General features: G+C 71.4%; 45 protein-coding genes (1 of these 45 running past the window's edge). 38 read left to right on the top strand and 7 right to left on the bottom strand.

Translation table 11 applies throughout. The features are described from left to right. The 4 genes from VFW71_13970 to VFW71_13955 form a co-directional block, all read left to right on the top strand. On the top strand, positions 1–3867 hold the 3' portion of the coding sequence (locus VFW71_13970) for a putative Ig domain-containing protein (GenBank protein ID HEU5003864.1). Its footprint begins 1185 nt before the window's first position; the window shows 3867 of its 5052 coding nt (coding positions 1186–5052); its start codon lies off the left edge, out of view; the stop codon is at positions 3865–3867. Positions 3868–4437: 570 nt separating this feature from the next. Continuing rightward, positions 4438–5553, top strand: a complete 1116-nt coding sequence (locus tag VFW71_13965) for an MFS transporter (GenBank protein HEU5003863.1) — start codon at positions 4438–4440, stop codon at positions 5551–5553. 11 nt (positions 5554–5564) lie between these two features. After that, positions 5565–6026: a YjbQ family protein gene (locus VFW71_13960; protein HEU5003862.1), complete on the top strand. Its 462-nt coding sequence runs from the start codon at positions 5565–5567 to the stop codon at positions 6024–6026. A gap of 212 nt (positions 6027–6238) precedes the next feature. Next, on the top strand, positions 6239–6418 hold the full coding sequence (locus tag VFW71_13955; GenBank protein HEU5003861.1) for a hypothetical protein: 180 nt from the start codon (positions 6239–6241) through the stop codon (positions 6416–6418). Positions 6419–6473: 55 nt separating this feature from the next. Here the strand turns inward: VFW71_13955 and VFW71_13950 are convergent, their stop codons facing one another. The 5 genes from VFW71_13950 to VFW71_13930 all read right to left on the bottom strand — a co-directional run bounded on the left by VFW71_13950 (position 6474) and on the right by VFW71_13930 (position 12039). Next, positions 6474–6896, bottom strand: coding sequence for a PIN domain nuclease (locus VFW71_13950; GenBank protein ID HEU5003860.1), 423 nt, complete (start codon positions 6894–6896; stop codon positions 6474–6476). After that, positions 6887–7111 carry an antitoxin gene (locus tag VFW71_13945; protein ID HEU5003859.1) on the bottom strand — a complete coding sequence of 75 codons (225 nt, stop codon included), beginning with the start codon at positions 7109–7111 and terminating at the stop codon, positions 6887–6889. Before VFW71_13945 ends, VFW71_13950 begins: the two co-directional genes overlap by 10 nt. A gap of 98 nt (positions 7112–7209) precedes the next feature. Continuing rightward, a complete protein-coding gene (locus VFW71_13940; GenBank protein ID HEU5003858.1) occupies positions 7210–8901 on the bottom strand; it encodes a thiamine pyrophosphate-binding protein in 1692 nt (563 codons plus the stop codon). A gap of 1 nt (position 8902) precedes the next feature. Further along, positions 8903–10627 carry an FAD-dependent oxidoreductase gene (locus VFW71_13935; GenBank protein ID HEU5003857.1) on the bottom strand — a complete coding sequence of 575 codons (1725 nt, stop codon included), beginning with the start codon at positions 10625–10627 and terminating at the stop codon, positions 8903–8905. Between the two features lie 92 nt (positions 10628–10719). After that, a complete protein-coding gene (locus tag VFW71_13930; protein HEU5003856.1) occupies positions 10720–12039 on the bottom strand; it encodes an amidase in 1320 nt (439 codons plus the stop codon). Between the two features lie 293 nt (positions 12040–12332). Here VFW71_13930 and greA point away from each other — a divergent pair, with 293 nt between their 5' ends. From greA to VFW71_13900, 6 genes are all read left to right on the top strand, one after another. Further along, positions 12333–12815 (top strand): transcription elongation factor GreA, encoded by a 483-nt coding sequence (greA, locus tag VFW71_13925; GenBank protein HEU5003855.1) that lies wholly within the window; start codon positions 12333–12335, stop codon positions 12813–12815. Further along, complete coding sequence (locus VFW71_13920) at positions 12812–13495, top strand: phosphoribosylanthranilate isomerase (GenBank protein HEU5003854.1); 684 nt, start codon at positions 12812–12814, stop codon at positions 13493–13495. Before greA ends, VFW71_13920 begins: the two co-directional genes overlap by 4 nt. Beyond that, positions 13492–13986 carry a nitroreductase family deazaflavin-dependent oxidoreductase gene (locus VFW71_13915; protein ID HEU5003853.1) on the top strand — a complete coding sequence of 165 codons (495 nt, stop codon included), beginning with the start codon at positions 13492–13494 and terminating at the stop codon, positions 13984–13986. The genes VFW71_13920 and VFW71_13915 overlap by 4 nt, the downstream gene beginning before the upstream one ends. 9 nt (positions 13987–13995) lie before the next feature. Beyond that, positions 13996–14334, top strand: a complete 339-nt coding sequence (locus tag VFW71_13910; protein ID HEU5003852.1) for a DUF4190 domain-containing protein — start codon at positions 13996–13998, stop codon at positions 14332–14334. A gap of 188 nt (positions 14335–14522) precedes the next feature. After that, entirely contained in the window at positions 14523–15293 is a 771-nt protein-coding gene (locus VFW71_13905) for a BTAD domain-containing putative transcriptional regulator (protein HEU5003851.1), read from the top strand. Between the two features lie 26 nt (positions 15294–15319). After that, complete coding sequence (locus VFW71_13900; GenBank protein HEU5003850.1) at positions 15320–15541, top strand: hypothetical protein; 222 nt, start codon at positions 15320–15322, stop codon at positions 15539–15541. A gap of 142 nt (positions 15542–15683) precedes the next feature. Here the strand turns inward: VFW71_13900 and VFW71_13895 are convergent, their stop codons facing one another. Beyond that, positions 15684–17837: a DUF4157 domain-containing protein gene (locus VFW71_13895; GenBank protein ID HEU5003849.1), complete on the bottom strand. Its 2154-nt coding sequence runs from the start codon at positions 17835–17837 to the stop codon at positions 15684–15686. Between the two features lie 192 nt (positions 17838–18029). Between VFW71_13895 and VFW71_13890 the strand changes: the two genes are divergently transcribed. From VFW71_13890 to VFW71_13755, 28 genes are all read left to right on the top strand, one after another. Beyond that, a complete protein-coding gene (locus tag VFW71_13890) occupies positions 18030–19973 on the top strand; it encodes a phage tail sheath C-terminal domain-containing protein (protein ID HEU5003848.1) in 1944 nt (647 codons plus the stop codon). A 24-nt stretch (positions 19974–19997) separates the two neighbouring features. Further along, positions 19998–20528 (top strand): phage tail protein, encoded by a 531-nt coding sequence (locus VFW71_13885; protein ID HEU5003847.1) that lies wholly within the window; start codon positions 19998–20000, stop codon positions 20526–20528. 2 nt (positions 20529–20530) lie between these two features. Next, entirely contained in the window at positions 20531–21250 is a 720-nt protein-coding gene (locus VFW71_13880; protein HEU5003846.1) for a hypothetical protein, read from the top strand. After that, positions 21247–21912 (top strand): hypothetical protein, encoded by a 666-nt coding sequence (locus VFW71_13875; protein HEU5003845.1) that lies wholly within the window; start codon positions 21247–21249, stop codon positions 21910–21912. Before VFW71_13880 ends, VFW71_13875 begins: the two co-directional genes overlap by 4 nt. After that, positions 21909–23159 carry a DUF4255 domain-containing protein gene (locus VFW71_13870; GenBank protein ID HEU5003844.1) on the top strand — a complete coding sequence of 417 codons (1251 nt, stop codon included), beginning with the start codon at positions 21909–21911 and terminating at the stop codon, positions 23157–23159. Before VFW71_13875 ends, VFW71_13870 begins: the two co-directional genes overlap by 4 nt. Then, positions 23156–25138, top strand: a complete 1983-nt coding sequence (locus tag VFW71_13865; protein HEU5003843.1) for an ATP-binding protein — start codon at positions 23156–23158, stop codon at positions 25136–25138. Before VFW71_13870 ends, VFW71_13865 begins: the two co-directional genes overlap by 4 nt. Further along, on the top strand, positions 25135–25443 hold the full coding sequence (locus tag VFW71_13860) for a hypothetical protein (protein HEU5003842.1): 309 nt from the start codon (positions 25135–25137) through the stop codon (positions 25441–25443). Before VFW71_13865 ends, VFW71_13860 begins: the two co-directional genes overlap by 4 nt. After that, complete coding sequence (locus VFW71_13855) at positions 25443–26078, top strand: hypothetical protein (protein HEU5003841.1); 636 nt, start codon at positions 25443–25445, stop codon at positions 26076–26078. Before VFW71_13860 ends, VFW71_13855 begins: the two co-directional genes overlap by 1 nt. Next, positions 26078–26440 carry a LysM domain-containing protein gene (locus VFW71_13850; GenBank protein HEU5003840.1) on the top strand — a complete coding sequence of 121 codons (363 nt, stop codon included), beginning with the start codon at positions 26078–26080 and terminating at the stop codon, positions 26438–26440. Before VFW71_13855 ends, VFW71_13850 begins: the two co-directional genes overlap by 1 nt. 3 nt (positions 26441–26443) lie before the next feature. After that, entirely contained in the window at positions 26444–27571 is a 1128-nt protein-coding gene (locus VFW71_13845; protein ID HEU5003839.1) for a hypothetical protein, read from the top strand. Between the two features lie 2 nt (positions 27572–27573). Further along, positions 27574–28146, top strand: a complete 573-nt coding sequence (locus VFW71_13840) for a phage baseplate assembly protein V (GenBank protein ID HEU5003838.1) — start codon at positions 27574–27576, stop codon at positions 28144–28146. Beyond that, positions 28146–28478, top strand: a complete 333-nt coding sequence (locus tag VFW71_13835) for a hypothetical protein (protein ID HEU5003837.1) — start codon at positions 28146–28148, stop codon at positions 28476–28478. Before VFW71_13840 ends, VFW71_13835 begins: the two co-directional genes overlap by 1 nt. Then, positions 28475–28879, top strand: a complete 405-nt coding sequence (locus tag VFW71_13830) for a GPW/gp25 family protein (GenBank protein ID HEU5003836.1) — start codon at positions 28475–28477, stop codon at positions 28877–28879. Before VFW71_13835 ends, VFW71_13830 begins: the two co-directional genes overlap by 4 nt. Continuing rightward, positions 28876–31365, top strand: a complete 2490-nt coding sequence (locus VFW71_13825) for a baseplate J/gp47 family protein (protein ID HEU5003835.1) — start codon at positions 28876–28878, stop codon at positions 31363–31365. Before VFW71_13830 ends, VFW71_13825 begins: the two co-directional genes overlap by 4 nt. After that, on the top strand, positions 31362–34070 hold the full coding sequence (locus VFW71_13820; GenBank protein ID HEU5003834.1) for a putative baseplate assembly protein: 2709 nt from the start codon (positions 31362–31364) through the stop codon (positions 34068–34070). Before VFW71_13825 ends, VFW71_13820 begins: the two co-directional genes overlap by 4 nt. Further along, entirely contained in the window at positions 34067–36091 is a 2025-nt protein-coding gene (locus VFW71_13815) for a hypothetical protein (GenBank protein ID HEU5003833.1), read from the top strand. Before VFW71_13820 ends, VFW71_13815 begins: the two co-directional genes overlap by 4 nt. A gap of 11 nt (positions 36092–36102) precedes the next feature. Continuing rightward, positions 36103–39321 carry a DUF6519 domain-containing protein gene (locus tag VFW71_13810; GenBank protein ID HEU5003832.1) on the top strand — a complete coding sequence of 1073 codons (3219 nt, stop codon included), beginning with the start codon at positions 36103–36105 and terminating at the stop codon, positions 39319–39321. A gap of 37 nt (positions 39322–39358) precedes the next feature. Beyond that, a complete protein-coding gene (locus tag VFW71_13805; protein ID HEU5003831.1) occupies positions 39359–39862 on the top strand; it encodes a hypothetical protein in 504 nt (167 codons plus the stop codon). 14 nt (positions 39863–39876) lie between these two features. After that, complete coding sequence (locus VFW71_13800) at positions 39877–41430, top strand: DUF4157 domain-containing protein (GenBank protein ID HEU5003830.1); 1554 nt, start codon at positions 39877–39879, stop codon at positions 41428–41430. 1 nt (position 41431) lies between these two features. After that, positions 41432–42229, top strand: coding sequence for a hypothetical protein (locus tag VFW71_13795; GenBank protein ID HEU5003829.1), 798 nt, complete (start codon positions 41432–41434; stop codon positions 42227–42229). 250 nt (positions 42230–42479) lie between these two features. Beyond that, positions 42480–43988, top strand: coding sequence for a DUF4157 domain-containing protein (locus VFW71_13790; protein HEU5003828.1), 1509 nt, complete (start codon positions 42480–42482; stop codon positions 43986–43988). 1580 nt (positions 43989–45568) lie between these two features. Then, a complete protein-coding gene (locus VFW71_13785; GenBank protein ID HEU5003827.1) occupies positions 45569–46819 on the top strand; it encodes a hypothetical protein in 1251 nt (416 codons plus the stop codon). A 772-nt stretch (positions 46820–47591) separates the two neighbouring features. Then, positions 47592–49196, top strand: coding sequence for a GspE/PulE family protein (locus tag VFW71_13780; protein HEU5003826.1), 1605 nt, complete (start codon positions 47592–47594; stop codon positions 49194–49196). Positions 49197–49228: 32 nt separating this feature from the next. Further along, positions 49229–50647: a type II secretion system F family protein gene (locus VFW71_13775; protein HEU5003825.1), complete on the top strand. Its 1419-nt coding sequence runs from the start codon at positions 49229–49231 to the stop codon at positions 50645–50647. 469 nt (positions 50648–51116) lie between these two features. Further along, complete coding sequence (locus VFW71_13770; GenBank protein HEU5003824.1) at positions 51117–51716, top strand: prepilin-type N-terminal cleavage/methylation domain-containing protein; 600 nt, start codon at positions 51117–51119, stop codon at positions 51714–51716. Continuing rightward, positions 51713–53185: a hypothetical protein gene (locus VFW71_13765; protein HEU5003823.1), complete on the top strand. Its 1473-nt coding sequence runs from the start codon at positions 51713–51715 to the stop codon at positions 53183–53185. Before VFW71_13770 ends, VFW71_13765 begins: the two co-directional genes overlap by 4 nt. A gap of 157 nt (positions 53186–53342) precedes the next feature. Continuing rightward, entirely contained in the window at positions 53343–53711 is a 369-nt protein-coding gene (locus VFW71_13760) for a prepilin-type N-terminal cleavage/methylation domain-containing protein (GenBank protein HEU5003822.1), read from the top strand. Between the two features lie 110 nt (positions 53712–53821). Further along, positions 53822–55813, top strand: a complete 1992-nt coding sequence (locus VFW71_13755) for an O-antigen ligase family protein (protein ID HEU5003821.1) — start codon at positions 53822–53824, stop codon at positions 55811–55813. Between the two features lie 10 nt (positions 55814–55823). Here VFW71_13755 and VFW71_13750 read toward each other — a convergent pair whose 3' ends face one another. Then, positions 55824–56987, bottom strand: a complete 1164-nt coding sequence (locus VFW71_13750; protein ID HEU5003820.1) for a type IV pilus twitching motility protein PilT — start codon at positions 56985–56987, stop codon at positions 55824–55826. Between the last annotated feature and the right edge of the window lie 684 nt (positions 56988–57671).

Here is a 57671-nt window from a genome sequence, read left to right as displayed (position 1 = left end):
TACGACCCCAACGCCGCCACCCCCGACACCAGCCTGGCGGTCTCCGACCCGGCATCGCAGATCAACGTGACCGCGGTGGGCGGGACCAAGCTGACCGCCATCGGCCCGGCACCCACCGAGGCGGCGTACAACGAGTCCCACACCCAGTCCGGCGCCGGCGGCGGCGGTATCTCGACCCTGTGGACCATGCCGAGCTGGCAGACCGGCACGGGCGTGATCAACGGTTTCTCGAGCGGCTCCCCGTGCGGGGCGGTGTCGGGGTCCTTCTGCCGGGAGATCCCCGATGTCTCGGCCTCGAGCGACCCCTTCGAGGGCTACGTCATCTACTACACCGGCACCGACTCGGGGATCCCGTCGGGGTGGTCGTCGCTCGGCGGCACCAGCGCCGCCGCCCCGCTGTGGGCGACGGTGATCGCCCTGGCCAACGAGAGCTGTGGCACCACGCTGGGCGCGGTGAACGCCGCCCTCTACCGGGCCTCCGCCGCCGGGGGCGCGTTCAACGATGTCACCTCGGGCAACATCGCCTATGTCGGCAGCCATGGCACCGACTACCCGGCCACCACCGCCTTCGACCTGGCCACCGGCCTGGGCTCCCCGATCGCCGGGACCCTGGTCCCCGACCTGTGTCCCCCCGCCCCCCCGGTCTTCACCGCCGACACCCCGACGACGCCGGCGAGCGCCGGGACGGCGTACTCGTACAGCTTCACCGCCAGCGGCAGCCCGGCGCCGACGTTCTCGCTCACCAGCGGGACGCTGCCGCCCGGCCTGACGCTCAACGCCACCGGGGTGCTGTCCGGCACCCCGACCACCGGCGGCACCTACAGCTTCGTCGTCAAGGCCTCCAACTCGGCGGGCTCGGCGACGACGCCGTCGCTGGGCATCACGGTCAACCAGGCCCCCGCCTTCACGGCCGACTCCCCGCCCAACGCCAGCGCCGGGGCGCCCTACAGCTACACCTTCACCGCCTCCGGGTTCCCGGCGCCGACGTTCGCGCTCAACACCGGGTCGCTGCCGACCGGCCTGTCGCTCAGCCCGGGCGGCGTCCTCTCGGGTACCCCGACGACGGGCGGGTCGTTCACCTTCACGGTGAAGGCGACGAACTCGGTCGCCACGGCGACGACGCCCTCGCTCACCATTCAGGTGACCAAGGGTCCGGCCTTCACCGCCGACTCGCCGCCGGGCGGGACCGTCGGCACCCCGTACACCTATACGTTCACGGCGAGCGGGTCGCCGGCGCCCACCTTCTCGGTGGCCACCGGGTCCCTGCCGCCCGGCCTGGGCCTCAACGCCACCACCGGCGTCCTGTCCGGCACGCCCACGACCGGTGGCCAGTACTCCTTTGCGGTCTCGGCGTCCAACAGCGCCGGGCAGGTGACCAGCCCCTCCCTGCCGGTGACCATCGCCCAGGCCCCGGCCCTCACCGCCGCATCACCGCCCTCCAGCGCCACTGCCGGGACCGCCTACTCCTACACGTTCACGGCGAGCGGATTCCCCGCCCCCGCCTTCTCGGTGGCCACCGGGTCCCTGCCGCCCGGGCTGGTCCTCACCGCCGCCGGTGTTCTGTCCGGCACCCCCACCGCCGGGGGGCCGTTCAGCTTCACCGTGGCAGCCACCAACTCGGCCGGCACCGCCACCGGTGGCACCCTCACGATCACGGTCAGCCAGGCCCCCGCCTTCACCGCCGACTCGCCGCCGGCGTCGGGGGCGATGAACTCCGCCTACTCGTACACCTTCGCTGCCAGTGGGTACCCGGCGCCCACCTTCGTCGTCAACGCCGGCCAGCTCCCGCCCGGGCTCAGCCTTACCAGCGGGGGGACGCTGTCCGGCATCCCGACCTCCCTGGGCAGCTTCACCTTCACCGTGGCCGCCTCCAACGGGGTCGGGAGCACGGCGGTGTCGGCCAGCCATACCATCACCATCGCCAACGCCCCGGCATTCACCGCCGACACCCCGCCGCCGACGGTGACGGTCAGCACGGCGTTCAGCTACACCTTCGTCGCCGCCGGCAACCCGGCGCCCACGTACTCGCTGGCGAGCGGCACCCTGCCCACCGGGCTCAGCCTGAACGCCTCGGGCGTCCTGTCGGGCACGCCGACGGCGGCCGGGCTGTTCACCTTCACCGTGGCGGCCACCAACTCGAGCGGGACCGCGACCACGCCGTCGATCTCGATGACCATCGGCCAGGCCCCGGCATTCACCGCCGACACCCCGCCGGCAACCACCCCGGCGGGGACCGCGGTCAGTTACTCCTTCACCGCCGCCGGATCGCCTGCCCCGTCCTTTGCGCTGGCGGGCGGCACCCTGCCCACCGGGCTCAGCCTGGCCTCGTCGGGCGCGCTGTCCGGCACGCCGACGACGGGCGGCGCCTTCGGCTTCACGGTGGCCGCCACGAACAGCTTCGGGACGGCGGTGACCCCGGTGATCACGATGACGGTCACCCAGGCCCCCGCGTTCACGGCCGACACGCCCCCGTCGCCGGCAACCATCCAGACCGCGTACTCCTACACCTTCGCCGCCAGCGGGTTCCCGGCCCCCACCTTCTCGGTGGCGGGCGGCTCCCTGCCTCCGGGGATCAGCCTCAGCGCGGCCGGGGTGCTCTCCGGCGCCCCGAACACCGCCGGGTCCTTCACGTTCACCGTTTTGGCCACCAACACGGTGGGCAGCGCCACCTCGCCCAGCCTCACGATCATGGTCACCAACGCCCCCGCCTTCACCGCCGACTCCCCCCCGGTCACCGCGACTGTGGGGACGGCCTACGCCTACACCTTTGCCGCCGGCGGCTCCCCGGCGCCCACCTACGCCGTCCAGTCCGGCCAGCTGCCCCCCGGGCTCGCACTCGATGCGACCATGGGCGTGCTGTCCGGCACGCCGACCGCCGGCGGGCAGTACAGCTTCGTGGTGGCGGCGACGAACCCGAGCGGGTCGGCAGCCACCCCGACGCTCGCCATCACGGTCGGCCAGGCCCCGGCGTTCACCGCCGACACCCCGCAGCCGGTGTGGGTGGTGGGGGCGCAGTACACGTATACGTTTACTGCCAGCGGCTACCCGGCGCCCACCTTCTCGCTGGCATCCGGCCAGCTCCCGCCCGGGCTGGCGCTGGCGTCCAGCGGCGCCCTGAGCGGGACACCCTCGGCGGCGGGGGCCTTCAGCTTCACCGTGAAGGCCGCCAATGCGGTCGGGGCCGGGGTGACGACGCCCAGCCTCACCATCGTGATCGTGGTGCCCGGGCCGCAGCGCACCGGGGACGGCTACTGGGAGGTGGCCTCCGACGGCGGCCTGTTCTCCTACGGCGATGCCGGCTTCTTCGGCTCGGCAGGGGCCATCCATCTCAACCAACCGATCGTGGGCATGGTGGCGACCCCGGACGGCAAGGGCTACTGGGAGGTGGCCTCCGACGGCGGCCTGTTCTCCTACGGCGACGCCGGCTTCTTCGGCTCGGCAGGGGCCATCCATTTGAACAAGCCGATCGTGGGCATGGCCGCGACGCCCGACGGCAAGGGCTACTGGGAGGTGGCCTCCGACGGCGGCCTGTTCTCCTACGGTGACGCCGGCTTCTTCGGTTCGGCGGGCGCGGTGCACCTCAACCAGCCGATCGTGGGCATGGCCGTGGCTCCGGACGGGCAGGGCTACTGGGAGGTGGCCTCGGATGGGGGCCTGTTCTCCTACGGCGACGCCGGCTTCTTCGGCTCGGCGGGTGCCGTCCACCTGAACCAGCCGATTGTGGGCCTGTCCACCACCCCTGACGGCAAGGGGTACTGGGAAGTGGCGTCGGACGGCGGCTTGTTCTCCTACGGCGACGCCGGCTTCCACGGCTCGGCGGGCGCCATCCACCTGAACAAACCGATCGTGGGGATGTTCAGCGACTGAGGGGCCTTGCTATTCGCCCCGACGGTGGGGCAGGAGGTCGCTGCGGTCCAACGCCTCCTCGAGGGTCTACAGCAGCCGGCGGACCCCGATTGAGGTCCATGTCAGGGGGGCGCCCACGTCGGCGGATCCCGTTGCGCTCGAAGGCCCGGGTGAGAGAACCACGATGGCCTCATCCGTCATGTCCCGGCCTGACTTGCCGGAGGCCTTCACCCACCCGGATGTGCACTGCTAGGTCGGCCTCGCGATCCTCGGGCGTCGGCCAGTCCGGGTGGAGCCTGGAACTGGCACCCCAGGCCATCGGCGATCCGGACTGCGGCCACCGCGCCGCGCTGTTCGGTGAAGTCCCGCCAGTAGCGAGACTTCAGCTCCTGCACCGCCGAGCGGTCCCGGTGGGCGAAGGTCCGAATGTCGTCGGGATCAAATTCCATCGGAGGATGCAGTGGCGCAGACGGTCCGTTCTGGTTGTCGAGGGGCTGCATCAGCCAGCGGTATCCTTCTTCCATGCACCGACGTTGACGCCGCCACGGCGTTTCGGCTGAGCCTGCCCGCCGGCTCGAGCGGCGTCTGCTGGTGTGGGCCCTCATCTCCAACGTCATCCCGCTCTACCCGCTCTACGCCCTGCTGTTCGCCCACGCCGGGCTGTCGCAGGCGGCCATCTCCGGGCTGTTCGTGATCTGGTCGGTCTGCGGCATCGCCTGCCAGGTGCCCACCGGGGTCCTGGCCGACCGCTTCTCCCGCCGGGGCGCGCTGGCGCTGGCCGGGGTCGGGCAGGCCCTCGCCTTCGGCACCTGGATCGTCCGGCCCTCCTACGCCGGCTTCGCCACCGGGTTCGTGCTGTGGGGCGTGTCCGGCACCCTGATGACCGGGTCGCTGCAGGCCCTCCTGTACGACGGCCTCGCTGCCGCCGGGGCGGCCGACCGCTACGCCCGGGTGCGGGGCCGGGTGACCGGCATCGAGCTGCTCGCCCAGATCCCCGCCGCCGGGGCGGCCACGGCGCTTTTTGTCGCCGGGGGGTTCGCCCTGGTGGGGTGGGTGTCGGTCGGGATGTGCCTGGCCTGGGCAGCGCTGGCCCTGACGCTGCCCGAGGCGCCCCGGGGTGACGCGGCCGGGGGTGAGTTCGGGGGTGAGTTCCTCGCCACCATGCGGGCGGGGCTGGGCGAGGTGGGGGCGAGCCCCGATGTGCGCCGGGCGGTCATCGTGCTGGCTGCCCTCGCCGGGCTGGACGCCATCGAGGAGTATTTCGCCCTGCTGGCCCGGGCCTGGGGCATCCCGACGGTGGCGATCCCCGTTGCCCTGCTGGGCATCCCGCTGGCGGGTGCCGTCGGCGCCTGGTGGGCGGGCCGGGCCTCGCCTGAGCGCTGGGGTGCGGCATGGCCCTTGGGTCTTGGCGCTGTGATCCTGGGCGCCGCTGGGGTACTGCACGTGGCCTGGGGGCTCGCCGGGGTGGCGGCGTTCTACTTCCTCTACCGCCTTGTCCTCGTGCTGGCCGACGCCCGCCTGCAGGACGTCATCGAGGGCCCTGCCCGGGCGACGGTGACCTCGGTGGCCGGGATGGCGGACGAGGTGAGCGTCATCGCCGTGTTCGCCGCCTGGGCGCTCGGCGGCGTCGTGCTGGTGGCGCTGGTCATCCTGGCGGTCTCGGTGCTGCTCCGGCGTCGCCCGCAGGCCCTCCGGCAAAGTCAGTAAAGTCGGTCCCCGTGAAGTCGCACACCGTGTACATGACCTTCCAGACGCCCCGGCGCCGGGAGCTGGTCCGGATCACCGCCGACGTGCAGAAGGCGGTGGACGAGGCCGGCATCGCCGAGGGCATGGTCCTGGTCTCCGCCATGCACATCACCGCCGGGGTGTGGATCAACGACGACGAGCCCGGTCTGCACAAAGACGTCCTCGAGTGGCTGGACAAGGTGGCGCCCCCCAGCTGGCAGCCGCCGGCCAACGAGGTCGCCGAGGCGCTCCTGCCCGACCCGGGGGACTACCGCCACCACGCCGGGGGTGAGGACAACGGCGATGCCCACCTGAAGAACCTGCTGATGCACCACCAGGTGATCGTGCCGGTGACTGCCGGGCGCCTGGACCTCGGCCCCTGGCAGCAGGTCTTCTACTGTGAATTCGACGGCCAGCGCCGCAAGCGCCTCGTGATCAAGGTGCTGGGGGAGTAGGGCTCCGCTCCAGAAGGGGGCTGCCGTGTCGGAACGTCCCAACATCGAGCTGTTGCGCCGGGGATAGGCGGCGGTTGCCGCAGGCGACCTGGCGGCGGTGGGGGAGATCCTCGACGACCAGATCGTCTGGCACATGCCGGGGCACAACCCGCTCAGCGGCGATTACATCGCCGAGCCCGCATTCGCCCGGCGTGTTCCGCCGGCTCCGGGAGATGAGCGGAGGAACCTTCCATGAGGAGGTGTATGACCTCCTTGCCAACGATGCGCATGCCACCGTCCTCATCTCCGCGGGCGGCCTGCGCCCGGACGGGCGCACCTGGAGCGGCAGGCAGGTGCACGTGTGGCATCTGCCCGACGGCAAGGGCGACGGAGTTCCGGCTGCTCGCCGATGATGACGAGTCGAGGGACGCGTTCTGGGCGTAGGACCTCCGGCCCGAGAACCGGGGACTACCGGATGGGCGCCACCCGGAGACGCTCCATCTCCTGACCGCTGACTTCAGCGATCAAGTCGAAATCCTTGTCCAAGTGGAGAACTGTCAGGCCCACGACGTCCGCAGTGGCGGCGACAATCAGATCGGGTACTGACGCCGCTCGGTGCAGCCCCCGATCGGCCATGAGGAGCTGGATCTCGATGGCTCGGTCTTCGACGGCCGGCGTCTGATACTCCGTCGGCATGGCTGCAAGCGGGGGCATCCGGATGTCCGCCCGCAGCTCAATGCCACTCCGGGCGGAATACCCGATCTCCAGTCGGGTGACCGACGATATGCGAACCAGCCCGCGTTGGATCCGGTTCGCCCAGTTCTGAGCATCGGGGCTGATCTGGAGGCGCGTATACGCCGATTTGTCGATCAGCCAACCGTTCAACCCCAGGCACCGCGCATGACGTCGGGGTCGTCCAGGTCCTGGAATGTTCGTGCAGTCCGCTTCAGATCCGCCAGCGTCACTCTGCTGGCTGAGCCCGAGGCGAGTTCCCCGAGCCGCCTCCGCAGATACTCGGTCCGGGAGATGCCGAGCCGCGAGGCCTGCTCGTCCAGCGCCGCCACAATCTCATCGGGAACATCTCGCACCAGGACATCCATACCCATCACACCTCCTTTGGATATCTGATGATATCACTAGCTAGCATGGGGGCCTCCTGTGGGGACCTGGCCCGCCTTGGACTGCCAGGCTCCCGGCCCGGACGTCATTGCTGGACGTACTTGCTGGTCGGCGGCGGCGCCTCGGCCAGCCGTTTCAGCTGCGGGGCGAGGTCCTTCTGCGGGATGACCACCTCGACCAGGGCCGGCACCCCGGTCAGGCCCTGCACCTCGGCCAGCACGGCGTCGAGCTCGGCCGCTGTGGCGGCCCGGTAGCCCTGGGCCCCGAACGCTTGGGCGAGGGCGGCGTAGTCCCAGGTGGGCAGGAGGTCGAAGGCGGCGAACTCGCCCCCGGGCTGGAACGCGCTGAGGTCGACGAAGGCCTGCTCGATGGCGTAGGCGTCGTTGCTGAGCACGAACACCACGGCATTGCACCCCTCGGCGGCCAGGCTGGACAGCTCCTGGCAGATCATGCGGAAGCCGCCGTCGCCCGCCACCACGAACGGCCGGGTCCGGGTGCCGACCGCCACGCCCAGGGCGGCGCCAGTCTCGTGGCCGAGCGACCCCCAGGCGGCCTGGGCGACGAAGTGGTCGGCGGGGAGCCCGAACAGGTTGCCGAAGACGTACAGCGAGGTGCTCTCGCCGAGGATGAGGGTGACCGCCTCCAGCAGGCTCTCCCGGCGGAGGAACGCCGACAGCTGGTGGAAGAACGCGTTGTAGGTCAATGCCCCGTCCGGGGCGGGCTCGGGGTCCGGGTCGTCGGGGACGCTGGGGAGCTCGACATGCGAGGGCCCATCGGCCCGGAAGCGGTCGGCGAGCCCGGCGAGGAAGTCGCCCAGCGCCACCTGCGGGTAGTAGGCATGGCCGATCCGGGCCTCGTGGTCGGTCACCTCGATCATGGCGGCGAAGCTGGCGGCCATGATGTTCAGGTAGTCGTCGGTGATGATCGTGCCCAGGGCCACCGGGCAGTCGCTGCCGTCCACGACCGCCCGGGTGAGGGCCGGGGAGGCCGGCCCGGCGTAGGTGCCGATGAACGCCGGCTGGGACTCGTCGAGCACGGTCTTGGCCAGGCTGGTGGTGGTGAAGGGCAGGCCGCTGGCGTCGATGAGCTCCTGCAGGAGCCCCTGCAGGCCGAAGCGCTGGATCTCGATCCCGGCCCACAGGACCGGCAGCCGGGCGGCCCGGATGCGGGCGTAGGCGTCCCCGACCAGGGTGGCGAGCGAGGCCGGGCTGCTCGGCCGGGGGAGTGCCGCCAGCCGGCCGGCTGGCGGGGTGCAGGGCAGGGTCCAGACGTCGGACAGGACCTCGATGTAGATGGGCCGGTGCTCGGTCAGCAGGGCCCCCATCGCCCGATCGATCTGGGCCGGGCCGACCTGGGCGTCGGCGATAACCTCCGAAGCCACCGTGACGTGGGCGAAGACCAGCTGGTCGGCCCGCAGGTCGCCGGTGGAGTGGTGGAACAGGATGCCCTCGGTGTGCTCCAGGCGCCGGTTGGCCGTGCTCGGGCTGGCCGAGATCACCACCACGGGCACCCGCTCGACGAACGACCCGGCGGTGGCATTGAGGATGCTGAAGCCCCCTACGCCGTACTGCACGCAGGCGGCGCCCGCGCCCCGCAGGCGGGCGTAGCCGTCGGCGGCGTAGCCGGCCCCCAGCTCGTTGACGGTGGCCACCCGCCGGATGCCCGGGTCGGCGTCGAGCGCCTCGAGGAAGGCGCCGGCGTAGTCGCCCGGCACGGCGAAGACATGCCCGATGCCGATCTCGGTGAGGCGGGCGAGGAGGTACTGGGCGATGTTCATGTCAGCCCTCCTCGACCGCGTCCAGGCAGTTGGGCGTGACCGCCGCCAGCGTCGAGGCCGCGTTGAAGCTCTCGATGCAGCCGTCCAGGTCGCCGCACCCGGGGCACGGGTTGGGCAGGAGGTCGTAGCCCGGTTGCAGCCAGGGGGGCCGGGCGAGGCCGAAGAAGTCCTGGAGGGTGGACTCGGCGGTGTCCAGCGCCCCCTCGACCCAGCCCTGCCCGAAGGAGTAGGCCTCGCCCACGATGTGGACGTCCTCGCCCTCGACCGGGTGGCGCATCCGGCACATGACCTCGTCCAGGCGGTAGGCCGCCTTCCACTCGTGCCAGCCGCCGCCGTAGGGGTCCTCGTTCCAGGAGTGGTAGACCGCCGAGTAGGGCATCGGCAGGTCGGGCAGGGCGTGCACGGCGGCGACCTGCTTGTTGGCGACGTCCACCATCTCATCGGTGACGGGGAACTCCATCGCCGGGACGACCGCCTCGACGCCGTCTTCGAGGCAGGACGGCCGGTACCCCCGGAACGGGGCGCCCAGCTCCAGGCCCTTCCAGAACGGCACGGTCGAGATGTCGTTGTAGGTGGCCATGAGCAGCGAGTTCATGAACGGCAGCCCGCCCTCCTGCTCGGCCTCGGTCCCGAAGTAGTAGGTCTGGCGGATCGGGAGATCGGTGACCGAGCGCCCCGCCACCAGGCCGAGGGCCCTCCACCAGGGGCTCTCGTAGGCCAGGAAGAGCTTGAAGGCACTCTGGATCAGCACCGAGCCGAGGTGGGTCTTCAGCCAGGGGTCCTCGAACAGCGGGCTGGAGATGAGCTCCAGGGAGCGCCGGGGCATCGCCAGGATCACCTTCTTGGCCCGCACCTCCACCGGCCCGGCGCCCGCCAGCCGGGTGGCGCCCGACTCGGTGACGGTGGGCTGGAAGGTCAGGGTGTAGCGGTAGTCGGTGCCCGCCGGCCCGGTGTCCAAGGTGGCCAGGCGATGGTTCATGAGCACCCGCTGGCCCCCGGGCAGCCCGCCGGCCATCGAGCGGTTGAACTGCTCTGCGAGGGTGATCGGGAGCTGGTCGTAGCCGTCGGCGAGGGTGAGGAAGACGGTGCTGTCGCTGTACTCGGTGGCGGGGAGCTGGGTGACGGCGTTGGCGTTGGCCACGTTGGCGTCGTAGCCCCCGGCGTCCTTCATGAACTGGTAGCCCTCATTGGAGAGGGCCTTGAACATGAGGTCCCAGAAGCCCCACTGCCACAGGGGCTTGCCGAAGGCCCGGACCCGCATGGTGTCGCACAGGCTGAGGTTCGCCATGCCCGGGTAGATCGTGTTCATCACCTGCACCTGCAGGTTGGTCGGGCCGAGCCCCCGTTCGTTCCAGGACAGGTTGTAGGGGACCTTGGCCGGGTCGGCGAGCTCGTGGAGGCGCAGGTGCCGGCCCCGCAGGTAGAACAGGTTGCAGTTGGAGCCGACCGGGGCCGGGGCACCCATGGGGAACGCCTTGGTCGCCAGGCCGAGGTGGCCCACCAGGTCGGCGACCATGATGTGCTGACTCGGGATGTAGCGCATCCCGCCTACCTCGGCCTTGACGTGGGGCAGCCCGGGGAGGGTGATGGTGTACAGGCGGCCGCCGATGCGGTCGCTGTATTCGAAGAGGGCGATGCGGGCGTCCGCCCCCAGCGCCTGCTGCAGGCGCCAGGCGCAGTAGGCGCCCGAGACGCCGGCGCCCACGACGGCGATGTCCAGGTCCATGCGGGTCCTTTCCGGGTTCGGTATCCCGCAAATTGACCACGCATACCGCCGGGAAGCAATCCCCCCACTCGGGGATATTGCGGGGGTCCCGTCTAGGGGACTGGTCCCTCCCATGAGCCACCGGTGGCCCGCTCGAAGGCCAGGCCGAAGGCGAGGACGCGGTCTTCGTCCCGCCCGATGAACTGCAGCCCCAGGGGCAGGCCGTGCTCTCCCTTCCCGAACGGGATGGTGAGGGCGGCCAGCCCGGCCACGTTGACCGCTCCCGGGATCCGGGTGAAGTCCATCACCACCGGGCGGCGGGGGCTGCCGGGATCGACCTGGGCGGCCTCCGCATGGGTGGGAGCCTCCTTGGGTACCGTGGGACAGATGAGTACGTCGCACGCGACGCATGCCTCCTGCAGGCGGGCGGCAAGTGGTGCGCACTCCGCCCGGGCCCGGTCGGCGTCGGCTTCGGTGAGCGTCGTCTCCGCCCGTTGCAGGTAGCCGGCGGTCTCGTTGGTGTAGGCGTCCCTCCGATCGGGCCACCAGCCCCGGGAGCGGTGCACCTGCAGCGCCTCCCACATCAGCACGGTGCTGCGGGGGCGGTCGAAGTCGGCGAAGGCGGGGATGTCGGCCCGCACCAGGAAGCGGCCGAGCCGGGAGCACCGGGTCACGGCGTCCACGTAGGCGGTGGCCACCTCGGGTGCCAGGGGGGGCAGGGTCCCCAGCGGGGCGGCGGCGACGGTAAGCTCCCCGGCGTCGGGGCGGTCGACCGTGGCCCCCGAGAGCACCTCCCACAGCACGGTGACGTCGGCGACGCTGCGCCCGAGCGGCCCCACGGTGTCGAAGCTGGGCGCCAGGGGGATCACCCCCTCCAAGCTCACGATGCCCGGCCGGGGTTTCAGGCCCACCAGAGCGCACAGGGCGGCGGGGATGCGGATCGAGCCGGCGGTGTCGGTACCCAGCGCCCCGAGGCAGTGCCCGGCGGCGACGGCGGCGGCCGAGCCCCCGCTGGATCCGCCCGGGATGCGGCCGGCGTCCCACGGATTGGTGGTGGGTGGGGTGACGTCGCCGTAGGCGAACTCCTGGGTGTTGGTCTTGCCCAGGATGAGCGCCCCGGCCTCGCGCAGGCGCCGGACGGCGGGGGCGTCGCGTGCTGCGGGTGGGGCGCCGGCCAGGACCCGGGAGGCGGCGGTGGTGGGCAGCCCGGCGACGTCGATGATGTCCTTGATCCCGAGCGGGATGCCCCAGAGCGGGAGCCGGCCCCGGTCGGCGGGGTCGAGGGCGCCGGCCCCGGCGTCGCCCGGGGCGAAAGCGAGCCACGCCTTGACCCGCTCCTCGCTGGCGTCGATGCGGCCCCGGCACTGGGCGAGCAGGTCGGCGGGGTCGAGGGCACCGGAGGCCAGGAGCGTGCGGGCCTCGGTGAGGGTCATGTGGGAAGGCATGTGGGAAGGCATGGGCGGGGACGTGGGCGGGGACGTGGGGGCCGGAGCTCGGGCATGGGGGCAGTATGGCTCCCGGTTTCGGAGTCCCTCACGCCCAGGCCCTGGCCATTGACACCCAGGTCCGGGGATAGCTGGACCCCGCCCCGCCACCGCTGACGGCGAGGATCCGCACGCCGTCAGGGCGGCCACGAGGCAGGCGGCCAGCACGGCGAGGCGCATCTGCCCCGGAGCCCGCCTACAACGGAGACATTCCTTCCGCCGACTCGTGCTAAAAAGAGCGGATGAGCGTGCCGTCTGAGGCGATGGTCGTCAGCCCCGAGACCCTGCAGCGCTGGGAGACCGAGCTCCTCCAGCTCACCAGCGACGGCCGGGCCGCCATGAGCGTGCGGCTCCAGCGCGCCCGGGAGTTCGGCGACCTCCGGGAGAACGCCGACTACGACGCCGCCCGGGACGAGCAGGCCCTGATGGAGGCCCGCATCCGCCAGCTGCAGCACATGATCAAACACGCCATCGTCCAGGAGGCCCCCACCGGCACCGACGCCGCCGGCCCGGGGCTCATCGTGAGCATCCAGGAGGAGGGCGAGGACGTCGAGGAGTACCTCCTGGCGTCCACTCCCGAGGAGCGGGTGGCCGGCCTGCGGACCATCACGTCGTCCTCGCCGCTCGGGGCTGCGCTGCTGGGCAAGAAGGTGGGCGACACCGCCGAGGTACAGGCCCCGGGGGGGCACTTCTCCGTCCAGGTCATGGGGCTGCGGCCACGCTGACCTCCAGCCCCGGAGCCACGTTCGTCAAGATCTGCGGCATCACGCGCCCCGAGGACGCCCAGGCGGCGGTGCGGGCCGGGGCCAACGCCCTCGGCTTCGTCTTGGCTGCCAGCCCGCGGCGCATCGACCTGCCGGCGGCGGCTGCCATCGCCCGTCACGTCCATCCCTCCGTGGCCACGGTGGGGGTGTTCGTCGACGCGACCGCCGCCGAGGTGCTGGATGCCATCGAGGCCGTCTGCCTGCAGGGCGTCCAGCTCCACGGCGACGTCCCGGATGGCCTGGTGGCCGAGGTCCGGGCGGCCCGGCCGCACGCCTTCATCGTGCAGGCGGTGCGGGTCGATCCCGGGGGCGCCGGCCACCCGCTGGCCATGGCCGAGGGCATCGACGCCGTGATGGTGGACTCCAAGGACCCCCGGCATCCCACCGAGCGCCACGGGCCGGTCCCGGCCAGGTGGCTCGCTGCGTGGATGGCCGGCCCCCGCCCGGAGCGGGTCATCGTCGCCGGGGGCCTGACGCCGTCGACCGTCGGGGATCTGGTCCGGGAGGTCCGGCCCTGGGGGGTGGACGTCTCCGGCGGTGTCGAGGGGGCACCCGGGGTGAAGGACCCCGCCCTGGTGCGGGCCTTCCTCCATGCGGTCCGGGCGGCCGACGCGGTGCTGCCGGTGGAGGCGCCGGGGTGACCGGGCCGCTCAGCCGCCCCAGTATCGACGTGCTCCGGCCCAGGGTCCAGCGCTCGGTGCAGTGGGTCGCCGGGCGGAGCCTCAACAAGGCGGCGGTGGGCATGTTGCGCCTCGGCCTGCCGTTCCCGCCCTACGGCCCGGAGAGCGCCCTGGTGATGGAGACCTTCGGGCGGAAGTCGGGGCGCCGCCGGCTCACGCCGATGGGGTGCCTGAAGGTGGCGGAGGACCGGCTGCTGGTCGTGGCCGAGCACGGCCGCCACGCCGACTGGGTGCGCAATGCCCGGGCGGCGGGACACGTGCGGATCTGGCTCGCCGGGCGGTCGTACCAGGGCCGGGTACGGGTGCTGGCCGACGGGGACCCGGGAGCCGTGCTGGAGCGCATGGGGAACAAGGTCCACACGCTGTCAGTCCTGGCGATGGCCCATGAGCCGAAGGTGATTGAGATCACGCTCGACCGGCCGGCTTCCGAGCAGCCTTCGGACGCCCAGTAGACTGCCGGTATGGCTCGGAAGCAGGAAGAAATCCCGGAGGAGGCCAGCGTGGCCCTCGACCCGGACGACCCGCGCTATCACCCCGGTGCCAGCCTCGAGCATGATGCGCCCCGGCCCGGCCTCAGCTGGTCGGCGCTGGGAGCGGTCGGCTGCGGCATCGCCAACTTCGTCATCTTGTACCCGGTGGGGGCTATCCTGGCGCTGATCCTGGGCTACGCGGCGAAGCGGAGCATCCTGCGCTCCGGCGGCGTGCAGACCGGGCTGAAGGTGGCCTGGCTGGGGATCCTGATCGGCTGGGTGGGCCTCGCAGTGAACATCTACACGTTCATCGCCTACAACATCCACTGACACCGGCGCCCGGCCCACCCCGCGGTCTGCCTTCATCAGGGATCCGTAGAGGCGCACGCCGCTCGCCCGAGCACCCCTCAAAACGGTTCAAATGGTGGTGCTAGCACCCTTTTTTTGGAAGGCCGCCTCGTGGCAGGCTCGGACCTGCGGAACCTGGCAAGCCGGTGCCTCGGGCGGAGGGCGGGCTCATGCGGACGATGGACCAACTACGCGGCGACCGTGTCGCCGCACCCGGCACCGCGCCGGCCCGCATCACGGTGCGCCTCCTGGGCTGCTTCGAGGTGAGGGTGGGCGCCGACGCGGTCGGGCTGCCGGCGTCCGCCCAGCGGGTGGTCGCCTACCTCGCCCTGCACCGCGATCCGGTCTCCCGGGTCCAGGTCGCGGGCACCCTGTGGGCGGAGAGCGCCGAGGAGCGGGCCGGTGCCAGCCTGCGCTCGGCCCTGTGGCGGCTGGGCCTCCCGGGGTGCGCTCTTGTGCGGGCGACGCCCCAGACCCTGGCGCTGGCCCCGGACGCCGCCGTCGACCTCCACCTCGCCATCTGTCGGGCCCACCGCCTGATCGGCTGGGACGAGGCGGATGCCCGCCCGGGCGACCCGGCCGAGGAGCGGCGCAACTGGCAGGCCCTCTCGGGGCAGCTGCTCCCCGGGTGGTACGACGAGTGGGCCATCATCGAGCGGGAGCGCTTCAACCAGCTCCGCCTCCATGCCCTGGAAGCGCTGTGCCGCTCGCTCACGGCCCAGGGGCGCTTCGGCCCAGCCGTCGAGGCGGGTCACGCCGCCGTGGCGGCAGATCCCCTGCGGGAGAGCGCCCACCGCGTGCTGGCCCAGGCCTTCCTGGCCGAGGGCAACCGCAGCGACGCACTGCACCAGTTCCGGCTCTACCACACCCTGTGCCGGGAGGAGCTGGGCTGCGACCCCTCGGCGCAGTTCGCCGGTCTGGTGGGCCTGCCCGCCACGTGACGCGGCGGTGACGGGGCGGGGTCAGGGTGACCAATGTGTTCCCGGACCCCGATCTCCGGACCGGCTTGATCATCATCCGGCTGTGGCAGGGCCGCGAGATGCCTGCGGGGCTGCGCGCCCGGCTGACCGTGAAGCTCAACGTGGACTCCGAGGCCGAGGAAACCGCGGCGGCGTCCTCGATGGAGGCCCTCCTGGCCGAGGTGCGGCGCTGGGCGGCGGCGTTCCTCGCCGCTGGCGACCCCCCCTGAGCCGCGAGCCAGGGCAGCCCAACCAATCCATTTCCTCCCGGGACGCTTTTTTGTGCATGAATAAACAGGATAATCCTGCTCAGAGCGGCACAAAAGCTAAGGGCGAACTGCCCGGCGTGCGGCGTGGGCGAATTTGCCGGCCCTACGGCTTCTTCTTCGTCGCGGCCGCCGTGAGCACCGGTACCCACCAGCGCTGGGTGTCGGGGTGGCTGAGGAAGCGGTCGACGAGGTCCACCGGCGCCTGCTTCGCTTTGGGTGGCGCCCCGGGCGCCCAGGCCGCCAGCATCGCCCTGCCGATCTCGGTGTCCGCCGCCGAGGCCAGGGCGGCAGCCGCGGCGTGCAGGGGGTGGTCGGGGTCGTCCTTGGCGATCTGCGAGTGGGTGGGTAGCGGGACCCCCTTCGCCCGGGCCTCGGGAATGGTCTTCTTGGCGTTGGCCTTGATCTGCGACCCCGCAATGGCCTGCACCGCCTTGTCGATGGCGTAGAGGACCGGGGCGCCCAGGAGCAGCACAGCCGCGGCGTGGTCGAACAGGAACGACGCGGTGGCCGCCAGGGCAAGCGGGAGCCCGACCAGCCCGGCCACGCCGCCGGCGACGCCACCCACGGCCTCGCCGACCTTCCCGCCGGTCTCGAACCCCGACCGGGCGCCGCTCGCCGCCCCGCGCGCCGCCCCGCCGAAGAGCCCGCGCAGGGCGCCGCCCAGCTTGCCGAAGAACCCGTGCCCGGATGTGAAGCCCGCCACCGCCCCGCCGGCCGCGCCGCCGAGCAGCCCGCCGAGGGCCCCGACTGCACCCCCCAGGACCCGCCCGACCCACTTGCCGGCGAAGCCGCCGGCTGCCTTGCCGGCGCCCCAGGCACCCTCGACGGCTGCCTTCGCCAGCACCAGGGGCAGCTTCCAGTGGTAGCGGATCCAGAGCCCGCGCAGGAAGATCTTCGTCAGCTCGCCGCTGCGCAGCTCGGTCTTGATGACCTCCCAGCGGCCGACGACGTCGCCCGCTCCTTCGATCGACGTGCCGGTGACGATCTGGGGCCGCCCGAAGGGGTCTGTGCCGACCTTCGCCGGATCGACCCCCGGGTAGTGGTGGGTCGCCTCCACCAGGCGGTTGCCCGCCGGCAGGGCCTTGGTGGCCACCAGCGAGGCCAGGGCCACCTCGGCGAAATTCGAGTGGGCAAAGTAGTCCTCCACCTGGTGCAGGGCGTTGCCCAGCGCTCGCATCCCGGCCTCAGTGCGGCCCTTGGCCACCGCCTCGGCGATCTTCTCCTTGGCGTGCTCCTTTGCCCGCTCGATGTAGACCGGCAGCCCGGAGGCCGCCGCCCGCGCCTGCAGCGTCTTCAGGAGCCCGGGCTCCTTGTCGAAGAAGGCTCCCTGCCCGGCGGCGAGTGGATCCGTGGAGTGCGACAGCTGCTTGACCATGTCGGCGTGGTGGGGGGCAGTGGGGTTCTCGGCGCTCGTCCCTCCCGCCGGGTTGTCCACGTGCTCGCTCGGGAGGTAGCGGCCGATCTCAGCGTCGGTGGGGGCCCGCCCGAATTCGCCGGTGGCCAGGATGCGGATCAGCTCGAAGATCGCCTGCTGGCCCTCGGGCTGGTCGGCATGGAGGAGCTGGGAGAAGTCCCGGAGCCAGTTGCCGTAGTAGGTGAGCTTCGCCTCGTCCTTGGTGAACCCGGCGGCCTCCAGAGCCGGCTCCTCGATGCCGCCGTGCCCCTCGTCCCCGGCCAGGAATCGCTGCACCACAAGGGGTCCGGACCGGGGGGCACCAGCCACCGGCACCGCCGGGCGCCGGCTGGGCGTGGCCGAGGTCACCTCGGTGGCGATGCGCTCGGCGGCCTGCTCGGTGGGATGGGCCGGGTGCGTGGCCCAGACGGTGCCGGGCCCGGGGCCGGCATCGACCTGCCCGGTGCGCTGCTGCACGACGTGGGCCAGCTCGTGGGCCAGGAGCCGCTCGCCGGCGAGGGTCCCGGGGGCGTACGTGCCCGAGGCGAACACGATGTGCTCGCCAGCGGTGTACGCCCGGGCGTTGAGGGCGCGGGCGCTGCGTGCCCCGGCCGGGTCGGCGTGGACCCGGACCCGGCTGAAGTCGTGGCCGAAACGGGCCTCCATGGCACTGCGGGCCGCGGGATCGAGCGGCTGGCCCCCGGCGGCGAGGACGCCGCGGACGCCGGTCTCCAGGTCCGCAGATGCCCCGTCCTCGGAAGCGAGATCGGCCCCGCCGGCAAACGCACGCTGGAGCGTGAGCTTCGCCGCCGGCCGGCGCGCGGGAGCGGCCTCGGGCGGCGAGGTGGTGCGGGCGCGCTCCATGCCGGCCTCGAGTCAAGCGAGGCCCCGTCACGGCCGCGTCACCGTGCCGGGGAGGCGCTCGGGCCCCCGCCCACGTCCCGGCCAAGCCCGCCACCCGTGACGCGGCGGTGATGGCGGCGTGACGGGGAGGGCCTAGCGTCGCTCCATCGCACAGGCGGCGCCGGCACCGGCGCCCAGGCCAGGAGGGACCGCATGCCCGTTGCCCCAACCTATCCGGGGGTCTATGTCGAGGAGCTGCCGAGCGGGGTCCACACCATCACGGGCGTGTCCACCGCGGTGACGGCCGTCGTCGGCTACTTCCCCCAGGGCCCGATGGACACGGCCACCCGGGTCCAGAGCGTGGCCGACCTCGAGCGCAGCTTCGGCCCCCTCGTCGCCGCCAGTGAGGCCGGCTACACGCTCCGGCAGTTCTTCGCCAACGGGGGGGGCGACGCCTGGGTGGTCCGGGTGGCGGGGGGGTCACCTAAGCCGGCCGCCATCGCGGTCATGGACAAGCCGGGAGGCGCCGCGGTCCTCACCGCCACCGCGGCGAGCGCCGGGCTCTGGGGGGCGAATCTCCGCCTCGCCATCGACTACGCCACCACCGACCCCACGACGCTGTTCAACCTGACGGTGATGCTGGTGGACACCAGCACCCCGCCACAGGTCGTCGCCACCGAGATCTACCGCAACCTCAACCTCACCGCCAACGACCCGGCCAACGCGGTGACGGTGGTCAACGCCTCCTCGTCGCTCATCAAGCTGGCGACGGCGGGCTCCGGCCTGCCGGCGGCGACGGGGACGGTGAGCTCGGCAGACATCAAGGGGGTGGACCTCACCACCCTGGGGGGCGCGTCCATGAAAGTCGCCCTGGGCGCCACCCTGATCGGCTCGGTGACGCTCGCCACGGCGCCGGCCAGCCTGGCAGCGCTGGCGGCGTCGCTGCAGTCGCAGATCCGGGCACTCCCCGCGGCGAGCGGCGTGTCGCTGCCCAGCGCCACCGTCAGCGTGGTCGGGAGCGCCTCGACCCAGCAGTTCCTCCAGGTCCTGGCCGGTACCGGCAACCCGGCGGACATCGTGGAGTTGAGCGACGTCCTGGCCGGCGACCTCAAGCTCGACGACGCCGCCCACACCAACGTCGCGCGCTACGCCCTGGGGGCCACCGCGGCGGCGGGGGCCCAGGCCCTGCCGGGCGGGACGGCCGCCCCGGGCAACGACGGGTCCCAGCCCGACGCCACCTCCCTCATCGGCGATCCCGGCACGCACTCCGGGATGCACGCCCTGGACCTGGTGGACATCTTCAACCTGCTCTGCCTCCCGGACACCATGAACCGGCCCGACACCGAGGCCGCGGCGGTGATCTCGGCGGCCGAGACCTACTGCCAGAGCCGGTCGGCCTTCCTGATCGTGGACGTGCCGCAGAGCGCGGCGGGCACCGCCGGGGCCGCCGACCGCGATGCCCTCGGTGGCATCGAGGCGTGGATCGACCAGAACGCCACCCTGCGCTCCACCTATGCGGCCCTGTACTACCCGCGCCCGAACATCCCCGACCCGCTCAACGGCTACCGCCTCCGGGCGGTCGCCTCCTCCGGCACCATCGCCGGGCTCTACGCCCGCACCGACGCCGCCCGCGGGGTCTGGAAGGCGCCGGCGGGGACGGAGGCGCTGCTGACCAATGTCGTCTCGCTGGCCACCAAGCTCACCGACGCCGAGAACGGGGTCCTGAACCCGGTGGCGGTGAACTGCCTGCGCAGCTTCCCGGTCTACGGCAACGTCTGCTGGGGGGCACGCACGCTGATGGGGGCGGACCAGGAGACCTCGGACTGGAAGTACATCCCGGTGCGGCGCACGGCGCTCTACATCGAGTCCAGCCTGTACTACGGCACCCAGTGGGTGGTCTTCGAGCCCAACGACGAGCCCCTCTGGGCGCAGATCCGCCTGAACGTCGGCGCCTTCATGCGGGGTCTGTTCCAGCAGGGGGCGTTCCAGGGCTCCACCCCCGCCAAGGCCTACTTCGTCAAGTGCGATGGCGAGACCACCACCCAGACCGACATCAACCTGGGCCGGGTCAACATCGTCGTGGGATTCGCGCCGCTCAAGCCGGCGGAATTCGTCGTCATCCAGATCCAGCAGATCGCCGGCCAGATCCCCACCTAGAGGCGCGACCCAAAGGAGCCATCCATGACCGAGTTCACCGTCAACACGACACGCTACGACCCCTACAAGAACTTCAAGTTCCGGCTGAAGTGGGACGGCAAGTACGTCGCCGGGGTCAGCAAGTGCTCGATGCTGAAGCGGACCACCGAGGTGGTCAAGCACCGGGAGGGCGGCGACCCCAGCACCACCCGGAAGTCGCCGGGCCGCACCGAGTACGACGCCATTACGCTCGAGCGGGGGGTCACCCACGACACCGACTTCGAGGTCTGGGCGGACAAGGTCTGGAGCCTGGGGGCAGGCTTCGGCTCTGAGGTGTCCCTCAAGGACTTCCGTAAGGACATCATCCTCGATGTCTTCAACGAGGCTGGGCAGAAGGCGATCTCCTACAAGATCTACCGCTGCTGGCCCTCGGAATACCAGGCGCTGCCCGACTTCGACGCCAACGCCAACGCCGTGGCCATCCAGCACCTCAAGCTGGAGTGCGAGGGCTGGGAGCGCGACTTGTCGGTGACCGAGCCCACCGAGCCCACCCTCGCCGTCCCGGTCACCCAGTAGCGATGGCTGTTGCCCCCCCGACCGCCGAGGCGGTTGTGGCCATCTGGGAGCGGGGCCGGGACGAGCACCCGGTGGACCGGGCACTCACCGTCCTGGCCGGGTGCTGCGGTGCCCCGCGGGCCGAGCTGGCCGGTTGGCCCCTGGAGCGCCGGGACGCCGCCCTGGCCGCCTACCGGGCCAGCCTCTTCGGCCCCCGCTGGGATGGGTACGCGGCCTGCCCGGCGTGCGGCTGCGGGGTGGACGTGGCGCTGGCCCTCCCGGAGCACCGTACAGGGGAGGCCCGCGTCGACGGCGACGTCGAGGCCGAGGAGGGTTTTGCGGTCGAGGTGGACGCCCGGTGCTTCGCCGTGCGCCTGCCCACCAGCCGCGATCTGGCGGCGGCTGCCGCCTGCGCCAGCATCGAGCAGGCCCGCGCGGTCCTGGTGCGCGGCTGCGCCGGCGCCGGAGAGCCCGGCGAGGCCCTGCTGGAAGCCCTGGAGGCCGAGCTGGACCGGCGGGCGGAGCTGTCCGCCGGGGTCGTGGCGCTCACCTGCCCGGACTGCGCCGAGGCCTGGTCGCTGGAGATGGACGTTGCCGCCTTCTTCTGGCGGGAGCTCGAGGTGCTGGCCGGGCGCCTCCTGCGGGAGGTCGATGCCCTCGCCCGGCGCTACGGCTGGAGCGAGGCGGAGATCCTGGCGCTCAGCCCGGCACGCCGGGGGTTCTACCTGGAGCTGGCGTCGTGAGGACCGGCTACCTGGACGCCCTCGCAGCCCGGACCCTCGGCACGGCGCCCCTCCTGTTGCCGGCGACGCTCTCCCGGTTCGAACCCGATGGCCCGGGCGCCTTGGCGTTCGGGGAAGCCGAGACCATGGCCGAGGCCCCGGCGGTGCCCGAGCCGGGCCGGCCCCCGGTGGCGGGGCAGGCCCCCCGCACGCCGGAGCCGTCCGAAGCGCTGCGCTCCCCGGCACGCTGGCCGGCGACCCCCCGGCGCGTGCCGCCGGCAGCGGATCTTCCTGCCCAGTACCGGGCGCCCGCGGCCCAGAGCGCCGGCGAGCCTGTCGCCAACGACGGAGCCGGGGCGTGGCCCCCGCCGGGATGGCCCGACGAGCGCCTGCCGCGGCCCGCTGCGCCCTGGACGCGGACGGTGCCGGCATCGACGGCCCCGGTTCCCGCCCCGCCGCCCGGCTCCCCGGGGGCTCCCGCCGAAGCCGGGCAGACCGCGCATCCGGCACCTGGCCACCAAGGCGATCCACCGCCCGTCGTCGTGCGGATCGGCCGGGTCGAGGTGCGGGCGGTGCATGCTGCGCCGCCGCCGGTCGGCGTGCTCCCTGCCCGGCAGGCCCCCACCGCCGGGCCGTCGCTGGCCGACCACCTCCTGGCCCGGGAACGGGGCCTCCGGCGGTGAGCACGGCGCTGGCCATCGCCGCCACCACGAGGGTGATGAGCGCGGTCATCGACCAGACCATCCAGGCGGCGGGCATCGCCGGGGTCCTGGGGGCGCCGCCCTACCTGACCACGCGCCCGCCCGACCAGCTGGAGACCGGGGCCAGCGAGGCCGGCCAGCTCGCCCTGTTCTTGTACCACGTGACCCACAATCCGGGCTGGCGCGAGGTGGGGCTGCCGTCACGCACCGCGGCGGGCGACAGCACCGACCGGCCGCCACTGGCCCTCGACCTGCACTACCTGCTCATCGCCTACGGCGAGGCCGAGTACGTGCCCCAACTCCTGCTCGGCCTCGGCATGCAGGCCCTGCACGAGACCCCCTTCCTCTACCGCCAGCAGATCACCAACGTCTTCAGCGCGCCCGGGCTCACGACGCTGGACCAGGCCATGGCCACGGCGGACCTCGCCGACCAGGTGGAGATGATCAAGATCACGCCCGAGCCGCTCACCACCGAGGACCTCTCCAAGCTCTGGACGGCCTTCGGCGGCAAGTTCCGCCCCTCGGCCGGGTACCAGGCCACCGTTGTCCTCATCCAGAGCACCGCCCCGGTGCCGTCCGCGCTGCCGGTCCAGACCCGGAACCTGGTGGTCATCCCCCTGCAGCGCCCGGTGGTCGACGCCGTGGCGCCGCTGTTCGTGCCCTGGTCGCCTACCGCCAAGCTGACGCTCACGGGCTCCAACCTGGCGGGCGACACGGTGTCCGTGGTCTTCGACGCCGCGCCCGCCGCCCCCCAGGTGCCCACCCCGCTCGCCCCAGGCGGGAGTTCGGTCTCCGTGCCCCTGCCCGCCGGACTCCCAGCCGGGATCAACACGCTCCGGGCGGTCCAGCAGGTGGTGGTGGTGCAGTCCGAGCCCGCCCGCACCATCGTGGACTCCAACGTCGCCCTGTTCTACCTGCAGCCGGTGATCCGCCAGAGCCCGCCCGGGACCTACCTGGTGTCACCCGGGGCCGGGGGCACGGTCAAGGTGCAGCTCGATCCGGCGCTCGCCAGCACCCAGAAGGTCCAGCTCCTGCTGAACGAGGTGGCGCCGCCCGCGGGCCAATCCCCGCTGTCGTTCACCTTCGATGCCGTGCCGGCGCAGATCGCCGGCAACTCGGCGACCTTCACCACCTTCACCACCCGGCCGGGGGCGTACTGGGTCCGGGTCCGGGTGGATGGCGCCGAGAGCGTGCCTGACCCGGCCAACCCCCCCCAGGTGACCCTGTGAGAGCGCCGAACAGCGAGACCTGGCTGGCGGCGAACCAGCGCGGCCTCATGGCCGAGGTGGCCTGGATCCGCCAGCGGCTTGACGGCCAAGTGGGCGAGGGCCCGGCCGGCACCTCCGCGGCCCTCGACCTGGTGTGCGAGCAGTTCGGGCTGACGCACTTCGAGCGCGCAATCCTGGTGCTCACCGCGGCGGTGGAGCTGGACGGGTCCTTCGGGGAGGCGCTGGCCCGGGCGCAGGGCGACGCCGCCCGCCCGGTTCCGACCTTCGGTTTGGCCCTGGCCGCGCTGGCCGAGCCCCACTGGAGCGCGCTGGCGCCCTGGGGGGCGCTGCGCCACTGGCGCTTGGTGGAGCTGGGGCCCGGGTCGCTGACCACAGCCGCCCTCCGGATCGACGAATGGCTGCTCCACGCGCTCGTGGGGGCCGGGGGCCTCGACCCCCGCCTGGCGCCGTCCCTCCGGTTGTTGGAACCCGGGACCCCGTTGCCCAGCGCCAAGGGTGCGGTCGACGCGCTGTGCGCGGCGTGGCTGCCTGACAGCGGAGCCGCAGGCGGAGCGCCAGAAAAGACCGGAGCCGGAGGGCCAGGAGCCACCGGAGCCGGAGGCCTTCCTCCCCGCCTCGCCTGCCTGTGCGGCCGCCTCGAGGCCAGCCGGGCGGTGTTCGCCCAGGCGTGCGCCCGGCTCGGGTGGGACGCCTACGCCTTGGCCACCGCCGACGTGCCCCCGGGTGCCGGCGAGCGCGAGGAGCTCGTGCGGCTCTGGGAACGGGAGGCGCTGCTCCGCCCGGCGGCCCTGCTGGTGGAGGCTGGGGATGCCCCATCCCGGGCGGCGACCGAGAGCTTCCTCGCCCGCCTCACCGTCCCGGCCGCGGTCAGCGGGGGCGACGCCACCGTTGGCGGGGGGCGCCCGGTGGCGGTCATCGACGCCCCGGCAGCCACGGCCACCGAACAGCGGGCACTCTGGGGTGCGGCGCTGGCCGGCGACGCCGCCTTCGCTTCGTTGAACGGGGCCCTGGACCGGGTGGTGGCGCACTTCGACCTCGACCCCTGCCGGATCGAGGCGGCGGCCGGCCGGGCGCTCGGGGCCCAGCCTGGAAACGGGCGCGGCAGCGAGGCCGGGGACGACCCGGCGCAGCGGGTGTGGGCCGCCTGCCGGCGGAGCGCCCGGGGCGGGCTCGACGACCTCGCCGAGCGCCTGGAGACCACTGCCTGCTTCGACGACCTGGTGCTGGCCGCCGAGCAGCTGGACCTGCTGCAGGACATCGCCGCCCAGGCCCGCCACCGCACCCAGGTCTACGAGCAGTGGGGAATGGCCGGCCCCTCCCAGCGCGGCCTCGGGATCAACGCCCTGTTCGCCGGCCCGAGCGGCACCGGCAAGACGTTGGCCGCCGAGGTGCTGGCGAACACGCTGGAGCTCGACTTGTACCGGATCGATCTCAGCCAGGTGGTGAGCAAGTACATCGGCGAGACCGAGAAGAACCTGCGCCGCATCTTTTCGGCCGCCCGGGGGAGCGGGGCGGTCCTGCTCTTCGACGAGGCCGATGCCCTGTTCGGCAAGCGCAGCGAGGTGCGCGACAGCCACGACCGCTACGCCAATGTGGAGATCAGCTACCTGCTGCAGGCGATGGAGTCGTACCGGGGCCTGGCGCTCCTCACCACCAACATGCGCCAGGCGCTGGACCAGGCATTCCTGCGCCGCCTCCGCTTCGTGGTCAGCTTCCCGTTCCCGGGACCCGCCGAGCGGGGCCGCATCTGGGCCCGGGCGTTCCCGGTGCAGACCCCGACCCAGGGCCTGGACCTCGACCGGCTGGCCCGGCTGTCGGTGGCCGGGGGCACCATCCGCTCCATCGCCCTGCAGGCGGCCTTCCGGGCGGCGGCCACCGGCGTGCCGGTGGGGATGGGCGAGGTGCTGCACGCCACGGTGGCCGAGTACGCCAAGCTGGAGCGCCCGCTCAGCGAAGCGGAGATCGGGGGCTGGCGATGAGCGGCCCGCACCCCCCGGTCCAGGTGGAGATCGGCGAGCTGGTCCTGCACGGCTTCCCGGCCTCCAGCGCCGGCGCCGTGTCCGAGGCCCTGGGCGCCGAGCTGGCCGCAGCCCTGGCCGGCTGGCGGCCCCCGGTACGGGCGGCAGCCGGCGATCTGGACGGCGGCACGATCCGCGTCGCACACGACGCGTCGCCCGCGTCGGTGGGGCGGGCCGCGGCGCAGGCCATCCGCCGGGCACTCCCCACCGCCGGCCCCCAGGGACGCCCGTCGGCACCAACGGCAATCCGTGAAGGGCGGCGCTGATGCCCCTCCTCAAGGGCGGCATCGTGCTGGTGGACTACGCCACCGGGGCGGTGCGCCGGGTGATCCCGTTGCAGTACAACCCCGAGACCCTCACGCGCACGCTGCAGGTGCAGGGCATCGGCCCCGAGAGCGGGCCGCACGTGGACCAGATGCGCCTCAAGGGACCGCCCATCGAGACCTTCAAACTGGAGGCCTCGCTGGACGCCACCGACCAGCTGGACGCGGGCGACGCGCTGGCCACGGCGTCGGGCATCCAGCCCCAGCTGGCGGCTCTGGAGACGGTGATCTACCCCACCAGCACCCAACTCCAGCAGGCCAACGCCCGGGCACAGGCGGGGACCCTGGAGATCGTCCCGATGGACGCCCCGCTCACGCTGTTCGTGTGGAGCAAGGAGCGCATCGTGCCGGTGAAGATCACCGAGTTCTCGGTCACCGAGGAGATGTTCGACTCCCGGCTCAACCCGATCCGGGCGAAGGTCAGCCTGGGGCTGCGGGTGCTGACCATCGACGACATCGACTTCTCGTCGGTGGCGGGGAGCATCTACCTCACCTACCAGCAGCGCAAGGAGAAGCTGGCGGCCAGCGCCCCGGCGGGATCGCTGTCCGCCTTCGGGATCACCGGGGTGATGTCCTGATGGACCTGCTCCAGCAGCTCTTGGCGGCGGGGGCGGTCACCCAGCAGGCCTTCGGCCCGGAGAGCCGCTATGTGGGCCTGCCCATCCGCACGCTGGCCGCCCCGGACGGCACGCCGGTCAGCTACGTCTCCCGGCGCTTCATCGCGGCCCCCGGAGCCTTCGCTGTCCTGCAGCGCTACCGGGTGCGGGAGGGCGACCGGGTGGACGTGGTTGCCGCCACCCTGGTGGGCAACCCGCTGTCCTACTGGCAGCTGTGCGACGCCAACCTGGCCCTGGAGCCCAGTGACCTGACCGGGGTGCCGGGCGCCTTCATCGTCGTCACGCTGCCCGCCGGGGTCCCCGGCGCGCCGGCCGGGGGCTGAGCGATGTTCTCCGGGGTGCACCTCAGCCTGCTCATCGGCCCGGCCGAGCCCGTCCCGGTGTCCAAGGACGTGCTCGACGCCCTGGTGTCGGTCAAGGTCATCTCCAAGGCCACCGGCACCAGCGGCTTCGAGCTGGTCTTCCGTATCAGCGTCCAGTCACCCCTGCAGACCCTCTTCCTGCTGGGGGCCGGGGTGTCGATCCCGCTGGTGCGGGTGGTGGTGGCAGTGACGGTGTCGGGATCCACCACGGTGCTCATCGACGGCGTGATGACCGACCACCGGGTGGCGCCCGACGTCAAGGACGGCATGACCACCCTCACCATCACCGGCGAGGACCTCTCCCGGGTGATGGACTACGTCGACTTCTCCGGGCTGCCCTACCCGGCCATGCCGCCCGAGCTCCAGGTGCTCACCGCCCTCAGCAAGTACGCCCTCTTCGGGGTCATCCCGATGGTGATCCCCAGCGTGATGCTGGACGTGACCATCCCCACCATCCAGATCCTGCGCCAGCAGGGCACCGACCTGGAGCACATCCGGCGCCTGGCGGCGCTGGTGGGCTACACCTTCTACCTGGACCCGGGCCCGGCCATCGGCACCAGCGTCGCCTACTGGGGGCCGCCGATCCGCTGGGGCCCGGTGCAGCCCGCCCTGGGGATCGACGCCGATGCCTCGAGCAACGTGGAGTCGCTGTCCTTCTCGTTCAGCAACGAGGACACCTCCCTGCCGATCCTCGTCATCCAGGAGCCCATCACCAAGGCACCGATCCCCATCCCGATCCCCGACATCAACCCGCTCAGCCCGCCGCTGGGGGCGGTGCCCCCCATCCCCAAGCACTTCCCGATCATCGACGGGGTGGCGAAGCTGCCGCCGGTGCGGGCGCTGCTGATCGGGCTCGCCAAGAACGCCCAGGCCGCCGATGCGGTGACCGCCACCGGGTCGCTCGACGTGCTGCGCTACGGCAGCGTCCTCGCCGCCCGCAAGCTGGTGGGCGTCCGGGGGGCGGGCACCGCCTTCGACGGCCTCTGGTACGTCACCAGCGTCACGCATGACCTGCAGCGGGGCCAGTACCGCCAGCAGTTCACCCTCGGGCGCAACGGCATGGTGTCCACCCTGCCCTCGGTGGCGGTGTAGCGGTGGCCGACCCGACCGGCAACGGCGCCGCCCCGGAATCCGGCTCAGCGACCGGTGCCGGCGCCAGCGGCAAGAAGTTCTACGGCAAGTACCGGGGCACCGTCCTGAACAACGTGGACCCGATGCAGATGGGACGGATCATGGCCCTGGTGCCGGACGTCTCGTCGCTCCTGCCCACGTCGTGGTGCATGCCGTGCGTGCCCGCCGCGGGGCTGCAGGCGGGGTTCCTGGCGGTGCCGTCGATCGGGGCGGGGGTGTGGGTCGAGTTCGAGCAGGGCGACCCGGACTACCCGATCTGGACCGGCTGCTTCTGGGGCAGCGCGGCGGAGCTGCCCGCGCTGGTGCACCTCTCGCCGCCCGGGCTCTCGTCGCTCACGTTCTCGACCACGCTGCAGAACGGCATCGTGGTCAACGACGTACCCGGGCCGGGCGGCGGCATCATCCTCAAGGCCACCACCGGGGCGGCGATCATCGTCAACGACACCGGCATCTACCTGTCCAACGGGCAGGGGGCCACGATCACGCTGGTGGGGCCGACGGTCGCCATCAACGTCGCCGGGCTGGTGGTGACCTGATGGCCGGGCCGCTGTTCCACCCCGGGGCGGTTGCCATCTGCCCCCACGGCGGGCAGGTCACGACCATCAGCGCGGACGCCCGCGTGCTGGCCAGCGGCATGCCGGTGGCCCTGGTGGGCGACCAGTACCTGGTGGCGGGCTGCGCCTTCGCCCCGGGAGGTGTCCCGCAGCCGTGCGTGCTGGTGCAGTGGATCACGCCCACCGTGCGGGCGCTGGTGGCCGGGCAGCCGGCCATCACCCAGGCCAGCGCCGGGCTGTGCATCGCCGCCAACGGCGTGCCCAACGGCCCGGTCACCGTGGTGTCCACCCAGCCCAGGGCGTTGGCGACATGACCGGCGGCCTGGCCGGCAACCTGGCCGGCGGCCTGGCCGGCCCCGCACCCATCGCCGCCCCACTGCGCACCGACGGGCGGGGGCGCAGCGCCGAGACCCCGGCCGACCAGCACCTGCGCGACCTGATCGAGGAGGTGCTGCTCACCGCACCCGGGGAGCGGGTGATGCGGCCGACGTTCGGCAGCGGCCTGCTGCAGCTCGCCTTCGCCCCGAACTCCGACCAGCTCGCCGCCACGCTCCAGATGCTGGTGCAGGGATCGCTGCAGTCCTGGCTGGGCGACCTCATCGAGGTGGCCTCGGTGGCCATCGACCGTTCCGAGGGCACGCTGAGGGTCAGCGTCAGCTACACCGTGCGCAGCACCGGCGAGTCCACCACGGCAACCTTCGCCCAGCTCGCATGATGACCGGCGACCGCCGCCAGGCTCTGGTGCTCGCCCGCACCGTCAACGGCGTGGACTTCGTCGAGGTCGACCCGGCCTCGGACACCGTCCTCGTCGTCCACTTCGTCTTCGCCCTCCCGGGATCGCCTCCGGGCGACGGTGCAATCCCCGCCGACCCGGCGAAGGCGCTGGCGGCGCCCAATTTCCAGGTGACCGGGGGCGAGCGCATCACGGGCATCCGGGTCCTGACCGCCACTCCCCGGGCGGGGGCGCCGGACCAGATGGATGTCGTGGTGGACCGGGCTGGGGACTTCTCGGTCTACACCCTCAGCATCGTCGCCGGACCGGGTGCACCGGGAGCCCCGGACGGTTTCGACCCTGCCTCCACCTCGGCCGACTTCGTCTTCCACATCGAGTGCGCGGGCGACTTCGACTGCGCCCCGGAGGCGGCGTGCCCGCCCGAGCAGGTGATGCCGCCCCCGATCAACTACCTCGCCAAGGACTACCCCGGCTTCGTCCAGGTGCTGAGCGACCGCCTCGCCCTGCTGGCCCCCCGGTGGGCGGAGCGCAACCCGGCCGATCTGGGTGTGGCGCTGGTCGAGCTGCTGGCGTACGTGGGCGACCAGCTCAGCTACCGGGAGGACGTCATCGCCACCGAGGCCTACCTCGGTACCGCCCGGTTGCGCACGTCGGTGCGCCGCCATGCCCGGCTGGTGGACTACCCGGTGGGGGAGGGGTGCAACGCCCGGGCGTGGCTCCGGGTGCTGGTGGACCCGGGTGGCGCCGCCGACGGGTCGGTGCTCCCCCCCGGCACCCGGTGCGCCACCGATTTCCCGGGCGCACCGGCGCAGCTCACCCATGACACGGCCACCTACCGGGCGGCGGTGGACGCCGGTGCGGTCTTCTTCGAGACTGCCGGCGCATCGCCGGCCCTGTACGCCGAGCACCAGGCCATGGTGCTCTATGCCTGGAGCCAGACCCACGCCTGCCTGGCGGTGGGCGCCACCCACGCCACCCTGGTGGGCACGCACAGCAAGCTGGCCCCCGGCATGGTGCTGGTGCTGGCGGAGGTCAAGGGGCCGCTTACCGGCAGCCCGGCGGACGCCGACCCGGGGCACCGCCAAGCGGTGCGGGTCACCGCCGTGGCCAGCGCCACAGACCCGGTGACCGGCACGGCGATCACCGAGATCGACTGGCACCCGGGCGACGCCCTGGCCTTCCCCCTGTGCGTGGCCTCGATCGCCGATGCCGCCCACCAGGAGCAGGCCATCACGGGCGTGGCCGAGGCGTGGGGCAACATCGTGCTTGCCGACCAGGGGCGCAGCGTGGGCGGGGCCGCGGACCCGCTGTCCACCGGGCCGGAATGGCTCGGGGTGGTCCCGCCTGCGGGGCGCTTCCGCCCGGCGCTGGCGAACGGGCCGGTGACCTTCGCCCGGGCCGTCCCCGGCACCTCGCAGCCGGCGAGCGCGGCATCGGCCACCTCGGGGACCCCGGTGCCCGAGGTCGTCCTCATGAGCGGCAACGACCCGGACTGCGCCGCGGTCAAGGCCGACCCGAAGGCCATCACCTGGACCCCGGTGCCCAGCCTGCTGGAGACGAGTGTGACCGGCCTGACGCCGGTGTTCGTCCCCGAGGTGGAGACCGGCGGCACCGCCTACCTCCTGTTCGGCGACGGGGTGAACGGGCTGGAGCCTGAGCCGGGGAGCGGGTTCTGCGCCACCTACCGGGTGGGCAACGGCACCGCCGGCAACGTGGCCCGGGGTGCATTGACCCTGCTGGACCGGACCGGATTCCCCGCCGGGGTCCCGGCCGGGGTGCTGGGCGTCACCAACCCGATGCCCGCCTGGGGCGGGGTCGATCCCGAGCCTATCGAGCACGTCCGCCAGAGCGCCCCGGCGGCGTTCTTCACCCAGCAGCGGGCGGTGACCGCCGCCGACTACCGGGCCCGCACCCTCGCCTATCCCGGGGTGCAGCGGGCCGAGGCGACGCTGCGCTGGACCGGGAGCTGGCACACGATGTTCATCACCGTCGAGCGGGACGCCCAGGCCGCGCTCGACGCCGGCTTCATCGCCGGGCTGGAGGCCTACCTCGATGGCTACCGGATGGCCGGCGTGGACCTCGAGGTGGAGGACGGGGTCCGGGTTCCGCTCCACGTCGCGATGGACGTCTGCGTGCAGCCCGGCTATGTCGCCGCCGGTGTGCGCCAGGCGCTGCGGGACGTGTTCAGCGCCGGCACGCTGCCCGACGGTTCGCCCGGGTTGTTCAACCCGGCCCGCCTGAACCTGGGCCAGCCCTTCTACCTGAGCCCGCTCTACGCCGCGGCCCAGGCGGTGGACGGGGTGCGGTCGGTGGAGGTCACCGCCTTCGAGCGCCAGGACCGCCCGGGGGGCAGCGGCCTGGCCCAGGGGGTCCTGACCCCGGAACGCCTCGAGTTCTTCCTGCTCGACAACGACCCCAACTTCCCGGAGCGGGGCCGCTTCGACCTCAGCGTGGCGGGCGGCCGGTGAGCGGGCCGACCGGGTTGCCCGCCCGGTTTCCCATCCGAGTTGCCAACGGGGAGCCCTGCGGTGCCTGCGAGGGGATCACCGCCGAGACGCCGGCGCCGATCGGCAACCGGCCGGGGCTGGGGGCCCTCGCCTACCGCTCGGGGACCTGGGCGCAGTTCAAGGCCAGCCTGCTGGACGCCCTGTCCACCGAACCCGCCCTGGCCGGGCTGCGCACCCGCAGCGACGACGACTTCACGATCGCCCTCCTGGACGGATGGTCGGTCGTGTGCGACATATTGACCTTCTACCAGGAGCGGCTGGCCAACGAGAGCTACCTCCGGACCGCCACCGAACGGCTCTCGGTGGGCGAGCTGGCCAAGCTGATCGGCTACAAGCTGCGCCCGGGGCTGGCGGCCTCCACCAACCTCGCCTTCACCATCGACACCCCGCTGGCGTTGCCACCCGGGCCGAACACCCCGCCCCCCGGGGGGCCGCCCGCCGTGCTGGTCGACGCCGGCACCCGGGCGCAGTCGGTGCCCGATCCGGGGGCCCAGCCGGCCACCTTCGAGACCGCCATGCCGATCAATGCCCGGTCGGCATGGAACGCGATCCGGCTGCGGGCGACCCGGCCCGCCGCCGCGGTGGCGGACAACGCCTCGGCCGATGTCCGCCTCCAGGGCCTGTTGAGCACCGTGAAGGCGGGCGACATGCTCCTGGTGGTGGCCGGCGGCAGTTCCCGCCTGCAGCGGGTGGCCGCGGTCGGGCAGGACACCGGGTCGCAGACCACGCTGGTGGCCTTCGAAGCCGGCCAGGCGCAGGCGGTCCAGCCGCTGCCGACCGCGCCGGGCTCGGCCGCCGCCGGCAGCCGGCTGGGCGACGCGTTCGTGAGGGGGGCCGTGCAGGGCCGGCTCTGGCAGGACCAGGGCGACCTCACCGCCTTCGCCCTGGCCCAGGGCTGGAGCCTGGACGCCCTCGAGGGGCGGATCAACGCCCTGCGCATGCCTCCGGGAGGGACCGCGCCGATTTCTACGGCCCCGGTGCGCGTCTTCGCCCTAGGGACCGACGCCGCCATCTTCGGCCACAACGCCCCCAACCACGCCACCATCAACCTCCCCTCTCCCGCCCCGCCGGACTGGGAGGGCTACACGCTGGCCACCATCCCGGCGCCCGGCCTGCCCTGGGTGGACCTGGACACCACGTACCCCGTGGTGGTGGGCGACCGGGTGGTGCTGGTGGACGGGTCCGCCACCGCTGCCCTGACCGTGGCCGGGGTGTCGGTGCTGAGCCGGGCGGCATACCTGCTGTCCGGCAAGCTGACCAGCATCCGCCTCGCCGGCTCCTTCCCGGCGTCGAGCTTCCACCTGCGCACCACGCGCATCCTGGTGCAGACCGCCGAGTACCCGGTGGCCGAGGTGGTGCTCGACCCGGTGCAGGAGCCCGGCGGGCTCATGCTGGACGGCGCCTACCTCTCCCTGGCGGTGGGCCAGGCGGTGGCGGTGACCGGCGTCCGGGCAGACCGGACCGGCGAGACCACCTCCGAGGTCGCCACCATCACCGGTCTCAGCCTGGTGGACGGCTACACGGTGCTGGCGCTGAGCCCCAACCTGGCGGGCACCTACCTGCGGGCCAGCGTGACCATCAACGCCAACGTGGCGCCCGCCACCCACGGCGAGTCCGTCACCGAGCTGCTGGGCAGCGGCGACGGGTCGCGGGCGTTCCAGCGCTTCGCCCTCAAGTCCACGCCGCTCACCTACGTCAGCGACACCAGCCCGTCCGGGGCGGCGTCCACCCTGGTGGTACGGGTGGACGGGGTGGCGTGGAGCGAAGTCCCCTGGCTGTACGGGAGCGGCCCCACCGACCGGGTGTACACGGTCCTGACCGGGGCGGACGGGGCCACCTGGGTGCGCTTCGGCGACGGCGTCACCGGCGCCCGGCCAGGGACGGGCAAGGGCAACATCCAGGCGACGTACCGCCGGGGCATCGGCACCGCCGGCCTGGTCCGGGCGGGGCAGATCAGCGTGCCGCTCAGCCGGCCGCTCGGGCTGAAGGCGGTGGTCAACCCAGTCGCCTCATCGGGTGGCGCCGACCCGGAGACCATCGACCAGGCCCGGGGCAATGCCCCGATCACGGTGAAGGCGCTCGGGCGCATCGTGTCCCTCGAGGACGCCGCCGATTTCGCCGCGGCCAGCGCCGGGATCGCCAAGGCGCGGGCCGACCTCATCTGGGACGGGACACGGTCGGTCGTGTGCGTCACAGTGGCCGGGCCGGGGGCGGCGCCGGTGGTCCCGGGGACCCGGCAGTACGCCAGCCTGCTGCAGGCGATGCGGGACGCAGGCGACGGCACGCTGGCGGTGAGCCTGTGCGACTTCGTGCCCGCCACCTTCACGGTGGCCGCCACCGTCACCCCCGATCCCGCCCGGGTGGCGGCCGACGTCCGGGCGGCGGTGAAGGCCGCCCTGGCCGCCACGTTCTCCTTCGACCGGCGCGCCTTCGGCCAGCACGTGTTCCGCAGCGAGGTCCTCGCCTGCATCCAGGACGTGCCCGGGGTGGTCGCGGTCAGGCTCACCGCGTTCCACCGCACCGGCGCGTTCTCTGGCCTGTTCGGGATCCCGGTCCTGGACGCGGTGGCCGCCCGGCCCCCGGCGGTCGGCCTCTCCGGCCTGGTCGGCGCCGAGCTGCTGACGCTGGAGACCGGCCCGCTGCCCGGGGTGGTGGTGGCCCAGTGAGCGCGATGGACGCCGAGGCGATCTACGGCCTGCTGCCGGCGTTCATCCGGCTGCGGGACGCCACCGCGGGCGGGGGCGCGCTCCGGGCGCTCATCGAGGTCATCGCCCAGCAGGCCGGGGTGGTGGACGCCGGGCTTGACCAGCTCTACGACGACCAGTTCATCGAGACCTGCGCCCCCTGGGTGGTGCCCTACATCGGCGACCTCATCGGCTACACCCCGCTGCGCCCCCTGGCCCCGCCCGAGGCGGCCGGCACGGTGGCGGCAACGCGGGCCGAGGTGGCCGACACCATCGGGCTCCGCCGCCGCAAGGGCACCCTCGCCATGCTGGAGCAGCTGTGTTCCGATGTCACCGGCTGGCCGGGCATCGCCGTCGAGTTCTTCGCCCGCCTGGCCACCACCCAGTACGTCCGCAACCACCTCCGGCCCGGCGACGCCATCGTGGACGTGCGCTCGCCGATGACCGCGGTGGACACCGGCGGGGCGTTCGACCGCCCACCCCGCACCGCCGATGTGCGGCGTATCGGCGCAGCGGGCAGGGGTACCCCCCGGGGCCGCTACAACATCCCCAACATCGGCGTGTTCGTGTGGCGGCTCAAGGCCTACCCCAACCCGAAGCACCCGGTCCGGGTCGCCGGGGCCAACCGCTACACGCTGGATCCCTTCGGCGGCGACGTGCCCCTGGTCAACCCCCCGGAACCCGTCGCCCCGTTCACCCTGGTGGACCGCGCCCACCTGCCCTTCTTCCTGCAGCGCTACCCCCTCCATGCCGGCATCGCGCCCTACGGGGCGCCGGTCCCGGTGGTGGTCTACCGCAACGGTGCCGCCCTCCCGGCGGCCCAGCTGGGGTTCTGCGACCTCACCGCCTGGGCGCCGCCCACCGCACCCGGGATCGAGGCGGCGGTGGACCCGGTGCTGGGGCGCCTGGTGTTTGCCCAGCCCCCGGGGGCGGGCGACGTGATCACCGTGGACTACAGCTACGCCTTCAGCGGCGACTACGGCGGCGGGGACTATGAGCGCCCCGCCAGCGCCCACGAGGCCGAGCGGGAAGCCGGGTTGCCGGTTACCGCGGTGGCGGCCTTCGCCGTCGCCGGCGACGTCGCCGCTGCGGCCGACGAGGTGGTGGAGGTCCACGACAGCGGCATCCGTGCCGGCGACCTGGCGCTCGACCCCGGCCCCCACCTCCTGGTGGTGCGGGCGGTGGACCTGCAGCGCCCGGTGCTCACCGGCGGCCTCACCGTCACCGCCACCGACGGCGCCCGCGTGACCCTGCGGGGGCTCGGTGTGGGCGGCAAGCTCACCATCGCCGGGGCAGGGCAGCTGACCGTGCGCCTGGAGCACTGCAGCGTGCGCGGGGGCATCGACTGGTCGAGCGCAGCGGTGGCCGGGACCCTGGTGCTGGACCACACTCTGAGCGGCCCGCTCGCCGTCCACGACGCGGTGACGCTCGCCGTCGCCGACAGCGCGGTGGACGCCGGCGCCGACAGCGCGGCGGCGATCTCGGCAGGGGCGGGCGGGGCGGCAGGCAGCCTGACCGTCCAGCGCTCCACCGTGCTCGGGACCGTGTCTGCACGGACGATCCCGCTGCTGGAGAACAGCATCGTGACCGGCGCGGTGGTCTGCGCCGAGCGCCAGGCGGGTTGCGTGCGCTACAGCTTCATCCCCCCCGCCGGGAGCCAGACGCCGAGGCGCTTCCGCTGCCAGCCGGACCTGGAGATCGATACCCGGGTGGCGGGCGCTCTGGCGGCCAACCCGGCGCTCACCGTCGGGGAACGCACCGCCATCGCCACATCGGTGGAGGCCTGGCTGCTCCCGGCGTTCACCAGCCGGGTGCCCGGCCAGCCCGGCTACCTGCAGCTCATGGACGCCTGCCCCTCCCAGGTCCGTACCGGGGCGGAGAGCGAGGCCGAGATGGGGGTCTTCTACGCCCTCTTCAACCCCGCCCGGGACAGCAACCTGCTCCACCGGTTGAACGAGTACCTCCGCATCGGGCTCGAGGCCGGCGTCATCCACGCAACCTAAGGAGGACCGCTGTGAAGGGGGATTTCAGCCGGCTGACGTTCACTCCGTCCAAGCACTACCGGCGCGTGCTGATGCAGCAGGGCCGGGTGGAGATCGACGCCGACGGCAACGAGCAGGTCGCCATCGACCGCCACGTCGCGGCCACCACCGCCACCGATGTGATCGGGCAGGCGGGGTACCCGGCCGGCGACGGCGGGTTCGCCCTCACCCTGGCCTCCGGCGGCGCCGACCTGGCGATCTCCTCCGGGCGCTTCTACGTGGACGGCCTGCTGGTGGAGAACGACACGGCGCTGGCCAGCCTGCTCCACCAGCCCGACCTCCCCGGGGCGACCCTGGCCGGCCTGGGGGCGGCGGCGAGCGGGGCCTACGCCGTGTACCTCGACGTGTGGGAGCGGCTGGTGACCGCCCTGGACGACCCGGCGATTCGGGAGACCGCCCTCGGCGGGCCGGACACCTCGGTGCGGGCCAAGCTGGTGTGGCAGGTCCGCCTGGGGAAGGTGGCCTCGCGGGAGGGCACCGTGGCGACCTGCGCCAGCGCGGGGGACCCTTGGCCCGCCGCCTCGACCGGGGCGCTCGCCGCCGGTGCGGCCCCGCCCGGAGCCAGCCTGCCGTGCATCCTGCCGCCCGACACCGGCTACCAGCGCCTGGAGAACCAGCTCTACCGGGTGGAGATCCACACGCCCGGCACCGAGACCTCAGCCACGTTCACCTGGTCCCGGGAGAACGGGTCGGTGGTGTGCCTGATCGGCTCCCAGTCGGGCGGGGCCACCACCGCCACCGGGCCGGACTTCTGGGTGACCGGCCTGAACGACGATGTGACGCTCGGCCTCCAGGCGGGCGACTGGGTGGAGTTGACCGATGACGCCACCGAGCTGGCCGGGGAACCCGGCACGCTGTACCAGGTCAAGGCGACACCCACCGACGGGCACCGCGTCTCGCTGACGGTCGCCGGGGCGCCCCCGGTGGTGACGCTGGCCCTGCACCCCAAGCTCCGGCGCTGGGACCAGAGCGGGGTCACGGTCTCGGCCGCGGGCGACATCCCGGTGTCCACGGCGGCGCCGATCGAGCTGGAAGGTGGGGTGCAGGTGCAGTTCGGCGCCGGCACCTACCGCACCGGCGACTACTGGGTCATCCCCGCCCGGACCGCCACCAGCGTCCAGCAGGGCTCGGTGGAGTGGCCGGTGGACGCCGCCAGCAACCCGGTCTACCGCCCCGCCCTGGGCATCCAGCACCACTACGCCAAGCTCGCTCTGGTCCAAGTGACCGTGCCCCCGGGCTCGCCCGGGACGCTGCCCGCCGGCACCTTCGCCGGGCTGGGTTCCGCCCCCGAGCCGGTGGACTGCCGGACCCCCTTCCCGCCGCTCACCGGGCTGCCGGACCAGAACAACTGCCCGTGCACCATCGTGGTCAAGCCCGGGCCGGGCTGGGAGCAGCCCATCCTGGCCTACTTCCAGTCGGCCGCCAAGGGCGTCCGCCTCCACGCCGAGATCTGCTTCCCGGTCGGGCTGTTCCCGGTGTCGCAGCCGGTGCAGATCAGCGGCGCCGGGCACATCCGGGTCAACGGCGCGGGGTGGGGGACCAGGGTGGTGGCCGCCGACGCCGCGGTGGAGTCGGTCATGGCCTTTACCGGCTGCACCAGCGTGGCGGTGCGCGACCTCTACGCCGAGACCCGCACCGTCGGCAGCGGGCGGGGGCGGCTGGCCGGCATCAACGGGGTGCTGGGCTTCGCCGATTGCGCCGAGGTGGCTGTCGAGGCGTGCTGGCTGCGCTGCGGCAGCGCGGTGTGGACCCGGGGGGCGGCCTGCGTCAGCGTGCTCAGCACCGAGAACGCCGCCAACGCCGCCACCGGGGCCGGGACCGCCCGCATCACGGGCTGCCGGCTGCACGTCGGCGAGATGCAGGTGGGCATCCAGCTCTCCCACCAGGAGCGGGCGACGCTGCAGGACAACGAGATCGCCGTGGACCCGAACCTGGCCCGCACGACGCTGGCCAACCGGTTGGCCGATGCCGGGTACCTGGCGGTGGCCCGGAGCTACCTGGTGTCGTCGGTCACCCTGGCGGCGCCGGGCAGTGCCCCGCCCGCCCCGCCCGCTGCGCCTGCTCCGCCGCCCCCTGCTCCACCGGCCCAGCCGCCCCCTGCTCCACCGGCTCAGCCGGCGCCCGGGCGGGGCGTGACCCCCACGGCCCCCATCGTGAAGGCGGCAGCCGACATCAGCCCCGCGCTGAGTGCCACCGCACCGGTGGTCGGCAAGCCTGTGCCCGCACCAGCCCCGCCGGCCGCCCCGCCGGCCCCCGCCCAGCCGGCACTGGAGGCCGAGATCCTGGCCGCGCCGGTTGCCAGCCTCCAGAAGGCCGCCCTGACCCTCGCGGTCGGGAACCAGACCCTCAAGATCGCGGCCGACGCCGGCCTGCAGACCTCGTGGCAGCAGTTCCTCACCACCAGCGCGCCCAAGACCTTCGCCACCGCCAACGACGCCATCCGTTTCGTCAAGAAGTCGGCGACCGCCATCCTCACGACGCCAGCGGCCCGGGCCGGGCTGTCGGGGTTCTCGGCGATCCTGCATACGCTGAACCAGCATGTCGCGCTCGCTGGGCGTGGGATCGTGGTGGGGGGACGGGCGGTCACCGACCTGCACATCGCCAACAACGCCGTGTCGGGTGTCCTCATGGGCATCTCGGTCGGGGTCAGCCACAAGGGCTCGGCGGCGGAGACCGCGGCGAAGCAGCGCACGCCCGACCACATGGGCACCGTCCGGATCTCAGGCAATGTGATCGCCTGCCAGGCCAACGACGTTGCGGTCAAGTCCAGCCGCTACGGCATCTTCGTGGGCAGCGCCGCCAGCCTGCAGGTCGAGGGCAACCGGCTGACGCTCACCCCGGCGGGCATCCCGGCGCCCCCGCATGCCGACGGGATCCGGGTGGTCGGCTACCTCGGCGCCCGGGCGATCATCCGCCACAACCACGTCACCGGCTTCGCCATGGGCATCCGGGTGGTGCCCCTGACCGGCAGCGGACCCGGCAGGCGGGCGCAACCCCAGGGGGATGTCAGCTACCTGAACCCGGAGCACTTCGGGCCGGTGTGGCTGGTGGCGGACAACGCCATCGAGCGCGCCAGCCGGGCGGCCACCCTCGGCCCGTTCTGGCCCACCCAAGCGGTGCCCCCCGTCGTGCCCACGCCGTTCATCGACGCTCCGCAGTGCCTGCGGGTGGACAACGGCGTGATGGTGTGAGGGCGGCGGGATGGGCGACGGTCAGGGAGGAGGCACGATGAGCAAGAACTGGTTCACGTCGATGTTCTCGGGCGCTGCCGGGGCGCAGGACGCCGTCAAGTCCGGCCCGCTGAACGCCACGAAGATCACGGCCATCGTGGGCGTGGTCGCCACGGCGATCACCGCGGCGTCCAACCAGTTGTTCGGCAGGGACGGGCCGCTGTCCGGGCTGACCCACGGCCAGCAGGAGATCCTGTGGCTCGGGGTGCTGGGCTTCGTGGGCCTGGTGGTGGTGGTCGACCTGATGGTGCGGGGGAGCGTGACCTCCCGGGTGTCGGCCGCCGAGCAGGGCGCTCCCGCGGTCTGGTTCAACCCCACCCGGCGGGCGGTGGCCACCGCGGCCGGGGCTGACCCGGGCGGGGCGGTGGTGGCGCTCCGGCCGAGTCCCGACGACGGGAGCGGCATCCAGTACCTCGTGATCCGGGACCTGGCCCCCGGCGACGCCCCCGGCGCTCCCCGCCAGACCGCCTGGGTGGGCGCCAGCCTGATCACCTTGCAATAGGGCGGGTCGCGGGCGTGGAGAAGGCACATGCCGAGGCGGCCTCGCCGGGGCCTGGCGCCATCCCCGAGCGCACCAGCCCGGTGCCGGCATCGGCGGAGGCGGCGGTCAGCACGCCGGGCGAGCCGCTGGCGGTGCACGACCGCGCCCCGTTGGAGGGCCGGCTCGGCCACGACTTCGGCCGGGTCCGGGTGCACCGGTCGCCCGAGGCGGCGGCGGCGGCCGATGGCCTGGGAGCGGTGGCCTTCACGGTGGGGGAGCACGTGGTCTTCGGGCCCGGGCGCTTTGCTCCGGCGACATCGGCGGGCCGGGCGCTGCTCGCCCACGAGCTGGGCCACGTCGTGGAGCAGCGCACCGGGGCGCGCCCCCGCGAGGTGGCCCGCCAGCCCCAGACGGCGCCACCCCCGGAGCTGGCGCCCAACCCCTACCAAGAGACGCCGCAGGAGGCCCTGCACCGCCTGGAGGATCTCGCCGAGGCGCGGGAGTCCATCCTGGAGGCCCTGCGCCGCAGCGACGCCATCGACTTCCTCAACCGCCTGCGGCGCACCAGCGAGGCGACGAAGGCGGCACTCCTGGGCGACACCGCCTTCCTCGCCGAGGTGCACCGGGTCCTGCGCGGGCTGGCCTACTGGACGGTGTTGCTGATCCTGAAGTTCGGCAACCTGCGGCCCGCCGACGTGTCGCAGCTCTACATGGCCACCTCGTTCGGCGAGATGCAGCGGGTGCTGGACCTGGTGCGGGCGAACCGGGACCTGCGCGACGAGGCCCAGGTGCCCGGCACCCGCCAGATGCTCGACGAGCAGCTGCGGGGCAACCCGCTCCACGACCGGGTGCTCTCGGTGTTCGACGACCGCAGGGTCAGCGCCACCGGGATCACCACCACGACACACGAGGCACACTTCGACCGGCCCACCGGGGGAGGGGCGCCCCGGCTGCTGCCCTACGGGGGCACGGTGAGCTTCAGCCTGGAGCGCACCAGCCGGGAGCTGCGGGTCCTGGTGCGGATCCTGCTGGTCAAGAAGCCGCCGGCCACTGGCACCTACTACCCGTCCGATGCCAAGATGACCCAGTGGCGGGGCGGGATCCAGCAGGCCTGGAACGGAAGGTTCACCGCCACCAACGGCACGACGCACCTCGATGTGGTCTTCGTCCCGATGTTCGTCCATGACGTGGCCGAGGGGCCGGATTACACCGTTGAGGTGGACGACGGGACGGCCTACCAGCGGGCGGATGTCACGCACTGGTGGGTGGGCGACAGCGCTGACACCGTGGCGCACGAATTCGGCCACATGGTCGGCAACCCGGACGAGTACGGCCTGCCGGCTCACGCCTCGGATATCCCAGCATCCATGGTCGCCGACCCCGCCGAGCGGCGGCGCAGCAGCCAGGAGGGGCTCCCGGCCGGGACGAAGACCCAACCAACGCCAGAGGGCGGGCGGGAGGCGATCGGGCTGATGGGGAGGCACTCGGCCACCAGCAGGGCGGAGCTCCGCCACGGGTGGCTGGTCCTGCAGACCTTCAACGCCAACCTGCAGCCCGGCGAGGCCGGGTTCCACCTCGAGGTGCACTGAGGTGCTCGTCTCGGCCGAGCGCCCCGTCGTCTGGGGGGTCCAGGGCGGCACCGCCCCGGCCAGCTTCATGCTGCTCACCGTCGGGGCCGGTGGCGCCGCCCGCTTGACGGTGGCGAGCGGGTGGCCCCGCCATCCCCCCTTCGATGAGATCGGGACCTACGCCTGGCGCATCGCCCGGGACGATCTGGCCGAGCTCCTGACATGGCGACCCGGAGGCGGTGAGGCGCTGCCGGCGGCGACCCGGGATTCCGGAATCGAATACCTCCACGTCTGGGCACCGGCAGAGCCCGGGATGCCGGCGCAAGGGGTTGAGGCGCAATGGAATGCGCTGGCCCGGCCGCCGGCGGTCGAGGGCTGCCTGCGCCTGGTGGAGCGGCTGGTGGCCGAGGGCCGGCGCCATCCGGTGCGCGTGTTGCGGGGGTCGCTTAGCCTGCTGGCCGACGATGCCCGTGTGGCGGTGCGGCTCTCCTCGGTGGGGGCTGAGCCCTTCGCCTTCGGGGGGGACGAGGCCGGTTCCCGGAGGCGGGCGTACGGGGCCGCCGTGAGCCGGGCTGATGTCGCCCGGGCCGATGCCCTCCCGCCCCGGCTGGTGGGTCTGGAAGCCGCCGAGCTCGACGTCGGCCTGGCCTTGGCGCCGGGCGAGGAGGAATCGGTCGCCCTCGAATGGCTCGATCCCGGGGGTGGCGAGGCGGTGGCGGTGCTCATCGAGGCAGCCCTCCCGCTGGTGTCGCCCTCCGGCGAGACCTACCTCCAGCCGGCCTGGATCCTCCCGGACCCCGTCCTGCGGGCAGCCCGGTGATTGCCTCTTGGACTGGGGCTGCGGTAGGCGGTCGAATTTGGGCTCAGACAAGCGAAAGGGCGCCCTCTGTGGCGCCCCCGCTTCGCAGGAACAACGGTTTAGGGATTCGAACCCCACTGCGACCCTACCTTAGGTGCCCCGGATGCTAGCAGAAAGCCTCGGTGTTGGCAAGACCGAGTCCGGGGATTCACCGGCGAAATTCGCCCCGGGAAACTCCCGCGAGTTAGCTCGCCGATACCGCGCAGCCCGCGTGGTCGCGGACATACGGGAGGTCCTGGCCACCCCCGGCCAGCCCCTGGATCCCACCGTCCGGGCGCCCATGGAGCGCCGCTTCCAGTGGGACTTCGGGGCGGTGCGGATCCACGGGGGCGAGCGGGCGGCCCGGTCCGCCCAGGGGCTGGCGGCGGAGGCGTACACCGCCGGCACGCGTATTGTCTTCGGGGCCGGCTCGCCCGGCCTCTCGACCGCGGCCGGGCAGAGGCTCCTGACCCACGAGCTGGCCCACGTCGTCCAGCAGGGTGGGGGCCCGGCCAGCCCGCGGTGGGTGGGTCCCGTCGCTGGTGCCCTCGAAGCCCAGGCCGGGCGTGTCGTCGCCGGTGGCACGGTGGCGCCCGGCGTGGTGCCCGCAGGCACCATCCAGCGCAGTCCCCTGTCGGACCGGGTGCGGGCGGCAGCGGGCCAGCCTGCCACCCTGACCAGCGTGCTGGCGGCGCTGAGTGGGGCCGATGTCGCGGTCAGGGACCCCGATCTGGACCGGGCCATCAACGACCTGCTCGGCGGCCGCGCCGAGGACATCGCGCTGGCCCAGCAGGTCCGCTCCCGAGAGCTGGGGACCACCGCCGGCTGGGCCGGGCCGCGGGGCACCGGTTCCACGAAGCCGCGCAGCATCACCGTGCGCTACGTGGCGGGGCGGACCAACCGCCGGGCGCTGGTCATTGCCGGCGTGCACGGCACCGAGGTGCAGGGCGTCGAGGTCGCCGAGCAGCTGATCGCCGACCTCTCGGCGCCCGGCAACCAGCCCGAGATGTCGGCGGTCATCGTGCCCGACCTGTTCCCCGATGACGCCGCCTACCGGGACCGGGAAGGCCCCGGCGCCCACCCCAACCGCAATTTCCCCAGCCCCTCGATGGGGCTGGCCGACGCGGGCAGCCCACCGAAGGACTCCCTCGGCAAGGACATCCGCCGGGAGAACGTGATGCTCCTGCACCTCATGGAGCGGTTCATGCCCGAGCGGATCATCAGCATCCACGGCACCTGGGACCCGAAGGCCGCTGGCGTTTCCTACGACACCCGGGCACTCACCGCCCAAGAGGATGCGGCCGCCCAGGCCCGGGGGATCAATCCCGACTCCTCGGAGGCCAACGCGCCGCCCGGCCTCGTGCGCTCCCGGCGGGCGGGCCTGCAGCACGCCGCTGACCAGCGGGACGAGCGGCTGGCGCTCGGCGCCGCCGATCTCATCGAGGCCCGGGCGTCCAAGCCAGCCGCCGCGCTGCCCGGTCGCGCAGCCACGCACGCCTCCGTCGCCGGCAACTTCAAGGGCGCATCGACCAAGGCCAACTACGCCCGGTGGGGGGGTGCCAAGGACCCGGGCGTGTCGTTGGGCGACTACGCCTCCGCCCGCGGAATCAGCATCTTCACCGTCGAGCCGCCGGACAACAAGAAGATCGGCGAGTACGCCCGGGGCGCCGCCCGGTCGGCCCGCGAGGTGGAGATCAAGGCCTATGCCGAGGCGGTGCGCACGATCCTGCTCGGGTCATAGGGTGGGCCAGGCTGCCCACATCCACTCAGGGAGCCGACAGGTTCGATGCAAGTTGGGCACATCGACCGGTAGAGCGTTACAGTTTGCCAGTCGCTGCGCCGATGCTCCTTGGGAGGCGCACCCCTGCGCCCGCGGGGCGGTGGCAGGAGGCACAGGCAGGCTGAATGTGAACCGACGCGGCCGTGGCGGCCAGGTCCGGCACCCCGCCGGAGGGTTGCCGGAGAGGACGCCGGATGCCTAAAGGGCCCGTCCGTCGGGAGACGGCGCCCCTGCTGTCGCGCGAGGAGACCGAGCGCCGGCGGGCAATTGCCGCCAACCGCCGGCTGAACCGTGGGGAGCGGCCCTCCCGCAGCCTCCCGGGGGCCGACGGGGATGGGCGGCCAGCCATGCCGGACGCCAGCCCAGCCCCACCCGTGCCGTCTGCGACCCAGGCCCCGCCGGTGCCCTCCGGCAATGGCCACGTGGCAGCGCCGCCGAGGATGGGCGGGCCGATGGCAGGTGGGCCGATGGCTGCAGGTCCCATGGCGGGCAGGTCGGTCGGGGGAGGCCCGATGGCCGCCGGCCAGTCCCGGCCGCCACAGGCCGTCACTGCGCCGCCCCGTTCGCCGAGGTCGTCGCCGACCGCCCCGGGCGCACCCCCGCCGCGCAAGAAAGGAAAGAAAGGGGAGGCCCCACCCGAGCGCCCGCAGCTGGGGGCCAACTGGCCGACGCCCGCACCGGGATGGCCGACGCCGCCGCCGGGCGGGTCGTGGGTCCGCCCGGGCGAGACCCGGCCGCAGTCGAAGCGGCGCCGCTCCGACCCGCCGCCCCGGGTCGTCCCGCGGGGGGCAGGCCCCACCGAGGCCTTTCCCGAGCGGCCCAAGATCTCCGCCCAGCCTGCCGAGGCGACCGGTCCGGCGAAGCCGCCGGCGCAGAGCCTGCGGTCCTGGATGGCTCTCAGCGCCCCGAGCGCATCCCCGGCCAGCGGCGATGCTCCGCCGATCCCGGTGTGGTCGCCCGACGGGGGAGTTGCGGTCCCCCGGCCGGCCGCCCCGGCTCCCATGCCGAGGCCGCCCGCCCCTGACGTCTGGGGGTCCGCCCCGCCCGCGCCCATCGGGCCCGCGGTGCCCGAGGAGCCGGCTGCGTATGCGCCGCCCCCTTCGATGGCTCCCGCCCCGGACCTTTGGGGATCAGCGCCGGCAGCCCCTGCCCCGCCGCGTGCGCCCGTCTCTTCGCCGGTTCCCGCTCCGCCCGTTACGGACGTCTGGGGGTCCAGCCCGCCCGCCCGGGCCGAGCCCAAGTCTCCGGAGCAGCCGGCTGCCTATGCCCCTCCCCTGTCCACCGCGCCCGCCCCGGACCTCTGGGGGTCCGCACCGACTCCTGTTGCCCCCAGGGTGCCCGAGGCGCCCGCTGCCTATGCGCCCCCGCCGTCGGCGCCTCCAACTCCGGACCTCTGGGGGCCGCCGCTCCCACCGCCCGTCGAGGGAAGGCCACCGGAGCAGCCGGCTGCATATGCGGCGCCGCCGTCCACTGCTCCCGTCCCAGACTTGTGGACGTCTCCCCCCGCAACCCCTGCCCCGTCCAGGGCGCCGGAGGTGCCCGTGGCGTATGCGCCGCCGCCCTCCACGAGTTTCGCCCCGCCTCCGGCCGAACCCGCCGCCCTGACGCCCACCCCCTACGTTCCTGAGCCAACTGCACCATCAGCGCCCGAGCCCCCGCAGACGCCTGCTCAGGAGCCTGAGGCGCTCCACCTGCCGGGATGGGCGGTCCCCGAGAGCGAGCAGCCTGCGAAGCCTCCCCGCTGGGATCCGTTCCCCGACCGGGTTGCGCCGCCGTCCCCCGAGGCGCAGCCGGCGCCGCCGGCTCCGCCCGAGGCTGCGGCTGAGGCGCCCGCTCCCGGGGCGGACCCGGAGCCGGCACCCGATGCCTCCTGGGCCGCGCCCGTCCCGACACCTGCCTGGGTCTGGGACCCGGTACCGCCGTCGGTGGCGGCAAGCAGGGCCACGGCCGCCTCGGGTTCAAGCCCGCAGCCGCTGTGGCTCGACCCCCTGCCCCCGGCTCCCTCCAGCCCCCCTGCGCAGACCGCCGCCCCAGAGAACCCCTGGCTCACCGGGGATTCGGCGGCCAGGCCGGCCGCGGTGCCTTCGCCGCCCGCACCAGCCCCCATCGAGTACCGCCAGCCAGTGCCGCCCGCTCGGCCGCAGGTGCAGCCAGCGGGGGCGCCCGCCAAGGCCATCTTCCGCGAGCACACCACCTCGGTGGTCTGGCCGCCGCGGCAGCTCCCAGCCCCAGGCGCGGCACCCGAAGAGGAGATCGAGCAGAGGCCCCGACGGTCCCCCCGTGCCGTCACCCCCCGACCGGCTCCGAGCGAGGCCCCGGTCGTCAAAGGCCCTCCATCGCTGCGCCGGGTGCGCCCCTTATATGTGGTGGCTGCGCTCAGCGTGGTCGGGGCCCTGGTGGCCATCGGTGTCAACGTGCACTTCAACACTGCCGCCTCGGGTCAGACCGGTACCAATCCCAAAGCCACCCCGGCCCAGGCGGTGGTCCCGCAGGTTGTCCCCAGCGGCATCGTCGGCCCGACGGCGATCGAGTTCCTGACTCCGGTGGTCGCCCCGGGCGGCTCGGTCACGATCAAGGTGGGGGCGGAGAAGGGGGCCACCTGCACGCTGTCGCTGCTCGGGATCCACGGCGAGTCGCTGAACATCCCGGGCGCGGTCCCGATGTCGATCGACCAGACCGGTACCGCCCAGGAGACGGTCGCACTCGACTCCGGTCTGGCTGCTGGCGCCTACCGGATGGTCGTGGTGTGCCAGCCCGGGAGCCGTTCGGTGGGGTCGCTGACCATAAGTTGAGGCCGGCGGCCTGGCGAATGGCGAGGTCTGCAGAGAATGTCGGTCTCTTAAGGGAACGTCAATAGGGCTTGGGGTGCCAGCACCATTGACAAGCGCGACATTTGCTGCTTGATTTCCACCTTGAAGCACCGAGGGTGAGCGGAAGATCGGGGGGAAATCGCTACGCTCATGTCGGCCGCGGCATTGTCGGCCGTCGATGGCATTCGATCTAGACTCACAGCCCTCGCCTGGACCAGGCCCGCCGGTCGGGCGCGGTGTCCTGCGGGGGTACCCGGATTGCCTACGCATTATTGGTCTGCAGGAAGTATTAAAAGGGCTTCAAGATTCGGCCCCGTTCCGCCGATGCCAAGAGCACAGGCAAGCAGAGGGGCCCCGCGTGAAAGACGTACCGACCATGTTTAAGAAGGGTGATAAGGGAAACAAAGGATCTGGACCACCCCCGGCGTCGCCGCCGGGGACGTTGCCGCCACGCCCTGCGATGAACCCCGCCAATGCCGGGAATCGCACCGGGACCCTCCCGCCGCGACCTCCAGCGAGCCCGGGAGGCAACGGGAAGCCCCCGGCCTCCTCGCCTCGCCCCCAGGACGGTCCCCGAGCCGACGGGCACCACCACGGCAGGGCCGGCGCCGCGCCGCCCCCGCACCAGCCGCCCGCTCAGACCCCTTCGGCCCCCCAGGCCCCCTCACACCCACCTGCCGTCTCCGGCCGGCCCCGCCTCGGTGAGCTCCTGCTGCAGCGCCAGCTGCTGACCAACACCCAACTTCAGGAGACGTTGCTCCAGCAGTCGGCCTCGGGCAAGCGCCTGGGCGCCCTGCTGATGGAGATGGGCTTCATCGATGAGCGTGCCCTCACCGGCGTGCTGGCCGAGCAATTGCGCATCCCGATCGCCGATCTGCGCACCATGACCCCGGAGCCCGAGGCACTGCGCAAGCTCCCGGAGACCGTCGCCCGGGGCGTAGGGGCGATCCCGCTCCGCCTGTCCGAGAACGGACTCGAGGTGGCCGTCGCCGACGTAAGCGCCGAGGTCCATGCCGAGCTCACGAAGGCAGCCGGTGTTCGGGTCGGGCTCCTACTGGCCCCTGCATCCGAGGTGCGCCGGGCGATCGACAACTCCTACCGGGCACTGAGTGGAGTCCAGTCGCAGATCGAGGCCTTCCAGGCTACCGAGCTCTCCCGCAAGGTTGAGGCCCCGAACCTGCAGCAGGCGGTTACCGACGACGCCCCAGTGGTCAAGGTCGTGAACCTCATGATCACTCAAGGCCTGCGGGACCGGGCCTCCGACATCCACATCGAGCCTCAGGAGGATCGCCTGCGGATCCGGTACCGCATCGATGGTGCGCTGCACGACGTTCTGGCCCTCCCGCCCACGATGGGGCCGGCGGTGGTCAGCCGTCTCAAGATCATGGCGTCGATGAACATCGTCGAGCGCCAGAAGTCACAGGACGGCCAGATCGCGATGAACATCGACGGCCGCCAGGTGGACATCCGGGTGGCCACGACGGCCACCATCTGGGGCGAGAAGGCAGTTCTTCGGCTGCTGGACAAGTCCAAGCAGCTCTACCGCCTGGGCGACCTGGGCATGGACCCTGAGGTCACGGCCGACTACTCCAAACTGCTTCGTTCCCCGTTCGGGATGCTCATCTGCACCGGTCCCACAGGGAGTGGCAAGACCACCACGCTGTACGCCTCGCTGAACGAGGTAAACAACTCCGAGCGGAACATCATGACGATCGAGGACCCGGTCGAGTACATCTTCCCGTCGATCAACCAGATCGCGATCAGGGAGCAGGCGGGCATCACCTTCGCCAACGGCCTTAAATCCATCCTTCGGCAGGACCCGGATGTCATCTTGGTCGGCGAGATCCGGGATGCTGAGACCGCCCGGATCGCTGTGCAGTCTGCACTAACAGGGCACTTGGTGATGTCGTCGCTCCATGCCACCGACGCGGCCGCGGCGCTGCACCGGTTCCTCGATATGGGGATCGAGTCGTTCCTGATCTCCTCCTCTGTCATCGGGGTCGTTGGCCAGCGGCTTCTCCGGCGAATCTGCCCCGTCTGCAAGACCGCTTATGACCCGAGCCCGGACGAAATCGCCTTCTACAAGGATGCCGGCGGTCCGCCGAAAGCGCAGTTCTGGCATGGAGAGGGCTGCAACTTCTGCTCGCAGACCGGCTACCAGGAGCGTATCGGCGCCTACGAATTGCTCAAGATCAGCGATGAGATGAAGAATCTAATCGTCAAGGACGCCAGTCATGAGGAGTTGCGCTCGATGGCGATCCGCCAAGGCATGCGGCCCCTGCGCACCGAGGCGCTCCGCCTCGTGTACCAAGACATCACTACCATTGCTGAAGTGATGCGAAGCATCTATACGCTGTAGGCCAGTCGTGGCCGTCGAGCGAGGGACCCAACATGCCAAAGTTCAAGTACGTCGCCACCAATGACTCTGGAAAAGTGGTGCGGGGCACCACTTTTGCCGAGACCCCCGAGCAGGCGGAAGCCGACCTGCGAAGCCAGCGGCTCTACGACGTCTCGGTAGAGCTGGAAGGAAAGGGTGCTGGCCGGAAGGGTGGGGGGAAAGCGAATAACCAGGTGCCTGCGGCGTCCGGCACGGCACCGGTCGCGAGTTATGGGGACCCACCCCCCTACGCCCAACAGAGTGGCATCCCACCGATGGGCTACGGAGCCATACCTTCCTTCTATCCCGCGGAAGAGACTCCTTCTGCTTCTCCTCCTGCGGCGGCCCGAGAGAAGAAAAAAAGCTTCTGGCAGATCGAGATCACCCAGAAGAAGGTCCCTAAAACAGATATCATGAACTTCTCCCGCCAACTGGCCTCCTTCATCCGAGCGGGTATTCCCATTCTCGAGGCAATCGATACCTTCGCCTCAGAGGCTAGGAACACCACGTTCAAGGATGCTCTTAACGACATCCGAGTCCGCCTCATCGAGGGCGACACCTTTTCCACGGGTGTTGCGGCCCAAGGAAAAATCTTCCCGCGGTTCTACGTCGACATGCTGCGCGCGGCAGAACTCACGGGGCGCCTCGACTCCGTCTTGGATCAACTGTCCAAGTACATCGAGAGGGATCTCGAGGCCCGGCGCAAGATCCGGGGAGCCATGATCTACCCCGCCCTGATCGGCGTCATGTCGGTGGGCACCGTGATCTTGCTTGCTACCTTTGTGCTGCCCCGGTTCAAGACCTTCTTCGAGTCGCTCAACGCCAAGCTTCCTCTGACCACCCGCATGGTCCTGGCGTCCGGTGCGTTTGTCGGCCACTGGTGGTGGGCCCTCCTGACCGGCCTTGGGGTGCTCATCATTTCGCTCGCTCTCACGCTCAACAGCGAATGGGGCCGGCGCAAGAAGGACCAATTGCTCCTGAAGATCCCGGTATTGTCCGACGTGGTCCGCTTCGCCATCATCGAACGGTTCTGCCGGGTACTGGCGGCGATGGTCCGCGCCGGCGTGCCCCTCCCTGAGGCTCTGCTTGTCGTGTCGGAGAGCACGAAGAACCGGGTCTACGAGGAGGCCCTCGACGCCGTGCGGGCGGAGATGCTCGAGGGTGGCGGCATCGCCGGGCCGATCCAGCGCTCTGCCCTGTTTCCCGCCGCGGTCACGCAGATGGTCCGGGTGGGCGAGGACACCGGGACTCTGGATACGCAGCTTGAAACAGCGTCGTCGTTCTACGAGCAGGAGCTTGACTACAAGATCAAGAAGCTGACCACCCTGTTCGAGCCAGCCATGATCGTGTTTATGGGACTGATCGTCGGATTTGTTGCGATCGCTCTGATCTCTGCGATGTACGGCATCTTCCGTCAAGTGCAGATCTCGTGATCAGCAAATTACGGCCTCCCCGGAATGACGCCGGCACCACACTAATTGAGGTTATCATGACGATTGCTATTATGGGTATAGCTTTCGTGGCTATCTTGGGGGGAATGGCGACATCGATCATCACCTCAGACATCCACCGGCAGGAGGCTAATGCCCAGGCGATCCTCCGAGACTACGCGGAAGCCGTTGAAGGCAGCACGACATGGGCAGGTTGTTCGGCGTCGCCTGCGAGTTACGCGCCCGCGGCTGTGACCTTCACAATGCTGCCCGGGTATGCCGGCGTCTACACCCCTGCGGCTACCGGCGTGGCATTCTGGGTCTCGTCAACCGCCACGTGGGCACCGGCCTGTCCGGGCGGGAAAGACCCCGGGTTGCAGAAGATCTCCCTAAAGGTCTCCTCGGCGCGCGCTTCCGAGACGCTCGACGTCGTGAAGCGGTGCCCGGGTATCAGCGGTGCTGGGGCCAACCAATGCCCGACGTCATGAGCCGTCTCGGGTCGCTCGCCGCCAACCAGTCCGGCTTCACGCTCATGGAGCTGCTGGTCGCCATCGTGATTCTAGGCGTCATCATGGGTCCGGTTGCCGCCTCCGTGATCGCCGTGATCCACAACACGGCATCTACCCAGCAGCGCCTTACCGAGTCCCACGACGCCCAGATATCGACTGCCTACTTTGGAAACGATGTCCAAAGTGCCGGGGTGACGGGGACGGTGACGTCAGGATATGACTCAGGCTGTCTTGTTGCCGGGTATACACCGATCCTTCAGTTCCAATGGACCGAATACGATGTGACCGGGAGCGTCACGGCATACAACGTGGCAACCTACGAAACCCAGGCTGTCGCCGGCGCCCAGCCCGCCCTTCACCGGGTGAACTGCCGGGGCGCTGCCCCGGGATCCACCCCGCAGTCCAGCGACGTCATTGTGGCTCACTTGCTGAGTTCAAGTGTGGCGCCGGCCGTGTGCGTATATACCTGCGCCAACCAGCCCGCTCGGGCTGTGGGCATGACTGTTACTGAGCAGGATGGCTTCCAGTTCTTCGTATCGGGAGTCGGGAGGTCAACGGGTTGATCTGTCTTCGCCAGCGAATAAAAGGTGCGTTTGAGGACGATGAGGGCAGCGCGCTCCTCCTAGCGCTGATCTTCATCATTATCATTGCCGTGGGGCTGGGCGCCCTCCTGTATATGGGCGACGCCAGCATACGCACAACCCTCGCGGTTCGGGACCAGTCCTCGACTACGTATGGGGTGGATGGGGCAGTAAACGGAGCGATAAACAGCCTGCGTCATGCCCGCGATGCGAGCGGTGTGCTCCTGGGGACCGCCCCTGCTTACGCCACCCCCGTTGGAACCAACAATTGCCCCACCTCCGGAATGACGATCGATGGTGTGTCGGCGACGGTAACGTGCGTCGGCACAAATGATAGTGGGCTGGTTTCGCAGGATAATACGAGTAACGACCCGTCCTATGCTCTTTTGGCACTGGAGACGGTGACTGGAACTGTTCCGAATGGGGTACTCGAGAAGTCGAACTACACGCTGACCATCGGGGGCAAGGCTCGGTCGAACAACAATATCGACCTGAAGAACGCGGTCTTTTGGAATGTGACTGGAAGTGTCAGCACGCCCTCGTGTCTCGAGTCCGCATCGACGAATATCAGCGCAACCGGTGGGCTCAATTGTGCTGACAACGCCACCGTATTCGACCCCGGCTACGTCACGTCGACCTATGATCCGCTGCTCACGTCGACGGTGACGCCAGCCGCCAGCCAGTGTATTTCGGGCGCAACTTACTTCTTCCCGGGATGGTACACAAATGTGAACCAACTCAACGCGGCGGGCCCCTGTGCCAGTAATGGCAAAGCGATATTCACCACCGGTGTGTATTTCTTCAATTTCTCTACCGGAAATCCGGCGCACCTTTGGGCTCCAAGCTTTTCGCAGATGATCGGTGGGACCCCAAATGCAGCAGGATCGGCGGCCACGGATTGCCTGGCGGGTCAGCCGGGGGTCCAATGGGTCTTCGGGGGTGACAGCCACATGAGACTGGACAACGCGTTGAACGCGTGCCCTATAATCAGCCTCACCCGCCAGCAGATTGTCTTGTATGGCCTGCCCCCGCGCTACACCGTCACCTATACCGCCAGCAACGTGGAATCGGGATGTGTGGCGAACCAGTCGTGCTACCTCCTCGACGCCAGCGCCGCCAGCACGCAACTGGTGCTGCGGGGTACTGTCTACGCCCCCGTGGGATCGTTCAACGTCAAGCTTGTCACGAGCTCTACCCAGGCAATCTTTGGGCGAGGGATCATCTGTGACGATCTGACGATGGATCTGACCGGCGGTGCCGGACCGCTGGCTGGCGTGATCGGGACGCCCCCCATCCTGGGAACCTCGACCAAAGCGGGCCCACGCACCGTTCTGTTCACCGCCACTGTCGGGGGCAAGACAAAGCTCAAGGCTATTGCCCAGTACGACGATACAGATAGTAGCAATCCGGGCAAGCAGGTGACGGTCACTGCTTGGAGTTATTACCGGTGAGTTCGCCGAGGTTGGTTCGGATCAAGGAGCCACCTTCCCTGCGGAGCAAGGAGGTGATGGGCGGCGCGCGATCGTAGTCCGGAGCATGAGGTTGGTCAAGGAAAGCTAGCAGCGTTCCAGGAGAAATGCTGCGCGAGAGAGGAGGCTTCAAAAAGTGATGCCGAAATTGAGGAAGCTGCAGCAGAGTGAGAGTGGCTTCACTCTCATCGAGTTGCTGATCGTGATTGTAATTTTGGGGATTCTAGCGGCAATCGTCGTCTTCGCCGTCGCAGGCATCACCGACCGTGGCAACGCGGCGGCGTGCAAGGCGGATGCCAAGACGGTGGAGGTCGCTTCGGAGGCCTACTACGCCAAATACGGCGCCTACGCAAGCGGTATCGGCGCCACCAACAACTTCAACACGCATGACGGCACGCTGATCGGTGAGGGCCTCATCCGTGACACCCCCGGCAACAACGGCTACACCATCTCGTACGCCCCGTCGAACGGGAAGGTGACGGCGTCCGGGGCATGCACCATCACGTAGGTCCGAGTCGCTGAATCGCCTGGAGGGCCCGGGTGTTCCCCGGGCCCTCCTGGTTGCCGGGGTCGATCTTGGGTCACCGAAGGAGCGGGTGGGGGTCTACCCTTCGGGCAGTGCTCCGGACCAAGAACACCCCCGAGGACACCTTCTCGCCGAGGCGGGCTTCGGTCGTGGTGGTTGCTGTGGTGGCTCTGGTGCCGCTCGTGTTCGGTCTGGGCGTACTCCCCTTGATGACCGGTGGCAACGATCCGGGCTGGCTGGCCGGGGCCGAGGCCTTGACGTTCGGCGTCGTCGCGGTATTGGGGTTGGCCGGCAGGCTGGGGGTTTCTCGCGACCGCTGGCACCGGTACCTGGCGGTTGTTCTGGCTGGCTCGGTCCTGGCGGCGGGGCTGTCGGCGGTGTTCTCCCGGGATCTCGCCACGAGCTACCCCGGAGCCCTGCAGTGGCTGTGGCTCGGCGCCTCTGGCGTGCTGGCCCTTCGAGTGGCGGAACGCCGGCGGGGTCGGGAGTGGCTGACCGGGGTGCTCATCGTGGCGGTGTCCATCCAGACGCTCTGGGGTTTCTACCTCTGGTTGGGGTCGCGCGATCCGACCCATGCCCAGGTCGGGACGTTCTACGCGCCGAACCAATACGCCGGGTACCTGATCCTGCTGGCCCCGTTACTGGTCTGTGTCTGCCTGACTACCCCATCTCGGATCTTCGCGTTGGGCACCGGGTTTGCCTCAGCGTTTGTGTACCTCGGCATCGCGCTCAGCGGATCCCGTGGCGGTGCGGTGGCCGGCGGAGCGGGCCTCATAGCTGTGGTGGCCATGGCCGGGACTGGGGTGAAAAGGGTCCTCCTGCGGAGCGCTGCGCTCCTCGTGGCGGTGGCGGGCATGGGGTTGCTCATGACCGGGCCCGTGTTCTTTCACCGGGGCGCGCAGCACGGTGGGGGCGTGCAGTCGGTCTTGGCGGTCAAAGGTGAGGACCCGGCCAGCCTTGTGATGCGCATCCACTGGGATGTGGGGGCTGTGCAGATCGGTCGTCACAATGTGTTGGTAGGCACCGGGCTCGGTACGTTCGGTCCGGTGTTCGCCAAAATCCAAAAGCCGCAGTGGGAATGGTCGAAGTGGGCGCACGACCAGTACCTGGAGTCGTTTGCCGAGGGAGGGCTGGCCCTCCTCGCCGGTATGGTGGCACTTGCCCTTGTGCCTCTCCTCGGTGGTTTTCTGGGGCTGAGGAAGGGCTGGGGCAGGGAGTCACCCTGGCTTCTTGGCGTCTGGGGCGGGTTGGTCGGCGGCTCGATCCATCTCGCGATCGACCACGACTGGTCGTACGCCGGGTACGGCTTGGCGTTTGTCGTTATGGCCGCCTTGGCGGTCACGCCGTGGCTCGAGGATCCGCCCACCACCCAGCGGCCTCCGGGCTGGATGAGCCGGATCGTGGGTGTCCTGGCTCTGGTATCTCTGCTGGCGGTCAGCGGGGCGTTCGTTGCCGGCCACATCGCTGGAGAGCCGGGAGCCAGCGACCAGGCGCTCCGCATGGCCTCGATCCTCGCCCCGTATTCGGCCCAGCCATTCGAGGTCAGGGCGGAACGGCTGGCGAACCGCACCGGCAGCGCGGACTTGCGCGCCGCGGCACGCCTGCTGCGCCAAGCCCTCGCCCGCTCCCGCCTGACCAACCGCATCCGCAATGAGCTGGCCGCCGTCTATGCCCAGCTCGGAGATGCCCGGGACGCTCGGAGTACCTACGCCCAGGCGATCATGGTCGCACCCGGAGACACCCAGGGCTATCTGGCTGCGGCCTCGTTCGAGCTCGGGCCTGGGCGCGACCCGGCTCGGGCGGCTGCCATCCTGGATGACGGGATCCGGACGATCGCGCCTGGGGCCGACGCGGGCAGCATCGCGATCTTGCTGACCGCCCGGGCGGCCGCAGCCGAAGCGCTGGCGGGACCTTCGGCAGGACTGCCCTATGCCGAGAAGGCGACACAGCTGACGCCCGAGAATCCCACGGCCTGGCTGAACCTGCTCGGCGGGGCCTGCCGTGCCGGCGACCAGGAGACCGCGGACACGGCCCGCACCAGAGCGCTGGCGTTGGGGGCCGCCATCCCCCAGGGGTCGTGCTGACCGGCGAGGTTCAGCGTCCCCGCCGGCGATCCCCCTGGGCTCCCGCTGCAACGGGGGGCGGCGGAGACGCCGGGATCGGCATGGGCACGGGCGGGGCCATGCCCAGGGGGCCGGTGGTGCGGATCTCATTGGGGAACATGCTCCGCATGCGGCCGGCGACGGGGTCGATGACGCCCTGGACAATCAGGTCGGAGATGGCCGCCTCAAGGGTCTGCATGCCCTCCTTCTGGCTCGTGACCACGACGTTGCGGATCTGGCTGCTCTTGCCTTCTTTGATGAGGTTCCGGATGGCATGGTTGGCCAGCAGCACCTCGAAAGCCGCCACCCGCCCACCGCCGATCCGCGGGATCAGCTGCTGGTAGAGGACGCTCTGCAGCGAGTTGGCCAGCTGGATGCGGATCTGCTGCTGCTGCTCGGCCGGGAAGACGTCGACGATGCGGTCCAGGGCCTGCGAGGTGTCGTTGGTGTGCAGGGTGGCGAACACCAGGTGGCCGGTCTCCGCCACGGTCAATGCGATCCGGATGCTCTCGAGGTCCCGCATCTCTCCCACGAGCAGGACGTCGGGGTCCTCCCGGAGTGCGGAGCGGAGTGCGTTGGCGAAAGAGTGCGTGTCATCGCCGACCTCCCGCTGGTTCACGACGCAGCGTTTGTGGGCGTGCACGTACTCGATCGGGTCCTCAATTGTCAGAATATGGCAGGCCCGTGTCTGGTTTATGTAGTCGAGCATGGATGCCAGGGTGGTCGACTTGCCGCAGCCCGTCGGCCCAGTGACCAGAATGAGCCCATGGGGCAGCTGCGTGAGGCCAGCTGTGACCGGAGGGAGGCCTAGCTGGGAAAAGCTGGGAATTTGGAAGGGGATTGCTCGCACGGCCAGGCCGAAGGTGCCCCGTTGCACGAAGGCATTGCCCCGGAACCGGGCGAGGTCTCGCCAATTGAACGAGAAGTCGATTTCTCGGTTCCGCTGGAAGCGGACCCACATGTCTTCCGGGAGCACACTCTGCAGGAGAGCTTCGGCCTCGTCCGGCTGCAGCGCTTCGATCCCCGGGAGTGGCGTCAGCTGGCCGTCGATGCGGAGCATCGGTGGAGCGCCGACCGTCAGGATGAGGTCGCTCGCGTTGCGTTCCCACAGTTCGGTCAGCAGGGGGTCAAGGGCGTCTGCCTTGGCACGAGTCATTGGGATCCCTTTCTTCCTTCCGTCTCAACTCCAGCGCCCCAACGAAGCCTTCGGCGCCCAAGCTCTTTCTCTGTCCGCGCTGTGGGGAATCGTAGGCCACTCCGGTCGGCCACATCCAACACCAGAGCCCGCTCCCGCGGAGTCTCCCCTATGCATATCGGTTGATCGCGCATCGCACATAAGCCGGGATCCGCCGCGAGGCCGCCGCGAACTTTCCCAGTTGGTCATCCCGGTTCGCCTCCATGTGCACCAATTGCCGAGCCACCGCTACAGGCGCCGTGAGCTGAATAGGTTTTTCCGCGCGAATCGGTGGATTGTCCGGACGACGTGATGGTTTGAAGGCCGCCCAGGCGCGAGGCAGCGAACCGCCTCTGACCCAAGGTCCACCTGCCAGCGTCAGCAACGCCTCTCGAGACCTGAGATTCGCCTGGCGGCCAACCATGTTCCACGTCCTCAGAAGCAAGCGCTTTCGCACCGCAAGGCCCGAATCGGCTGACCGGTGATGTCCTTATAGGTCGCCGCAACGTCGGTTGAAGCGGGGCCCTGTACGTGGCCATGCCAAAGTCCCCACTGGTGGCCACTTAGAACGCCCCACGGGTGGCCGCAAGGAAGCCCCACCTCCGCCTGAAATCCGAGTCCTGGCCCCTCCGGCCGGTGACGGTGTCGGTGTCCGCCAGCACCACA

This window comes from Actinomycetota bacterium (assembly GCA_035765775.1).
In the GTDB taxonomy this organism is placed as follows: Bacteria; Actinomycetota; CADDZG01; order JAHWKV01; family JAOPZY01; genus DASTWV01.
The sequence above is the reverse complement of the archived record's forward strand: the minus strand, read 5'-3'. Positions and strand labels throughout refer to the sequence as shown.

Excerpts from the sequence above, each read along its gene's own strand:
- VFW71_13955 (HEU5003861.1), top strand. The coding sequence starts at position 6,239 with ATGAGCGGAGGAACCTTCCATGAGGAGGTGTATGACCTCCTTGCCAAC.
- VFW71_13945 (HEU5003859.1), bottom strand. The coding sequence starts at position 7,111 with ATGGGTATGGATGTCCTGGTGCGAGATGTTCCCGATGAGATTGTGGCG.
- VFW71_13940 (HEU5003858.1), bottom strand. The coding sequence starts at position 8,901 with ATGAACATCGCCCAGTACCTCCTCGCCCGCCTCACCGAGATCGGCATC.
- VFW71_13935 (HEU5003857.1), bottom strand. The coding sequence starts at position 10,627 with ATGGACCTGGACATCGCCGTCGTGGGCGCCGGCGTCTCGGGCGCCTAC.
- VFW71_13930 (HEU5003856.1), bottom strand. The coding sequence starts at position 12,039 with ATGACCCTCACCGAGGCCCGCACGCTCCTGGCCTCCGGTGCCCTCGAC.
- greA (HEU5003855.1), top strand. The coding sequence starts at position 12,333 with ATGAGCGTGCCGTCTGAGGCGATGGTCGTCAGCCCCGAGACCCTGCAG.
- VFW71_13910 (HEU5003852.1), top strand. The coding sequence starts at position 13,996 with ATGGCTCGGAAGCAGGAAGAAATCCCGGAGGAGGCCAGCGTGGCCCTC.
- VFW71_13905 (HEU5003851.1), top strand. The coding sequence starts at position 14,523 with ATGCGGACGATGGACCAACTACGCGGCGACCGTGTCGCCGCACCCGGC.
- VFW71_13895 (HEU5003849.1), bottom strand. The coding sequence starts at position 17,837 with ATGGAGCGCGCCCGCACCACCTCGCCGCCCGAGGCCGCTCCCGCGCGC.
- VFW71_13890 (HEU5003848.1), top strand. The coding sequence starts at position 18,030 with ATGCCCGTTGCCCCAACCTATCCGGGGGTCTATGTCGAGGAGCTGCCG.
- VFW71_13885 (HEU5003847.1), top strand. The coding sequence starts at position 19,998 with ATGACCGAGTTCACCGTCAACACGACACGCTACGACCCCTACAAGAAC.
- VFW71_13880 (HEU5003846.1), top strand. The coding sequence starts at position 20,531 with ATGGCTGTTGCCCCCCCGACCGCCGAGGCGGTTGTGGCCATCTGGGAG.
- VFW71_13860 (HEU5003842.1), top strand. The coding sequence starts at position 25,135 with ATGAGCGGCCCGCACCCCCCGGTCCAGGTGGAGATCGGCGAGCTGGTC.
- VFW71_13855 (HEU5003841.1), top strand. The coding sequence starts at position 25,443 with ATGCCCCTCCTCAAGGGCGGCATCGTGCTGGTGGACTACGCCACCGGG.
- VFW71_13850 (HEU5003840.1), top strand. The coding sequence starts at position 26,078 with ATGGACCTGCTCCAGCAGCTCTTGGCGGCGGGGGCGGTCACCCAGCAG.
- VFW71_13845 (HEU5003839.1), top strand. The coding sequence starts at position 26,444 with ATGTTCTCCGGGGTGCACCTCAGCCTGCTCATCGGCCCGGCCGAGCCC.
- VFW71_13835 (HEU5003837.1), top strand. The coding sequence starts at position 28,146 with ATGGCCGGGCCGCTGTTCCACCCCGGGGCGGTTGCCATCTGCCCCCAC.
- VFW71_13830 (HEU5003836.1), top strand. The coding sequence starts at position 28,475 with ATGACCGGCGGCCTGGCCGGCAACCTGGCCGGCGGCCTGGCCGGCCCC.
- VFW71_13825 (HEU5003835.1), top strand. The coding sequence starts at position 28,876 with ATGATGACCGGCGACCGCCGCCAGGCTCTGGTGCTCGCCCGCACCGTC.
- VFW71_13805 (HEU5003831.1), top strand. The coding sequence starts at position 39,359 with ATGAGCAAGAACTGGTTCACGTCGATGTTCTCGGGCGCTGCCGGGGCG.
- VFW71_13775 (HEU5003825.1), top strand. The coding sequence starts at position 49,229 with ATGCCAAAGTTCAAGTACGTCGCCACCAATGACTCTGGAAAAGTGGTG.
- VFW71_13770 (HEU5003824.1), top strand. The coding sequence starts at position 51,117 with ATGCCCGACGTCATGAGCCGTCTCGGGTCGCTCGCCGCCAACCAGTCC.
- VFW71_13760 (HEU5003822.1), top strand. The coding sequence starts at position 53,343 with ATGCCGAAATTGAGGAAGCTGCAGCAGAGTGAGAGTGGCTTCACTCTC.
- VFW71_13750 (HEU5003820.1), bottom strand. The coding sequence starts at position 56,987 with ATGACTCGTGCCAAGGCAGACGCCCTTGACCCCCTGCTGACCGAACTG.